The sequence below is a fragment of the Archangium lansingense genome, assembly GCF_026626635.1.
Lineage (GTDB): Bacteria > Myxococcota > Myxococcia > Myxococcales > Myxococcaceae > Archangium > Archangium lansingense.
In genome coordinates this window covers 2,008,848-2,066,518 of the sequence record NZ_JAPNKA010000001.1, presented here as the reverse complement: position 1 = coordinate 2,066,518, position 57,671 = coordinate 2,008,848, and the positions used below count along the sequence as shown (strand labels likewise).

41 protein-coding genes (2 of these 41 cut by a window edge) are annotated in these 57,671 nt (G+C 69.1%); 19 read left to right on the top strand and 22 right to left on the bottom strand.

The annotated features are described in order from the left end of the window. Positions 1-1,102 carry the 5' portion of an MraY family glycosyltransferase gene (locus tag OV287_RS08290; protein WP_267533447.1) on the bottom strand. The gene continues 383 nt to the left of window position 1, outside the view, so 1,102 of the gene's 1,485 nt are visible here — the first part of the coding sequence; the start codon lies at positions 1,100-1,102; its stop codon lies beyond the left edge, outside the window. Positions 1,103-1,274: 172 nt separating this feature from the next. Between OV287_RS08290 and OV287_RS08285 the strand changes: the two genes are divergently transcribed. The 5 genes from OV287_RS08285 to OV287_RS08265 all read left to right on the top strand — a co-directional run bounded on the left by OV287_RS08285 (position 1,275) and on the right by OV287_RS08265 (position 9,479). Next, complete coding sequence (locus OV287_RS08285) at positions 1,275-2,468, top strand: glycosyltransferase family 4 protein (RefSeq protein ID WP_267533446.1); 1,194 nt, start codon at positions 1,275-1,277, stop codon at positions 2,466-2,468. 943 nt (positions 2,469-3,411) lie between these two features. After that, complete coding sequence (locus OV287_RS08280; protein ID WP_267533445.1) at positions 3,412-3,741, top strand: hypothetical protein; 330 nt, start codon at positions 3,412-3,414, stop codon at positions 3,739-3,741. 9 nt (positions 3,742-3,750) lie between these two features. Then, the gene (gene istA / locus OV287_RS08275) at positions 3,751-5,265 is read left to right on the top strand and encodes an IS21 family transposase (protein ID WP_267533444.1); all 1,515 of its coding nucleotides are present in this window, start codon (positions 3,751-3,753) and stop codon (positions 5,263-5,265) included. Continuing rightward, positions 5,246-6,013, top strand: a complete 768-nt coding sequence (istB, locus tag OV287_RS08270; RefSeq protein WP_267533277.1) for an IS21-like element helper ATPase IstB — start codon at positions 5,246-5,248, stop codon at positions 6,011-6,013. The genes istA and istB overlap by 20 nt, the downstream gene beginning before the upstream one ends. Before the next feature lie 73 nt (positions 6,014-6,086). Next, positions 6,087-9,479 (top strand): RCC1 domain-containing protein, encoded by a 3,393-nt coding sequence (locus OV287_RS08265; RefSeq protein ID WP_267533443.1) that lies wholly within the window; start codon positions 6,087-6,089, stop codon positions 9,477-9,479. Between the two features lie 84 nt (positions 9,480-9,563). Here OV287_RS08265 and OV287_RS08260 read toward each other — a convergent pair whose 3' ends face one another. The 4 genes from OV287_RS08260 to OV287_RS08245 form a co-directional block, all read right to left on the bottom strand. Next, complete coding sequence (locus tag OV287_RS08260; RefSeq protein WP_267533442.1) at positions 9,564-10,430, bottom strand: FkbM family methyltransferase; 867 nt, start codon at positions 10,428-10,430, stop codon at positions 9,564-9,566. A gap of 44 nt (positions 10,431-10,474) precedes the next feature. Next, complete coding sequence (locus OV287_RS08255; RefSeq protein WP_267533441.1) at positions 10,475-11,554, bottom strand: polysaccharide pyruvyl transferase family protein; 1,080 nt, start codon at positions 11,552-11,554, stop codon at positions 10,475-10,477. A 109-nt stretch (positions 11,555-11,663) separates the two neighbouring features. After that, complete coding sequence (locus OV287_RS08250) at positions 11,664-12,860, bottom strand: glycosyltransferase family 4 protein (protein WP_267533440.1); 1,197 nt, start codon at positions 12,858-12,860, stop codon at positions 11,664-11,666. Then, the gene (locus tag OV287_RS08245; protein ID WP_267533439.1) at positions 12,857-14,386 is read right to left on the bottom strand and encodes a lipopolysaccharide biosynthesis protein; all 1,530 of its coding nucleotides are present in this window, start codon (positions 14,384-14,386) and stop codon (positions 12,857-12,859) included. Before OV287_RS08245 ends, OV287_RS08250 begins: the two co-directional genes overlap by 4 nt. A 176-nt stretch (positions 14,387-14,562) precedes the next feature. On the opposite strand from OV287_RS08245, the gene OV287_RS08240 reads away from it, so the two are divergent. The 4 genes from OV287_RS08240 to OV287_RS08225 are packed head-to-tail and all read left to right on the top strand — an operon-like array spanning position 14,563 to position 19,277. After that, positions 14,563-15,789 (top strand): glycosyltransferase family 4 protein, encoded by a 1,227-nt coding sequence (locus OV287_RS08240; RefSeq protein WP_267533438.1) that lies wholly within the window; start codon positions 14,563-14,565, stop codon positions 15,787-15,789. Continuing rightward, on the top strand, positions 15,786-16,976 hold the full coding sequence (locus OV287_RS08235) for a glycosyltransferase (protein ID WP_267533437.1): 1,191 nt from the start codon (positions 15,786-15,788) through the stop codon (positions 16,974-16,976). Before OV287_RS08240 ends, OV287_RS08235 begins: the two co-directional genes overlap by 4 nt. Continuing rightward, positions 16,973-18,127 (top strand): glycosyltransferase family 4 protein, encoded by a 1,155-nt coding sequence (locus tag OV287_RS08230; protein WP_267533436.1) that lies wholly within the window; start codon positions 16,973-16,975, stop codon positions 18,125-18,127. Before OV287_RS08235 ends, OV287_RS08230 begins: the two co-directional genes overlap by 4 nt. Positions 18,128-18,146: 19 nt before the next feature. Then, positions 18,147-19,277 (top strand): glycosyltransferase family 4 protein, encoded by a 1,131-nt coding sequence (locus OV287_RS08225; RefSeq protein ID WP_267533435.1) that lies wholly within the window; start codon positions 18,147-18,149, stop codon positions 19,275-19,277. Between the two features lie 149 nt (positions 19,278-19,426). Here the strand turns inward: OV287_RS08225 and OV287_RS08220 are convergent, their stop codons facing one another. The 6 genes from OV287_RS08220 to OV287_RS08195 form a co-directional block, all read right to left on the bottom strand. Beyond that, positions 19,427-20,875 carry a hypothetical protein gene (locus OV287_RS08220; RefSeq protein WP_267533434.1) on the bottom strand — a complete coding sequence of 483 codons (1,449 nt, stop codon included), beginning with the start codon at positions 20,873-20,875 and terminating at the stop codon, positions 19,427-19,429. Between the two features lie 39 nt (positions 20,876-20,914). Then, the gene (locus OV287_RS08215) at positions 20,915-25,498 is read right to left on the bottom strand and encodes a molybdopterin cofactor-binding domain-containing protein (protein ID WP_267533433.1); all 4,584 of its coding nucleotides are present in this window, start codon (positions 25,496-25,498) and stop codon (positions 20,915-20,917) included. A 109-nt stretch (positions 25,499-25,607) separates the two neighbouring features. Further along, entirely contained in the window at positions 25,608-26,723 is a 1,116-nt protein-coding gene (locus tag OV287_RS08210) for a glycosyltransferase (RefSeq protein WP_267533432.1), read from the bottom strand. Then, complete coding sequence (locus OV287_RS08205; RefSeq protein ID WP_267533431.1) at positions 26,720-28,108, bottom strand: O-antigen ligase family protein; 1,389 nt, start codon at positions 28,106-28,108, stop codon at positions 26,720-26,722. The genes OV287_RS08210 and OV287_RS08205 overlap by 4 nt, the downstream gene beginning before the upstream one ends. Further along, the gene (locus OV287_RS08200; RefSeq protein ID WP_267533430.1) at positions 28,105-29,241 is read right to left on the bottom strand and encodes a glycosyltransferase; all 1,137 of its coding nucleotides are present in this window, start codon (positions 29,239-29,241) and stop codon (positions 28,105-28,107) included. Before OV287_RS08200 ends, OV287_RS08205 begins: the two co-directional genes overlap by 4 nt. A 12-nt stretch (positions 29,242-29,253) precedes the next feature. Continuing rightward, positions 29,254-31,395 carry a GumC family protein gene (locus tag OV287_RS08195; RefSeq protein WP_267542316.1) on the bottom strand — a complete coding sequence of 714 codons (2,142 nt, stop codon included), beginning with the start codon at positions 31,393-31,395 and terminating at the stop codon, positions 29,254-29,256. Between the two features lie 178 nt (positions 31,396-31,573). Here OV287_RS08195 and OV287_RS08190 point away from each other — a divergent pair, with 178 nt between their 5' ends. The 3 genes from OV287_RS08190 to OV287_RS08180 are packed head-to-tail and all read left to right on the top strand — an operon-like array spanning position 31,574 to position 34,862. Beyond that, positions 31,574-32,923, top strand: coding sequence for a bifunctional glycosyltransferase/class I SAM-dependent methyltransferase (locus OV287_RS08190; RefSeq protein WP_267533429.1), 1,350 nt, complete (start codon positions 31,574-31,576; stop codon positions 32,921-32,923). After that, positions 32,920-33,267: a P-II family nitrogen regulator gene (locus OV287_RS08185; protein WP_267533428.1), complete on the top strand. Its 348-nt coding sequence runs from the start codon at positions 32,920-32,922 to the stop codon at positions 33,265-33,267. The genes OV287_RS08190 and OV287_RS08185 overlap by 4 nt, the downstream gene beginning before the upstream one ends. Next, complete coding sequence (locus tag OV287_RS08180) at positions 33,264-34,862, top strand: hypothetical protein (RefSeq protein ID WP_267533427.1); 1,599 nt, start codon at positions 33,264-33,266, stop codon at positions 34,860-34,862. Before OV287_RS08185 ends, OV287_RS08180 begins: the two co-directional genes overlap by 4 nt. 27 nt (positions 34,863-34,889) lie before the next feature. Here the strand turns inward: OV287_RS08180 and OV287_RS08175 are convergent, their stop codons facing one another. Next, positions 34,890-36,608 carry a glycosyltransferase family protein gene (locus OV287_RS08175; protein WP_267533426.1) on the bottom strand — a complete coding sequence of 573 codons (1,719 nt, stop codon included), beginning with the start codon at positions 36,606-36,608 and terminating at the stop codon, positions 34,890-34,892. Between the two features lie 177 nt (positions 36,609-36,785). On the opposite strand from OV287_RS08175, the gene OV287_RS08170 reads away from it, so the two are divergent. From OV287_RS08170 to mfd, 5 genes are all read left to right on the top strand, one after another. Next, a complete protein-coding gene (locus OV287_RS08170) occupies positions 36,786-38,210 on the top strand; it encodes an MBOAT family O-acyltransferase (RefSeq protein WP_267533425.1) in 1,425 nt (474 codons plus the stop codon). Next, positions 38,185-39,255 (top strand): hypothetical protein, encoded by a 1,071-nt coding sequence (locus tag OV287_RS08165; RefSeq protein WP_267533424.1) that lies wholly within the window; start codon positions 38,185-38,187, stop codon positions 39,253-39,255. The genes OV287_RS08170 and OV287_RS08165 overlap by 26 nt, the downstream gene beginning before the upstream one ends. Beyond that, a complete protein-coding gene (locus tag OV287_RS08160) occupies positions 39,252-39,575 on the top strand; it encodes a c-type cytochrome (protein ID WP_373371812.1) in 324 nt (107 codons plus the stop codon). The genes OV287_RS08165 and OV287_RS08160 overlap by 4 nt, the downstream gene beginning before the upstream one ends. 70 nt (positions 39,576-39,645) lie before the next feature. Continuing rightward, positions 39,646-39,849 carry a hypothetical protein gene (locus OV287_RS08155; protein ID WP_267533423.1) on the top strand — a complete coding sequence of 68 codons (204 nt, stop codon included), beginning with the start codon at positions 39,646-39,648 and terminating at the stop codon, positions 39,847-39,849. A 120-nt stretch (positions 39,850-39,969) separates the two neighbouring features. Next, on the top strand, positions 39,970-43,551 hold the full coding sequence (gene mfd / locus OV287_RS08150; protein ID WP_267533422.1) for a transcription-repair coupling factor: 3,582 nt from the start codon (positions 39,970-39,972) through the stop codon (positions 43,549-43,551). Between the two features lie 134 nt (positions 43,552-43,685). Here the strand turns inward: mfd and OV287_RS08145 are convergent, their stop codons facing one another. The 5 genes from OV287_RS08145 to OV287_RS08125 all read right to left on the bottom strand — a co-directional run bounded on the left by OV287_RS08145 (position 43,686) and on the right by OV287_RS08125 (position 49,058). Next, positions 43,686-44,531, bottom strand: a complete 846-nt coding sequence (locus OV287_RS08145; RefSeq protein WP_267533421.1) for an OmpA/MotB family protein — start codon at positions 44,529-44,531, stop codon at positions 43,686-43,688. Between the two features lie 150 nt (positions 44,532-44,681). Beyond that, entirely contained in the window at positions 44,682-46,355 is a 1,674-nt protein-coding gene (locus OV287_RS08140) for a diguanylate cyclase (RefSeq protein WP_267533420.1), read from the bottom strand. 93 nt (positions 46,356-46,448) lie between these two features. Then, positions 46,449-47,045, bottom strand: a complete 597-nt coding sequence (locus OV287_RS08135) for a hypothetical protein (RefSeq protein WP_267533419.1) — start codon at positions 47,043-47,045, stop codon at positions 46,449-46,451. Positions 47,046-47,186: 141 nt separating this feature from the next. Next, positions 47,187-48,350, bottom strand: coding sequence for an acetylornithine deacetylase (argE, locus tag OV287_RS08130; RefSeq protein ID WP_267533418.1), 1,164 nt, complete (start codon positions 48,348-48,350; stop codon positions 47,187-47,189). A gap of 240 nt (positions 48,351-48,590) precedes the next feature. Then, entirely contained in the window at positions 48,591-49,058 is a 468-nt protein-coding gene (locus tag OV287_RS08125) for a ferritin-like domain-containing protein (RefSeq protein ID WP_267533417.1), read from the bottom strand. Positions 49,059-49,239: 181 nt separating this feature from the next. Here OV287_RS08125 and OV287_RS08120 point away from each other — a divergent pair, with 181 nt between their 5' ends. Further along, on the top strand, positions 49,240-49,554 hold the full coding sequence (locus OV287_RS08120) for a hypothetical protein (protein WP_267533416.1): 315 nt from the start codon (positions 49,240-49,242) through the stop codon (positions 49,552-49,554). A 73-nt stretch (positions 49,555-49,627) separates the two neighbouring features. Here OV287_RS08120 and OV287_RS08115 read toward each other — a convergent pair whose 3' ends face one another. Continuing rightward, the gene (locus OV287_RS08115; RefSeq protein WP_308809554.1) at positions 49,628-49,960 is read right to left on the bottom strand and encodes a hypothetical protein; all 333 of its coding nucleotides are present in this window, start codon (positions 49,958-49,960) and stop codon (positions 49,628-49,630) included. Positions 49,961-50,144: 184 nt separating this feature from the next. Here OV287_RS08115 and OV287_RS08110 point away from each other — a divergent pair, with 184 nt between their 5' ends. Beyond that, entirely contained in the window at positions 50,145-50,579 is a 435-nt protein-coding gene (locus tag OV287_RS08110) for a CBS domain-containing protein (RefSeq protein ID WP_267533415.1), read from the top strand. Between the two features lie 9 nt (positions 50,580-50,588). Here OV287_RS08110 and OV287_RS08105 read toward each other — a convergent pair whose 3' ends face one another. The 4 genes in view from OV287_RS08105 to OV287_RS08090 are tightly spaced (at most 56 nt apart) and all read right to left on the bottom strand, a layout consistent with a single transcriptional unit that may run on beyond the window. Next, entirely contained in the window at positions 50,589-54,320 is a 3,732-nt protein-coding gene (locus OV287_RS08105; RefSeq protein WP_267533414.1) for a VCBS repeat-containing protein, read from the bottom strand. Between the two features lie 11 nt (positions 54,321-54,331). After that, on the bottom strand, positions 54,332-55,834 hold the full coding sequence (locus OV287_RS08100; RefSeq protein ID WP_267533413.1) for a hypothetical protein: 1,503 nt from the start codon (positions 55,832-55,834) through the stop codon (positions 54,332-54,334). Between the two features lie 56 nt (positions 55,835-55,890). Beyond that, entirely contained in the window at positions 55,891-57,285 is a 1,395-nt protein-coding gene (locus OV287_RS08095) for a DUF1501 domain-containing protein (RefSeq protein ID WP_267533412.1), read from the bottom strand. Positions 57,286-57,306: 21 nt separating this feature from the next. Continuing rightward, a protein-coding gene (locus OV287_RS08090) for a hypothetical protein (protein ID WP_267533411.1) crosses the window boundary here: on the bottom strand, positions 57,307-57,671 show its 3' portion. 298 nt of this gene lie beyond the right edge of the window; 365 of the gene's 663 nt are visible here — the last part of the coding sequence; its start codon lies off the right edge, out of view — the gene reads right to left on this strand; the stop codon is at positions 57,307-57,309.

The following is a 57,671-nucleotide window of genomic DNA, read 5'->3' as shown; positions in this document are numbered from 1 at the left end:
CCAGCGAACGCAGCCGGATGTTCTTGCGCCGGGCCTCGCCCACGCCGCCAGCATGCCGCAGGTCCAGATAGCCCAGCTTGCGCATCAGCACCGCCACCACCACGGCCATGCCCGTCAGCAGCATGGCGCTCTGCGCGGTGTTGGCCCAATGCAGCCCGAGCGCCGTCAGGGTGAAGAGGGCGCACAAGCCGTAGAGCACCAGCACCGCCGAGCGGTGGCTGAGCACCATGCGGCTCATCATCCGGTGGTGGATGTGCTCCTTGTCCGCGCTGAACATGGGCCGGCCGAGCACCGTGCGCCGCACCATGGCCAGCAGCGTGTCCATGATGGGCAGACCTAGCGCCATCACCGGCACGACCATGGCCACCGCGGTGCCACTCTTGGCGCTCGTCTTGATGGAGACAGCCGCCAGCACGAAGCCCAGGAACATGCTGCCCGTGTCCCCCATGAAGATGGAGGCTGGGTTGAAGTTGAACACGAGGAAGCCAAGGATGGCGCCCGCCAGCGCCGCCATCACCAGGCACAGCAGCACGTCCCCGCGGCTGAGCGCGAGGATGAAGTTGGTGCCCACCCCGAAGAAGGCCACCCCGCCCGCCAACCCGTCCAGCCCGTCGATGAGGTTGAGCGCGTTGATGACGCCCACCACCCAAAGTACGGTGAAGGGCAGGCCCAGCAACCCCAGTGGCACCGGTGGCCCGAAGGGGTTGGCGATCAGTTCGATGCGGAACCCGAGCACGTACAGGCCGAGCGCCAGCAGCAGTTGCACGCTGAACTTCAGCTTCGCGCCCGCGCCGCGCAGGTCGTCATAGAGGCCCAGCCCCGCCACCACCAGTCCGCCCCCGAACAAGCCCCACACCAGGTCCGTGTGCGAGCGGAAGTGGTAGCCCACGCCCGAGTCCACCAGGAAGAGCGCGCACAGGGGCGCGAAGAAGCCGCCCACCACGCCGATGCCACCCAGCCTCGGAATGGGCCGCACGTGTACCTTGCGGCTGGAGTTGGCCTGGTCGAGCAGACCCCAGGCCAGCGCACGGTTGCGCACCACCAGCGTCAGCACCAGGGCCACCATCAGTGCGACGAGGAAGGCGACCAGGTAGGTAATCATCTCTCGACCTCCATCCCCAGGGCCGGGCATGGTGGCGGGGCTGGCGCGGAGCGTCAATGTCCCTCAGTGCCACGTCTGTGTTGCCTGCATGCTGGAGGAGCCGGCAGCCGGTAAACGTGCACTCTGGGTTCATGTCCTGTTGCGCCAGGTTGGAATTGGGTAAGGGGAATGAATGCAAGGCGGAAGCACACATACCTCGAGCACGGCCCTCATCTGTGGTGCCGCCGCGGGCTCGGGCGGGCTCGGAGGATTCGCCGCCACCGTGCTGCGCGCGCTCTCACAGGCGGGAACACCACTCCACGTGCTCGGGCCTCCTCCTGCCGACGCCCGCCTGGCCGCTCTCCCTGGCGTCGTCTGGCACACGCCTCCGCGGACCCTGCTCGCGGCTGTGCAGCGGTGGACGCCCTACCGGTGGCTCACCGGGGCACTCCAACTGCACCATGATGAACACCTCGGGAAGTGGACCGCAGCCCGCCTGGAGCAGCTGCGCCCTTCGCGGCTGTACGCATTCACCCAGGTGGGGCTCGAGTCGCTCGAGTGGGCCCGGCGCACGGGCGTGCCCTGCGTGGTCGACAATCCCAACGGACACATCGCTGGCTTCCGGGACGTCTACGTCCGCGAGACATGGCGCCAGGCCCGCCGCCCCCACCTGGGACACCCCACCTCCGCGGCCGTACGGCGGATTGAGCGCGAGTACACGCTCGCCAGTGCCATCCGCGTCTCCTCCCCGTGGTCTCGCGACTCCATGGTCCGCCGAGGCGTACCCGCGGCGAAGGTGACCGTGCTCGACCAGCTCATCGATGTGGAGCGCTTCCGCCCACCGGCCACGCGGCCTGCCGCCGAGGGGCCGCTGCGCGTGTGCTTCGTGGGCTCGATGGACGTGCGCAAGGGCTTCCACTACCTGCTGCGCGCAGTGCGCCAGGTGGGCGCCGGGCGTGTGCAGCTCCATCTCGTGGGCGCTACGGGAGACCGCGTGTCCCGGCGGCTCTTCGAGCGGGAGCGCGAGGGGCTCCAGCTAGAGGCGGCTCCGGGAGACCCGCGCCCCGTCTACCAGCGCTCCGAGCTCTTCGTGCTGCCGACACTGGAGGACGGCTTCGGGCTCGTGGTGGGCGAGGCCATGGCCAGCGGGCTGCCCGTCGTCGTGACGGACGCGTGTGGCGCCGCCGCCTGGGTCGAGCCCGGCCGCACGGGCTGGGTCATCCCCGCCGCCAATGAGCAGGCGCTCGTGGCCACGCTGGAGGAAGCCATTCGCCGCCGCTCCGAGCTGCCGCGCATGGGAGAGCTGGCGCGCGCCGCCGTCGAGGCCCGCATGGCGGCGGACCCTCAGGCCCGGCTGCGCACGTGGTTCGAGTCCGTCGCGCCCTGATCAAGGCTGGCGGTCCCCTCCGGGGGTCAGCCCTGAGTGGTGAAATTCGGAAGAGACAGTGCGGACTTCTCCGGCATCACAGGTGGCTCACCAGACTCCATGCATACCGAACCGGGCCCATCCAGATAGAGCTCCCCCCGACAGAGGGTCGGAGCGGGACAATCGGCGTGCTCGGAACATGCAATCTCGCAAGTGGCGATCTCGCCCAAGCCCCAGGTCATGCAGCGCTGGCCCTCCGAACAGCGCCCATGCACCTCGCAGCGCCGATGGAGCCCATCGAGGGCGCTGGCCCGAGGGCTCATGTCATGGGTTCCTACATGACGACAGGCCAAAGACGTGAGGGCTAGCATCAAGCCCCCCCACCTGCAGTTACGGAATTGGGACATTTTTATAAAGAGGGATAACAGTGGGGTACTCAAATACCTTTCCACTAGGCTGAATCAAGAACCCTGGCAGCAGGTGATTCTGCTGATAATCCCCTGGAGACGGGACTTTTCTCCGAGCATCAATATCTGGAACGCCGGTGTTCGTGTTGATGGTCACCAGGAAGCGCAGGTTCCTGGTCATGGGTCGCCGGGAGTTGCCTGACTTCAAGACCACTCCCTGAGATGGGTGTGGCCGAGAAGTTGAGGGGGGGAGAGTGCGCCGGTGGAGTCCACGGTCGCGCGCGTCCTGAAAAGACGGAAGGCCCACCAGTAGCGGCTGGAGGGCCCTCCTTGGAGGCGCGCCCTGGTGTGCGAGAGGGGCGAGCCGGTGAGGAAGAGGTAGCGCACTCCGGGGCGCGGCGCCAGAAGCCGGCGCGCGCAGGAGTGTCGTGGAGGCGCTGCGCTTCGTGGTGTGCGGCCGGCCCGAGTGTCGGCAGGTGTTCTTCCTCTGCTCTGCGTGCGACCGTGGCCAGCGCTACTGCGGGCCGCCGTGCAGTCGAAGGGCGCGGGCGGAGTCAATGCGCGCGGCTGGTGCGCGCTACCAGCGCACCCGGGACGGACGGCACGCACATGCCGCGCGGCAGGCGGCCTGGCGGGAGCGGCGGCGACAGAAAGTGACGCATCAGTCTCCCGCTGCCGTGGCGCGGACAGCCAGTGTGCCCGTCGCGCCGGCCCCGGCCGCCACGCAGGTGGCCGCGGAGCCGAGCGCAGCGAGGCCACTGCCGCATGCACCGCCGCCCTCCATCCCCGCCTGCACCTCGTGCGGGCGTCAGAGTCCCTTCCTGCGCCACACCACGCTTGCGCGCACCCACGTGGGCCGGCGCTTCAGGGCTGCCCGTCCGCCGTGAGGTGGGCCCATGATTTCCCCCGAACTCGCCGCCCGCATCCGCCGACTGCACTTCGCCGAGCACTGGAAGGTGGGCACCATCTGCTCCGAGCTGAGCGTGCACCACGACACCGTCCGGCGCGCCCTGACGCTCGAGCGCGTCAGCGGCACGGGGGTGAAGTCCGTCAGGCCCACGCTGCTGGATGCCTACAAGGGCTTCATCCAAGCCACCCTGGAGGCCCACCCACGCCTCACCGCCATGCGCCTCTTCCACATGGTGAAGGCGCGCGGCTACGTGGGTGGCCCGCTCCAGGTGCGCCGCTACGTGCGCACGGTGCGTCCCACCTCTCGCGCCGAGGCCTTCCTGCGCCGCAGCACGCTTCCGGGCGAGGAGGCCCAGGTGGATTGGGGACACTTCGGCACGCTGTCCGTGGGCAACACGCGCCGCCCTCTGTGCTGCTTCGTCATGGTGCTGGGCCACAGCCGCGCCCTCTATGCGCGCTTCTTCCTCGACATGACGCTGGAGAGCTTCCTCAGGGGCCACGTGCTGGCCTTCCAGGCGCTGGGGGGCGTGCCGCGCGCGCTGCTGTACGACAACTTGAAGTCCGTGGTGCTCGAGCGCGCCGGCGACGCCATCCGCTTCCACCCGCGCCTGCTGGAATTGGCCGGCCACTACCACTTCGCACCCAAGCCCTGCGCCCCCTACCGCGGCAACGAGAAGGGCAAGGTGGAGCGCACCATCCGCTACCTGCGCGACTCCTTCTTCGCCGCGCGCACCTTCAGCGGCGTGGATGACCTCAACTCTCAAGCGGCGCGGTGGGCGGCCGAGGTGGCCCACGCGCGCCAATTGCCCGGCGACGTCACCGGGCGCACCGTCGCCACGGCCCTCGAGGAGGAACGCCCGCGGCTGCTGCCCCTGCCCGCACACCCGTTTCCCACGGACGTGGTGCGCCCCGTCGCCTCCGGCAAGACGCCCTACGTGCGCTTCGACTCCAACGACTACTCCATTCCACACACCCTGGTGAAGAAGCCCCTCACCCTGGTGGCCTCCGAGACACGCGTACGCGTACTGGACGGCTCCGAGGAGGTGGCCTCCCACCCGCGCTGCTTCGAGAAGGGCCGCACCCTGGAGCAGCCCGGCCACCTCGCCGCCCTCGCCGACGCCAAGGCCCGCGCGCACGAGCTGCGCGGCCGAGACTTGCTGCGCGCCTCCTGCCAGCAGGCAGAGGGCTTCCTCGCGGCCCTCGCCCAGCGCGACCTCTCGCTGTCACACCACACTGCTCAATTGCTGAAGTTACTTACGCTCCACGGCGCACGCGCCCTGGATGAGGCCCTCGCCGAGGCCCTGCGCAAGGGGGCGGTGAGCGCCCCCGCCGTGGCCCACCTCCTGGACCAGCGCGCTCGCCGCCAGCGTCAGCCTCCACCACTCACCGTGGTGCTGCCGGATGACCCGCGCATCGCCGCCTCCCGCACCCGCCCCCACTCCCTCGCCGACTATGACCGCCTCCTTAACAAGGACTCCGCCGATGACGACTCCACTCGCTGACCGCCTGGCCTCCCTCGGACTGCACGCCACCTCCCAGGGCCTCGCGGACCTCATCGCCCGCGCCACGAAGGCCAGATGGGGCGCTACCGAGTTGCTGGAGCACCTGGCCGACGAGGAGCAGAAGGAACGCGGCCGCAGAAGTCTCGAGCGGCGCCTGTCTCGCAGCCGCCTTGGCCGCTTCAAGCCCATGGCGGACTACGACTGGGGATGGCCCAAGAAGATTGACCGCGAGGCCGTCGAGTCCGCCTTGCGCCTGGATTTCCTGGAGCGCGCGCGCAACGTCGTCATTGTCGCCCCTCAGGGACTGGGCAAGACGATGATCGCGCAGAACATCGCCCACCAGGCCGTCCTCAAGGGGCACTCCGCTCTCTTCGTCACCGCCTCCCAGTTGCTGCTCGACCTGGGCGCCCAGGACACCAGCCGCGCACTGGACCGCCGCCTGCGCCACTACACCAGCCGCACCAGCCTGCTCGTCATCGACGAGATGGGCTACCTCGCCTACGACGCGCGCAACGCGGACCTCCTCTTTCAAGTCGTGGCGCGCAGGTATGAACAACGCTCATTGGTGATGACCACGAATCTGGCGTTTTCGGACTGGCCGACCATTTTTCCCAACGCCGCGTGCGCCACCGCGCTGATTGACCGCGTCATCCACCACGCGGACGTCCTCGCTATCGAAGGCGAGAGCTACCGCCGCCGCGAGGCCGAGGAGGCCGCGACGACCAGGAGGGCGAAGTCCAAGCGCTGAGCCTCACCTCGGACCGGGATGCCGGACCCCCGGCACACCTCCAGCGTCCCAGTCCAAATTTCCGCGTTTCCTCGTGAACGCCAACATCTTCTCCTGGGGCTACAACAACTACGGCCAGCTCGGCGATGGCACCACCGCCGCGAGCGCCTCGCCCATCCAGGTGGCCAGTCTTTCCAACACGGAAGCCATCTCCGCCGGCTCTTCCCATTCCCTCATCCTGCGCGCCGACGGCACGCTCTGGGCCTGGGGCTACAACCTCTACGGCCAGCTCGGTCAGGGTGTCAGCAGCACTCGCGCGTCGCCTGGACAGGCCCCGAGCCTCACCAGCATCTCGGCCCTCGCCACGGGAGACGAGCACTCCCTCGCCCTGGGCTCCGACGGCTCCGTCTGGGCTTCGGGCAACAACACCCATGGCCAGCTCGGTGATGGCACCACCATCCCGAGCCAGTCCCCCGTCCTCCTTCCTGGCGTCTCTGGCATCTCCGCCATCGCCACGGGCTCCGGCCACTCCCTGGCCGTGAGCGCCACCGGCTCCGTGTGGACTTGGGGCCGCAACGACTACGGCCAGCTCGGTGACGGCACCACCACCCAGCGCTCCACCCCCGTCCAGCTCTCGAGTCTCTCGGGCATCTCGTCCGTCGCCGCCGCGGCCCATCACTCCCTGGCGCTGGGCTCCGACGGCACCGTCTGGGCCTGGGGTGACAACACCTACGGCCAGCTCGGTGATGGTTCCTTCACCAGCCGTTCCGTGCCAGTACAGCTCCCCGGGCTTCCCAACAACATCGTGGCCATCGCCACCAGCACCTATCACTGCCTGGCCCTGGGCTCCGACGGCACCGTCTGGGCCTGGGGTGGTAACTTCAACGGGCAGCTCGGCGATGGCACCACCTTCGCGCGTCCCACCCCCGCCCAGGTCTCGGGTGTCTCGGGCTCTGTGTCCATCGCGGCGGGTCTCCACCACTCCCTGGCCGTACTCTCCGACGGAACCGTCTGGGCCTGGGGTGACAACACCTACGGCCAGCTCGGTGATGGCACCACCACCCCGCACTTCACGCCTGCCCAGGTGGCGGGCCTCTCCGGTGTGGCGAAGGTGGTCTCCCGGCATCTCCATTCCTTCGCACTACGCCCCCAGGGCACCGTCTGGGCCTGGGGTGACAACGCCAACGGAAAGCTCGGCGATGGCACCACCACCCAGCGCAACACCCCGGTGCCCATCCTCTCCGGCATGACTGCCCTTGCCACGGGCCCCCAGCATTCCCTGGCACTGCGTGCCGACGGCACCGTCTGGGGTTGGGGCGACAACTTCCACGGACAGCTCGGCGTTGGTACCCGGTGGGTGAGCACTCCGATGCAGGTGCGGGGCACTCCTGGCTCCATCCCCATCTCCTCCAGCCACAGCCACGTCGTGACCGTGCGCGCCGATGGCACGGTGTGGGGTTGGGGCCACAACACCTTCGGCCAGCTCGGCGATGGAGCCAGCGTCCATCGCCCCGGCCCCGTGCAGATACAGGGGCTCTCCTGCATCACCGCGGCGTCGGCTGGCTACTACTTCTCCCTGGCGTTGCGGTGTGACGGCACGGTCTGGTCCTGGGGGGCCAACGAGGCTGGCCAGCTCGGCGACGGGACACGCATCCAGCGCAACACTCCCGTGCAGGTGCAGGGGCTCACCAACGTGGTGGCCATCTCCGCGGGTGGCCGCTTCTCCGTGGCGCTGCGCGCCGATGGCACCGTCTGGGGTTGGGGCTACAACCGGGATGGGACGGTGGGTGATGGCACCATCGAGCACCGTCTCGTCCCAACCCAGGTGATGGGGCTCACGGATGTCGTGGCCCTGTCCGCGGGTGGCGCCCACGTCCTGGCACTGCGCGCCGATGGCTCCATCTGGGCCTGGGGCAACAACAACGTTGGCCAGCTCGGTGATGGCACCACCACCCAGCGCAACCTGCCCGTGCTGGTCGAGGGCATCTCGGGTGTCAAACTCCTCGTCGCAACTCCTGGCAATTCCCTCGCCATGCGCACCGATGGCACCCTCTGGGCCTGGGGTAGCAACCATGACGGCCAGCTCGGAGATGACACCAACATCGGGCGCAACACTCCCGGCCCGGTCCCCGGCATGTCCAACATCGTCTCCATGGACGCCGGCTTCGCGCACATGCTGGTCGCGCGCGCCGATGGAACCAGCTGGACCTGGGGTACCAACTTCTATGGGCAGCTCGGCGACGGGACCCTCAATCACACCCGCCTTCCGCGGCAGGTGCCCGGTCTCACCAACGTCGCCGCCGTTGCATGCGGCGCCTATCACTCGGTCATCCTCCACGAGGATGGAACGATCCGCGCCTGGGGTGATGGACAGTACGGCCAGTTGGGGAATGACCCGGCCAGCGTCGTAGCGGCCCCAGGTGCCGTGGCCCAGCTGAGTAACGTCGTCTCCATCAAGTCAGCCAGCAACCACACCGTGGCCCTGCGCTCCGACGGCACCGTCTGGGGCTGGGGCCAGAACTACCTCTCGGTGCTCGGTGATGGAACCAACACGGATCGACCCCTGCCGATCCAGGTGCCCTCACTCACGAACATCTCGCTCATCGCCACGGGCGCCTACCACGCACTGGCGCTGCGCTCCGACGGCACCATCTGGGGCTGGGGCGCCAACAACGAGGGACAGCTCGGTGATGGAACCCTCATCCGGCACACCACCCCTGTACAGACGCCCCTGCCGAGCGGCATCACGGCCTTCGCCCTGGGCATCGCCCACTCCCTCGCCCTGCGCTCCGACGGCACTGTGTGGAGCTGGGGGCGGAACACCCTCGGCCAGCTCGGCGATGGCACCACCACCCCACGCAACATCCCCATGCAGGTGATCGGCCTCACCGACGTCGTGGCCATTGCCGCAGGGGACGGCCACTCCCTGGCCGTGCGCTCCGACGGCACCCTCTGGGGCTGGGGTGACAACCTGTGGAATCAGCTCGGCGATGGCACCACGACCTCGCGCCTCTCTCCCGTACAGATTCCCAATCTGACGGGCATCACGGCGGTCGCCGGAGGTGAGCGCCACTCACTGGCCCTGCGCTCCGACAGCACCGTCTGGGGCTGGGGCTCCAACGTCTATGGCCAGCTTGGAGACGCCACCCAGTTCTCGCGAGCCACCCCGGTCCAGGCGTCCTCCTTGACGGGTATCTCGGCCATCTTCGCCGGCGCCAACCACTCCCTCGCCCTGGGGACCAACGGCTCCGTGTGGGCCTGGGGGAACTCGTCGCATGGGCAGGTCGGCGATGGGACGGCCGTCACGCGCATCGCACCGGTGCAGGTGGGGCTCGGGAACGCGACAGGAATCTCCGGAGGCATCACCTTCACTACGGCCCTGCGCTCCGATGGTTCCGTCTGGAGTTGGGGCAACAACCTGTACGGCATGCTCGGCAACGGCGACATGGCCTACCGCAAGTCGCCGGGTCTCGTCTCGTTCCCCTGACGCCCCCCGGCTCACGGGGGCCCTCCACGCCCGCCCGGCTCGCTCACGGCATCCGCCGTGAACCGATGGGCGGGTGTGGCCGCGTCAGGGCAGCGTGCGGCCGAAGCAACGCCCCACGGCCTGCTTCAGCGTGGCGGTGTCTCGCGAGAGCACGAGGTTCGTCTCGCAGCCATTCCACATCTGGTCATAGACCCAGGGCTCGCCCAGGGGGATGAGCCGGCGCTGGTGGATCTCCCACCCATCGAAGCCCTGGTCCACCAGGGTCTGCACCAGCCTGGAAGCGGAAGAGCCGGCCTGTTGGAGCGCCTCGGGGAAGACCTCGAGGATGAGCACCAGGTCGGGATTGCGCGCCACCGTCCTACGCATGCCCTCGAGCACGTTCTGTTCGTAGCCCTGGACGTCGATCTTCACCAGGCGGATCTCCCCGTCTGGGATGTCCTTGACCGCCTCATCCACCGTGGTGAGCGGCACCTCCTGCCCCGAGGCAGCCGCGCCCTCGCGCGCCACGCGATGATCGCCGTAGTTGTAGGGGTGGAGCGCCATGCGCACGGAGCCCATGCGGTCACCCACCGCCTCGCGGCGCACCTCCACGTTCTCCACGTGGTTGAGGCGCAGATTCTCGCGCAGCAGGTCGTGGTTGTGCTGCTCCGGCTCGAAGGCGATGACCCTGCCACGCGGCCCCACCCGGCGGCTCAGGGTCAGGGTGTGCAGGCCGATATTGGCGCCCACGTCCAGGCACACCCTGCCGTCCAGGTCCAGGTGCTCCGTCAACCGGCGAAACTCGGGCTCATAGTCACCCTCGACGTAGAGCAAGGTGCCGATGATCTCATCCCGAAGGTCCACCTTCATCAGGTTGCCGTTCACCTGGACCTGAACCTCGGGGTTCATCCGGCAGAGAAGAGGAATCGCCACCCGGCGCTTGAGCGCCTGCATCCACCAAGGCATCCGCATGGGGCTCTGCTTATAGGCTTCCACCCAGAAGGGCTCAAGCAACCTCAAGGCGGAGAGAGCAGCGTGTGTACGTACTCCTGGATGCTCCTCCGCCGTTCTTGGGCCCGCGCCAGGATCGTGGCCCGGAGCCCATCCGCCTGCTCGGCCAGCGCCAGCGCGCGGGAGAAGATGTCCTGCTCCGGCGAGGACAGATCCACATGCCAGGCCTCCAGCCCCAGGGAGGCCATGAAGTCGAGGCACTTCTCACGGTAGCCGAGCATGAGCGGCGGCGTCCCTGCGCAGCACGAGAGCACGGCGGCGTGGAGGCGGACGGTGAGCGTGAGGGTGCACGGGCCGACGAGCCGCATGTACGCCTCGGCCGTCTTGGGCTCATGGATGACAGCCCCCTCCCGGCCCACCGTGGCGGCGAGACGGCGAAGGCACAGGGCATCCCAGTCGTGCATGGCCACGAAGACGGGCTCCCACCCCTGGGCCAGGAAGTGCTGGACGGCACGTGCCAGCCCGTCCAATCGCTCGTCGGGGTAGCCCTCTTTCTCTCCTGGAGGGGAGAGCATGGTGTTGACGGCGAACCGGCGAGGGAGCGCGGGCGGCTCGGAAGCCTCGCGAGCGAATACCAGGGCGAGATCGCCAATGACCTCCACCCGTGGAACGTTCAGCGCATCGAGCGTAGCCTTCGAGAGGGGGCCACGTACGCCCACGGCCCGGAAGTCCCGCAGCAGCTCGCGCCACTCCAGCAGTTCCGGCCGGGGCTTCATGTTGAAGCCGGCACTTCCCACCCCGGTCCCCAGCGTCCACGCGGGCAGCCCCTGCCGGAGAGCCGTACGGGCGACGGGTAACCCATAGGGGTTGATGAAGGTCCCTCCGCCGAGGATGAACTGCTGGAAGTAGCGCGATCCGGACAGCCCCAAACGCGCCAGGCGCATCTCCCGGGCAGGAAAGCGGAAGGTGGCCACGTGGAAGCCATCAAGGACCTGCCGAGCGGCCTCGAAGAGGGCATCATCCCCGAGGTTCTGGAAGCCATGGCCGCCCACGTACGCGAGACGAGGCCGTCCCTCGAGGAGAGGAACAAGCCGCTCCTGGACGGCGATGACGTTGCGATGGACGGAGTCGAGCAGGGAGCGCATACGTGGGAGGACTCTGCCCGTCTTGCCACACCGCGCCCCTTCGCGCGAGCGGCATGAGGGCCTCGCACCGCTCCAGTGGCGGGAGAGCGGCCGTGCATCCAGACGCGCGCTACCGCCCAGCGGCCGCCAGGAGCGCACACAGCGCGTCCACATGGGCTCCGGCGTTGAAGCGTCCAGCCATGCGCCAGGCCCCCTCGCGCAGCCGCGCATGGTGGCCTGCATCGGCGAGCGCCCGGACGATGGCACCCGCGAGGCCCTCGGACGTGGGCGGGTCACCCGGGGCCAGCTCACCGGACACACCTGGCTCGCACCAGTCGGGGATGCCGCCCACCGCGAAGGCCACCGAGGGCAGGCCCACGCCGCCCGCCTCCACACCCACCATGCCGAAGGGCTCGGGCCAGACGCTGGGCACCGCGAGCAGGTCCGCCCGCCGCATCAACGCCTCCCGCCCGGCCGAATCAACCCACCCCGCGAAACGCACCGGCACGCGCCGGGCCGCCGCCTCCGCCTCCATGCGTGGGCGCTCCGGACCATCCCCGGCCACCACCAGCTCCAGCTCGCGGCCCAATGCCGCACGGGCCTCGGGCAGGGCGCGCACCAGCTCCACGCCCCCCTTCAGCTCCGTGAGCCGCCCCACCATCAATACCTGCCCGGACAGAGGCCGCGAGGCGGGAGGCTCGGGGTCCGGCGCCCCATCGCCAAACAGGGGCACGCACACCACCTGGGAGGCGGAGAGTCCGTGCCGAAGGTACTCCTCGCGCATGGCGCGGCTGCCCACCACCACGGTGCCGTAGCGGCGAGCGAGGGCGAGGCGGCGCTGCTGATAGCGGTACTCGCGCAGAGCGGTGAGGGGGCTGCGTCCGCCGCAGCGGCGCGGCAGGTAGTGCACGAGGCACGCCGGGCCGAGCACGCGCTGGCAGGGCACGGGCCGGGGGAAGGCATGGCGCTTCATCCCGCTGATGCACGTGCCGTAGTAGGCGTGGAGGAAGAGCAGCGCGGGGTAGCGCTCCAGCAGCGCCTCCTCCAGGCGGAGGTCCTGCACGCCATGCTGGTAGACGCGGTCGGGCCGCCACCCCGCCACGGCCTCGAGCACCCCCTGGCGTCCGAGCGCGGCAGTGCTCCACACGGGGATGCCGAGCCCCTCATCGATGCGCGCCTGCCCGGGGGCGGCGTCATGCTCGACGAGCAGCCCAGGGGAGTGGCCGCGAGCCTGGAGGAGTGGCAGCAGCGTGCGCAGGTGGGACTCCACTCCGCCCACCACTGCGCGGTGCCGCGCGACGAGGAGGATGCGCTGGCCGTCGCTCATACCGTCCCAGAGGGTTTGTTGGAGAAAGACAGGCGCGCGGAGAGCGCGTTCCACCTGGGCCGCACGTAGGATTCCAGCGGCCCGACAAAGGCGGCGGGGCCCACCACGAGCCCGTACAGCAGCGCGGCGGCGACCCCCACCGTGATGAAGCCGAACAGGTGGTCGGGCGCCCAGGCAAGGGACAGCGTGGTAGCGAGCACCAACACCACCCCGGTGCGCCAGAACCAGGGGATGAGCGGCTGGAGCAACTGCCCCAGGGAGACGCCGGAGTGACGTGCCAGCGCTCGCAGGTGGCCCGGGAGACTCACCAGCACCAGGCCCGCGAGCGTGCCGAGCGGCGCACCGATGAAGCCGAGGAGTTGCAGGCCCACCGCGCCCACCACGAGGGCCACCAGCCCGTCGGCCAGCGCGGTGAGGGCAATGCGGCGCTCGTCACCGAAGGCGAAGGTGGCCATGGCGGTGGCGCCGCTCCAGTGCCGCAGCAGCATGTTGAGGGCAATGAGCCCGGAGACGCCGAAGCCCAGGTACTTGTCTGGGCCGACCCACAAGCCCACGAAGGCACCATTGGCGGCCACCACGCCCGTGGTGAGCAGGCCACTGACGAGCAGCGAGGCCTGCACGAGGCTGGTGCACACCTGCAGCAAGCGCTCGCGGGACTCGCCGGTCCTCATCTGGCTGAGGCCAGGTAGCGCGGCGTTGACGAGCATGCGGGGCTGGTGGATGAGGATGGACACCGCCTTGGAGGTGCACGCGTAGGCAACGGCGGCCTCGGGGCCGAGCAGCTTGCCCACCAGCAACAGGTCCGTCCCGGTGAGCAGCACGGTGGCGAGCTGATTGACGGTGACCCAAGCGCCCCGGCGAAACCAACCGAGCACCTCGGTCCGCTCGAGCCGGGGCAGCCGCCGAGGCAGCACATGCCGGTGGCGCCATACGAGCCGCACGCCCGCCAACGAGGCCTGCAGCAGTTGCTGGACAATCCATCCCCACGCGAGCGACACCACCCCGTGGCCGAGCAGCACCAGCCCTACCGTGGTCCCCGTGCCCGCGGCCCAGCCCACCATCTGCGCGCCGGAGAGCCAGGCGAGGTCCTGCAGTCCCTCGAGGAGCGCGGACAGCATGCGCAGCGGATAGAAGAGGACGAAGGCCAGCAGCGTGGGGCCCAAGGCCGGGCGCAGCGCTTCCCAGTCCGAGGGCAGCAGCCACCACAGGCCGAGCGCCGCGCATCCAACGAGCAGCGACTGCATCAACGCCAGCCGCAGGGTGAAGCCCACCAGGCGCGGTGTGGCCTCGGGGCCGTCCGCGCGGCCGGTGGCGCTGGCGAGCTCCCGGGGCACCAAGGCGATGACGCCCACGTCCAGCAGCAGCAGCCAGCTGAGCAACTGGAAGCCGACGAGCCACAGGCCGTACTGCTCGGAGCCGAGACGCTCCAGCAGGAATCGGGTCAGGAAGAGCCCGACCCCCATGGTGAGGAGCTGGTAGGCGTAACCCACCCCCATGCCACGGAGGTAGCGGCGTGTTCGGCTCATAGAAGGACGCTCCTATACTGCCATCGCCCGGCCCGGGAGCAGTCCCAACCTCGCCTGAATGACGCCAGGCCCCCCCTCCTCCGGGCGGCCAGCCGGTCCTCCCGGGCCTGTTCCCACCTCTCATGGATGCATCGTTGCCTTGACCCGGCCGGTCGACCTCTGGTGGGTTCCGCCCGGTGAGGTTGCTCTTCCTCAGTCCAGTGGGGGTGGTGGGTGGGGCGGAGCGGACGCTCCTGGACCTGCTGGATTGCCTGCGCCGTGCACCCCAGGCGCCCTGGCTCGGGCTCATCGCCGGAGCGGAGGGGCCGCTGACGGAGCAGGCACGGGCCTTGGGCGTGGAGACGCTCGCCCTGCCCCTGTCCACCGAGCTCGCCTCACTCGGAGACTCGCAGCTGCGCGGCGCTGGAGCGGAGCGCTATCTGCGCTTCGGAACCGCCCTGGCCCGGGCGACGCCCTCCGCGGCGGCCCACTTGCTCGCCCTGCAACGGGCCCTGCGGCACTTCCGCCCCACCCTCGTCCACTCCAACGGCCTCAAGACGCACCTGCTCTCCGCGCTCTGCGCCCCGGGTGCCCCCGTGGTGTGGCACCTCCATGACTTCCTGGGCGAGCGGCCCCTGCTGCGACGCGTGCTGCGGCTGGCCGGGGTGCGCGCGGCGGCGGCCATCGCCAACTCGGCGGCAGTGGCGGAGGACGCCCGGCACGTGCTCGGCCGTGTCCCGGTACACCCGGTGCACAATGGCGTGGACACGGAGCGCTTCTCGCCCGGCCCCGCTGAGGGCGGATGGCTCGACACGCTCGCGGGCCTGCCCCCGGCGCCAGAAGGAACGGTGCGGCTCGGGCTGGTGGCCACCTACGCGCGCTGGAAGGGGCAGGAGGTGTTCCTCCAGGCCGCGGCGCGCCTGCGGGCCCAGCACCCCACGCATGCAGTGCGCTTCTACGTGGTGGGCAGCCCCGTGTACCGCACCCCGGGCTCTCAGTTCTCGGAGGCGGAGCTGCGCAACACCGCGCACGCGCTGGGCCTGGAGGCGCACGTGGGCTTCATCCCCTTCCAGTCCGAGCCCGCCCCCATCTACCGGGCACTCGACGGAGTGGTGCACGCCAGCACGCGGCCGGAGCCCTTCGGAATGACCATCGTCGAGGCCATGTCGTGTGCCCGAGCGGTGGTGGTGTCCGCGGCGGGCGGCGCCGCGGAGCTCGTCCGCTCCGGGCACGACGCGCTGACCTTCTCGCCCGGGGACGTGGAGGGGCTCGCCGGAGCGATGGCGCGGCTCGTCCGAGAGCCGGAGCTTCGCGCACGGTTGGGTGAGGAGGCCCGGCGCTCGGTGCTCGCACGCTTCACCCGCGAGCGCTATGCCGCCCAGGTGCAGGAGGTCTACATGAAGGTGCTCGGAGGGCGGGCATGAGCGAACGGCATGCGGACGCGCTCGGCGTCTCCTGGCACCTGCTCACCGGCGAGTTCCCCCCGCAGCCCGGCGGGGTGAGCGACTACACGTGGCAGGTGGCCGAAGGGCTCGCACGCGCGGGCTGCACCGTCCATGTCTGGGCCCCGGGCGAGTCACGAGACTCCCAGGCCCCCGAGGGCGTCACCGTACACTGGCTGCCCGAGGGCTTCGGCGTGCGGGGCCTGCGACGGCTGGAGCGCGAGCTGGAGAGACTCCCCGGCCCCAAGCGGCTGGTGGTGCAGTACGTGCCCCACGCCTTCGGCTACAAGGCGATGAATGTCCCCTTCGCGCTGTGGCTCGCGCGGCGCCGAGAGGACGAGATGTGGATGTTCTTCCACGAGGTCTGCTTCCCCTGGGGCTGGAAGCTGCCGTGGCGCCACAACGTGCTGGGTGCCGTCACGCGGGTGATGGCGGCGCTCACGCTGGCGCGAGCAGACCGCGTCTTCGTCTCCACGCTGTGGTGGAACAGGCTCCTCCACTCGCCTCCACGCCGGGTGCCCATCGAGTGGCTGCCCGTGCCGAGCAACCTACCCACCCGGCCGCCCGCGAGTGCGGTGGAGTCCCGCCGCGCCTCGCTGCATCCCTCTCCGGAGGCAGTGCTGATCGGCCACCTGGGGACCTACGGGGAGCTCATCACAGGGCTGCTGGAGGAAGTGCTGCCCGCGCTGCTACGGAAGGACGCACGCCGCCGGGTGGTGCTGGCGGGCCGGGGCAGCGCACGCTTCGCCGAGCAACTCACCAGGCACCATCCAGAGCTCGCCGGACGTGTGCAGGCGCTGGGAGGACTGCCTGGGGACGAGCTCGCCGCCGCGCTGAAGGCCTGCGACGTGCTCGTGCAGCCCTTCCCCGATGGAATCAGCACGCGCCGAGGTAGCGCCATGGCGGGACTGGGGCTGGGCATGCCGCTGGTGTCCAATGCGGGCCCCGCCACGGAGCCTCCCTGGCGGGACTCTGGCGCGCTCGCCCTGGCCCCCGAGGCCACGAGCGCCGCTGTCCTGGAGGCGGCCGAGGCCCTGCTGTCCGAGCCAGAGAGCTGGCCCGCCCTGGGCCGGCGCGCGGCCGAATTCTACATGGAGAACTTCTCGCTCGCGCATACGCTGGACGTCCTGCAGGACCGCGTCCGCGCGCGCGTGGTGGAGGACACATGAGCAACACCGACATTCCGTTGCGGCTGGCGTTGCTGATGGACCCGCTCGAGGAGCAGTGGCCGAGCATGGACCTCGCGGGCGAGGCCCTGCACGAGCAGTTCCACGGCCCGCTAGCGGAGAAGGTCTGGGTGACGTCGGTGCGCCCCAAGCTGGTGCCCCTGGCGCGGCGGTTGCCCGTGCTGCGCGAGCGACGGGAAGCACTCAACGTGGACCGGGTGCTGACGCGCTTCCTCGCCTACCCAGCGCGGGTGGCGCTGCGCTCGCGCGGGCAGGACGTCTGGCACGTGGTGGACCACACGTACGCGCAGCTCGTGCACGCCCTACCGCCCGGGCGCGCGGGTGTGTACTGCCACGACCTGGATGCCTTCCGCAGCGTCCTGGAGCCGGAGAAGGAGCCGCGGCCGGCGTGGTTCCGAGCCATGGCATGGACCTCGCTGAAGGGGCTGCAGCGGGCGGCGGTGGTGTTCCACAGCACCCGTGCGGTGCGCGATGAGCTGCTGCGCCACGGCGTCGTCCCCCCGGAGCGGCTGGTGCACGCCCCCATGGGGGTCTCGTCTGAATTCGGGCCCGAGCCGATACCGGGAGACATCAGCGAGGAGATGCTGCGTCCGCTCGGCGGCCATCCCTACGTGCTGCACGTGGGCAGCGGAATTCCCCGCAAGCGCCTGGACGTGCTCTTCGAGGTCTTCGCGGCGCTGCGCCGCCGGCATCCAGAACTGCGCCTGGTGCAGCAGGGGGCCGCGCTGACCGACACGCAGCGCGACCAGGTAACGCGGCTCGGCATTGGCGACGCGCTGCTGCAACCTCCAAAGCTCGACCGGGCATCGCTCGCGGGACTGTACCGGAAGGCGCGGGCCGTGCTGGTGACGAGCGAGGCCGAGGGCTTCGGCCTGCCCGTCATCGAGGCCATGGCCTGCGGGACGCCCGTGGTAGCAAGCGACTTGCCCGTGCTGCGCGAGGTGGGCGGGGACACCATCACCTATGCCCCGGTGGGAGACGTCGGAGCCTGGACGGAGGCGGTGCACCAGTTGTTGGGGTCGCCGGAGCCCGAGGCGGCCCGAAGCCAGCGGCTCTCCCGCGGGCGCGGCTACTCGTGGGCGAACCACGCGCGCACCATCCTCGACACCTACCGGCGGCTCGCGGGGCATTGAGCCGGAGCCTGGGAGACGCATGAAGCTGGCGCTCGTCACCCACAACGTCATCCGCGGCGACGGGCAAGGGCGCGTCAACTACCAGCTCGCCCGGCATGCACTCGCCCGGGGCCACGAGGTGCTGCTGCTGGCGGACCAGGTGGAGCCGGACCTGCTCGAGCGAGGCGCGCGCTGGCTGCGCATCCACCCCCGCGTGCAGAAACCCCACCTGCTGAAGGTGGCCGAATTCACCCAGCGGACCTCCGCCCTGGTGCGGCGCGTGAGGGACGAGGTCGACATCCTCCACGCCAACGGCTACGTGCTCGACGAGCCGCACCACCTCAACACCTCGCACTTCGTCCACGCGGCGTGGCTGCACTCCAGCGTGCGAGCCTCCGAGGTAACGGGCCGGCTGCAGTCCACCTACCAGTGGCTCTACACGGCGGCCAATGCGCGCTGGGAGCAGAGGGCCTACCGTCAGGCTCGGCTCGTCGCCGCGGTGTCGGAGCCAGTGCGCGCGGATCTGCTTGCAACAGGCCTCCCGCCCGAGCACGTGGTGACGGTGCCCAACGGCGTCGACCTGGAGGAGTTCCGCCCGGGGAGGGAGCCGCGCGCAACGTGGGGACTGCCGGAGGACCGGCCGCTGGCCCTCTTCGTGGGAGGTATTCGCACGGGGCGCAAGAACCTGGACACGGTGCTGGCCGCGCTGCGCGAGGTACCGGGGCTGCACCTGGCCGTCGTGGGAGACGTGCGAGGCTCGCCCTTCCCCGCCCTGGCCGATCGGCTGGGGGTAGCGGACCGGGTGAGCTTCCTCGGCTTCCGCGACGACGTGGCCCGGCTGCTGCGCGCGAGCGACCTCTTCGTGTTCCCCTCGCGCTACGAGACGTTCGCGCTGGTGGTGCTCGAGGCGCTGGCCTCGGGTGTCCCGGTGGTGACGGCCCGCTCGGTGGGGGCCGCGAGCCTCGTGACACCCGAGTGCGGTGTCGTCCTGCCGAATCCGGAGGATGCCGCCGCGCTCAGCCGGGCCATGCGCTCCCTGGTGGAGGATGCTCCGCTGCGCGAGCGCATGGGGCTCCGGGCTCGCGAGGTGGCCCGGGAGCACGGCTGGGCGCAGATGGCCGAGGCCTACTTCCGTCTCTACGAGCGGCTCGCGGACTCCTCCATTCGTTGACTCCACTCACCGTGCCCCGGACTGCATTATGGGGTCATAGAGAATGACGGTGGGGTGCTGGCCAGGAGCGCCGCCCAGCCATCAGTACTCCTGACAAACCCGGGCATCCGCTCCACCCTGGATGGGGAACGGATGCCCGAGGGCCTTCATCAATCCGGGAAGCCGCGTGTAATGGGAACGGGGGCCAGCTGGTAGTCACTGGCCCAGTTGCCCTGCAATTCCTTGCCCTTCACCGTGAAGAAATTGGTCAGGGCGATGGCCACCTGGAACGAGAAGTCGGTGGAGTAGACGCGCTGGTCCATGGAAGTGCCGGCCGGCACGTTCTGGAACCACTTCATCCACTCCGCGGTGCCACCCTGCGGGGGCGGCTTCGGACCGCCGTCGGGAACCGCCCCGTCGGGAACCAGGCTCGACACCGCCGGGTACTGGGCCGCGTTGTGGCAGCTCAGGCACGAGGTGGTGTTGAGGTCGGCGGGCCCGTTCAGCCGCCCGTTCCAGCCCAGGTGCTGCGGCGGCAGCTCCTTCGACGGGAAGATGACCGTCTCCTTCAGGTCGGGATTGACCTTGGTCTCGGTCGGCGGGAACGGGTTGGTGGTATTCACCTTGTTGTCGGGATCATTGCCCCACATCATGCCCACCGGCACCAGGTTCAGGAACTTGTTGGGGTTGTTCACCTGGCCGTTGTAGGCAAACGTCCCAAAAACCCAGCCAGTGCCGCCGGGCCCATCGGCGCGGGTATCGCGCACGGCGATGTCCATCTGCAGCAGGTTCACCTTGGTGACGATGCGCTTGGAGGACTTCCAGAAGTTCTCGGTGATGTAGGCCGTCCACTGCAGCGGGTTCTGCATGAAGGGGAGCTGGTCATCCCCCTGGGGCGCATCGGTGAACAACAGCTTGGCGAACACCGTGCCGGGCGGGAAGCCGCCGCCGTAGCGTCGATCCGTCGCCCGCGGATCCGGATTGTTGGGATCGGCCCACATCCGGCCCAGCGTGTAGCCAGCCATGTCATTGACGAGCGTGATGGCATAGACCGAGTAGCCGCCATCCTTGCCCTTCTGCCCAGGCCCGAGCTGCAGAGGGCTGAGAGGGGCCTCCTTGATGAGACCATGGAACCCCTCCGTCCCTCCGTTGGGCGGATAGGCATTCGGACCCTCCGTCGACGGATGCAGCCAGGGAATGTGATACCAGCCGCGCTTGGTGTTCTTGAAGGGATCCCAATCCGGCAGGTTGCCGTCGAAGGAGTAGTCGCGAACGGCCAGCAGGTATTCCTTCGGGTTCTTCCGGAAGTCGATCTTCTGAACGAAGTCCGGCTGCTTCTTCGGCTTGACGGTGGGGAAGTCCGTCTTCAGGCGGAAGATCGGCTGGTCGGAATACTTATTCAGATAATCCTGAGTGGAGACCATGTAGCCGAAGTCGGGGAACGGGGTCTCCTTCAGCTTGTATCCTTCCGGAGTACGCAGCAGGGCCTCGGCGGCGGCCGGCGCCTGGGCCGTCAGCTGCTTCTTCGGAGCCAGCTTCTGCTGAGCGGACGCCACACCACCCGTCAGCGAGAGACCCATGGCGGCCAGCGCCGCCGCTGCATTCCATTTTTGTGTCATGCCTGATGTCTTTCCTTCCATTACGGGGGATGCAACCACTTACAGGGCAAGATCCTTTGCACTGACTTCGCAGGCAGTCCGCACCTGCTGCACGGTGGCGGGAGCGTCGAACCGGAACAGCCCCGCGAGGCCACGCTCGAGGCGCGAGGCGCGGATGGCCGCCTTCGTCGCCAGGAACGCACTGGTGGCCAGCACCAGCGGCGGCTCACCCACCTCCTTGGAGGAGAGCACGCCGTCGGTCGGGCTGATGGGAACACCGGCGAGGTCGCGCGGGAACAGGTGCACGTTCATCTCCAGCGGGATGCTGGTGACGGCGGGCGGCTTGTAGCGCCAGGTGTTCAGGGTGTTGAGGCGACCAACATCCTCGCCGTCCTGCTCGAACTCCAGCTTCTCCGACAGCACGTAGCCGAGCCCCTGAACGAAGGCGCCCTCCACCTGGCCGATGTCGATGGCTGGGTTGAGGCTCCACCCCATGTCGTAGACGATGTCGGAGCTGATGACCTTCACCTCGCCGGTGAGCACATCCACCTCCGTCACCGAGCAGGCGGCGGAGTAGGTGAAGCCAACGAAGCTGTCGAAGCCCCCTCCGCTGAAGTTCGGGTCGCTCGTGTAGCCCGGAATGACGGGCTGCTGCTCATGCGTCTTGAAGGTCAGCGCTGGCATGGGCGTGGTGCCACCCGGGATGGGCGCGGTGAAGCTCGCCACCAGGCCGATCCGCTTCGAGTAGGCCAGCTGCACCAGCTTCTGCCAGATCAACGACTTCTGCCCATTGATAGTCACCTCGGTGTTCCAGCCCGTCTCACTGAAGTTCCAGAAGTCGATGCCGTTGGCGGTGCACCAGTCGCCGCCGTTCTCGTCCCGCATGCTGTAGGCGAACTCCGCCAGGCGGCCGCGGAGCTGTTCGCAGACGCGCTTGACCGCCTCGCCGTTGTAGGCCGTTCCGGTCGAGCCGCCGGTGCTGGACGGGTTGGGGGTGACGCTGGTCCTCGGCCCCTCCACATGGATCATCTCCATGGGCACGTTCAGGATGTAGGCGGCAATCTGCCGCACCAGGGTCAGCAGGCCCTGCCCCATCTCCACGCCGCCCTGGTGGATGACGATGGAGCCATCGGCCTGGAAGATGGAGACCACGGCCGTCGCCTGCTCCAGCTGCGCCAGGTTGTAGCCCGAGCCGTACTTGACGGGCAGCATGGCCAGCCCGCGCTTGCGCCAGCGATTCGCGGCGTTGAACGCCTCGACCTCCTGCCGCTTCTGCTCGTACTTGCAGACCTGCTTCAGGTAGTCCCAGACCTGACGGATGTAGCAGTACGACAGAGCCTGGCCGAACGGCGTGACGTCGCCACGCACGTAGAGGTTCTTCTCGCGGACCTCCTCGGCCGTCATCCCGACGCTGAAGGCCGCGTCGTCGAGCGCGCTCTCCGTGATGACCTTGGCCTGGACATCGCCGAAGGACCGGAAGGCGGTGCTGGGAGCCGTGTTGGTGCGGCAGACGTCGATCTGGTTCTCGAAGTTCGGGATGCGGTAGGCGTTGTCCGCGCGCGTCTGGATGCAGTTGGAGACGATGAAGGAGCAGTCGTAGAAGGCGCCGCCGTCGCCCCACATCCGGTTCAGGAAGCCGCGAATGAGGCCGCGGTCGGCTGGGTTCAACTCACCCCGGTCGATGGCGACCTGGTACTGACCGTAATAGGCGTGGCGCTTGCCAATCATCGCCGTGTCCTGCTCGCGCGTGAGCGTCAGGCGAACTGGCCTCTTCATCGCGTGAGCGGCGACCGCGGCGGCACCCACGACGAAGCGGGCCTGTTCCGTCTTGCCGCCGAAGCCACCTCCCACGGGCGGAACCTGCACGTCGATGCGGTTGTGCTGGACGCCCAGCGCCGAGGCCACCGTCTGGTGCATTTCCATCGGGCTCTGCGTGGAGGGCCGCATGATCAACCGCCGACCGTCAGCGGGCTCGGCCACGGCGGCCTGAGGCTCCATGTAGAAGTGGACCTGACCGCCGGTGGCCTGCGTGCCCTCCACCACCTGGCAGGGCACTCCGTCCAACACCGCCTTCCGGTTGACGATGGACTTGTCCAGGGGATCCTTCCCCACGTTGGCCCAGTCGAAGCGGCTGCCCGGCCGAGTGATCTTCCAGATGTGCGAGATGAAGGGAGCTGCGCTCGGCCAGTCGGGGAAGATGCTGTTGAGGCGGATGGCCTCGTCCAGGCCCAGCACGGGCTTGCTCCACCAGGCCGGCGAGCACTCAGACACCTCGACGGGCCCGTAGGCCACGCACTGGCTGGTGACGTAGTCGGCGAGCCGGAACGCCTCCTGCTCAGTGTCGGCGCTCACCAGGGCAAGCGACTGTCCGACGTACTCCACCTGCTTCACCGCGAACAGCGGCTGGTCGGACCCCATGCCCTGCAGGTTGATGCCACCGTCCTTGATGTTCTCGGAGGTGATGAGGTCGACGAAGGAGGCGGAGTATTCGCTCAGATGTTCGCGCAACGCCCCCGCACTCACCGCCCCATTCTGGCCAGGAATCACGAAGTTCCAGGAGGCCAGCGCACGGCGGCTCTGCACGAAGGCCGCATTGACGGTGAGCGGCGGCACCGGCAGCTCGTGGGCGTAGTGAATCTGCCCCGAGGCCTGCTCCATCGCCATGTACTTGATGTAGGGCTGCGAGACAGGCTTCTTGAAGGACTGGCTCTTGTAGGACTGCTTGCCGTCACTGACGGGCCAGCGGCCCCAGGTGATCTCCCCGCTGGAGCGGACCGGCTCCGGAACGGGAGCGTGCCGCTCGACGAGCGCGTTCACCACGGCCTTGTAGAGGAACGAGATTGCAAGCTGCACCCGGTACTCGTTGGTGAAGCCCTCCGTCGGCAACCCCTTCATGCGCTCGGCCCAGCGCTGGAGCTCGGCACGAACCTCCTTCTCCAGCACGCTCGCGAGCTCCGGCATGTCGGTCAGCGCCAGCCGCTTGCCCAGCAGCTTCTCCTCCGTCTGCCGAGCCCGCCACGGGAAGGGAGCGATGCCGCCGAACACCAGGACGGCCGTCTCGACGGTGAAGTCATCGGACAACCCGAACCGGCTGGTGGCATTGACGATGCTGTGCGCATTCACCTCGCGCAGCGCCACCTTCTGCGGCAGCACCACCTCCCCAGACGAGCCATAGGGCAGGTGGTAGGCAACCAGCACCAGGGCGTCGATCAGCTCCGGCTCTTCCTGGACGAGGGCGACCAGCTTCTCGACCGTGCTGCGGCGGAGCGAGGAGTCCTTCGTGCTCCGCGTGTCGAGATACTCGACCTCCGCTTCGATGGCGGCCAGGGCCGAGAAGATGTCCGACGGGAACGGCTCGGACTTTCCGGTGATGTGCTTCAGCACGAGCATCGAGTTGCCGCCCAGCGAGGCCGCGTTGCGCACGATGCGTCCGGCGGTGCGCCGCGCCATGAAGTGCGCGGCCCCGAGCCGGGTCGTCGCCTTGTATTGGAGCTCGTTGTCGGGGCCCGCCGAGAGCTCGCCCCGCTCGCGCATCACCGACTCCAGGACGGTGAGCAGCTCGGAATAGGTGATGCCGGCACCAATGCGGAGCCCCTCCTCCGTCACGACCGGAGCCGCGTTGAGCTCCGGGATGAGCCGGATGTCGAGCAGCACCTGGGCCGCGAGGTACTCCTCCGGGTAGATACCGTAGGAGGTGTTGGCGTAGACAAGCCGCAGCCTGGAGCCACGATGCTCGCGCATCAGCTGGGCGAGCTCGGCGAGGGTGGCCGGCGTGCGCCAGATGCGCTGCCCGTCATCCACTGAAACGCCCTGAGCCGGAGTCTGGGCCTCGGGCGGGAAGGGAATGACAACAGAGCTTGCCGGCTTCTGGGACAGGGCCTCGTCGTCCGGCAGGCACTTCATCCGGTTCTTCTCATCCTCCGCCGTCCAGTTGGAGGCGAAGGTCTTCATGCCCGTCAGGATGGACCGATAGCCCGTGCAGCGGCAGAGGTTGCCATCCAGCGCATCCTCAATCTCCCGCTTGGTGGCCCTCGGGTTGTTGGCGATGAACTCCGACATGTTCATCACGAACCCCACGGTGCAATAGCCGCACTGGGTGCCATTGTTCATGGCCAGGCGGTGAGCCACCGGGTTCATGCCCTCGTGCGACAGCTCAGAGGGGTGGTCCGCCATCTCGTCCCTGAGCCGGACGGAAGGGGACGCGGCAGTTGCGACCGCCGCGCCTGCCTTCTTCAGCACCGCCATCCGCTTCGCCTCCGCCTGATGCTGCGCCTCGAGCACCGCGGGAGGCGGCGTCTGCGGTGGGGCCGCCGAGCGGCCGAAGGTCAGGGAGTGGGTGAGGTGCTCGGGGTTCGGACGCCGCGCGGCACCCGTCCCCTCGACTGTCGTGACCACGAGCCCGCCCAAAGAGCAGACCGGGCGCAGACAGGAGTTGATGGCGCGGTGCTCGGCCTGACCCTCGTCCTCGTTCCAGTGAGAGAGAATGACCGTGCAGCCACCACATCCGCCTTGTCCGCAGGGCTTCTTCGGCCCTGCGAGCCCCACCTCGGGCGAGCGCAGAAAGTCGATCAGCAGCAGGTCGGGCGACGGGTCCTCAATGGTAACGGCCTGACCGTTGAGGAAGAAGGAAACCGGGTTGCTCATAGCGCTGACTTCCCCTGATGGGCGTAATCAGCGCAAATGTACACAGACAGACATAGAGTGAATACATTTCACTCAGGATTTATCGCATCACCCGGGTGCCGAAAGAGTGTCAACGAGATGACACAACACGCTCGAGCACATCCCTGACGCGTCTGGCCAACACGGTGTAGTCAAACTTTTGCCGTGCCACGCTTATCAGTGATTCACCCGCGCGCAATCGCTCGGGCCTGGCGAGCAATCCCTCCACACGCTCGGCCAGACGGGATGGGTAGGACGCATCCACCACGCCCGCATAGGGCACGCGCATCTCCTCCGGCAGTACCAGTGAGGCCTCGCCCACGTCGGTGGCGAGGATGAAGCGCCCGTTGGCCATGTAGAGGGGCAGCTTCCCCGTGGTGCGCACCTGGCCCACGACGTCGTTGCTCTGCGTCGACAACACCACGTCGAGCGCGCCGAGATACTCAGGCACGGACGCGTAGGGCACGCGGTCGATGAAGAGCACCTGCTCCTCAATGCCATAACGCCGGCACCGCTCACGCAGATGGGGCACACCACTGCCATCACCGATGAGCACGCCCTTCACGGGCCGACCCTTCAGCAGGCGCATCAGCTCAATCAGCTCCCAGCCTACGGCCACCTGAAGCCGCTCACTCCAGATGGAGGAGCCGAGAATGCCAATCGTCAGCACGTCCTCCAAACCCAGCTTCCGGCGCAGCTCCGCCGCGGGACGGGGCAGGAATGCGTCAACGTGCACACCATCCTGGATGACGGTGCTGGCGAGGCCCTGCTCAGAGAGCAATCGCTGGTGGAAGGTGCCCCGCACCACGATGGCATCCGCGGTACGCAAGCCGAACTGCTCGAGGCCCTCGGTGAGCAGCTCCCCCACCCGGCCTCGGCCTCCCACCGAGCGCGCGAGGGCCGCGATGGCATCCCCGGTGTCCACGACGCGAGGGCAGCGCCCGAGCACCCTCCCGAGCACTCCATAAAGAGCCGCGGCGGCGATACCCGAATATCCCAGGTCGAGCACGTACACTGCGTCGGGCCGCAAGGCGCTCAGCCCAGACGCCAGCTCGGAGATGGCCCGCAGCTTTCGGGGCTGGCGGTGGAGCAGCACGCAGTCGAAGTCCGCTTCCAAGGCCCGCGCGAAGGACTCGGCGCGAGTGCTCATGGGGCTGCCCTGCGTGCCATTCACCACGAAGGCCACTCGCCTCCTGCGTGGGCTCATGCGCGCCCTTCCGAGAGCCCCACGGGCGGCGGCGGCGTGACAGGAGCCTGAGGCACGAGGGCTTGGGACACCACCAGCCGGCGCTGCGGGACAGGTGCGGGACGCCGCGTCCCGACGATGATGCCCATCCACAGCAGCAGGAAGGCGGTGCCAGGAATCGAGGAGAGCGTGCCCGTACCCATGACGGCAGTGGCCCAGACCGTCAGGACGGTGGCCCACATCATCCGCTCGGCAATCAGCGAACCACCGCGGCGGCGCGGCGGCAACCGGGTAAAGAGCCAGCCGAGGAAGAGCACCCAGAACACCAGGCCGATAAGACCCTGCTCCATGGCGATGCGGGCGAACTCATTCTCCAGGCCGTACTGAGGCCGGGCCAGATGAGACAGGAAGAAGGGAATGCTCGTTCCCGCGGCGCTGCCCAGCCCGTTGCCCAGCGGATGATTCGAGATGACGTCGAACAGGTTGGTGTTCACGCTCAACGCCACCCGGTCCGAGACATAGCTGGTGTCCTCCAACGTGGCGAAGCGCTGGAAGCGCGGGTTGGCGGCAACGATCAACCCCACCACCCCCGCCAGTCCCACCACGCCCGCCAGCAGCCTGAACGACAACCCAGCGACGAGCAGCAGCAGCCCGAGGATGAGCACGAGCTGCGCCACCGGGCTACGCGCCGCACAGATGAAGACTCCCAGCACGCTGGCCGCCAGCACCATCCCGGTAAACACCCGGCTCCGGCCCGAGGACAACCGCTGCCAGCGGCGCACCAGCAGCGGCAACGACAGCAGCATGGTGCCCCCGTACGCGTGCGAGGTGTTGAAGATGGCCGGGATGCGCAGGGCGCGCTCCTCGCCCACGTCGTTGGACAGGTAGAGGACGGTGGTGACGGCGTTGCGCGGGAAGAAGGGCTCTACGCCAATGGCAAGCTGCGCCACGGCGAAGAGGAACGCCACGGCATTGAGCCACAGCACCCACGTCCCCAGCGAATCCAACTCCTCCTCGGTCATCCGCGCGCCGATGGCCATCAACGGCAGCAGCAGGATGGCCACGCGCAGGCCCACCAACTGGATGAAGAAGTGCTGCGAGTCGAAGAAGGGCGACAGCAGCATGGTGCACAGCGGCCACACCATCAGCACCTTGACCCAGAGCCGCAGCACCTGGCCGTCATGGCCGAAGCGCATCTTCCGCCTCCGGTTGGTGAGGACAGCCAGGTAGAGGCCGGCCACGGCGGCGTCGAACATGAAGTGCGAGAAGCCGTCCGCGAAGCGTGCCCGAAGGATGCCGTAGAAGTAGCCCACCAGCAGCAGCGCGCCCAGCCCGTGGCCCAGGCTGCGCCGCGTGGCCAGCAGCGTCCCGATGAGGGAGAAGAGCGTCAGGAGGAGGCCGATCATCCCCTCCCCCTTCTCGCGTCCATGACCTCCCGGTAGACGGCGAGCACCCGCTCACCCATGCGCGCCTGGGTGAACTCGGCCAAGACGCGCGCTCGGCCCGCCTCGCCCCAGGCCCGCCGCTGCTCCGGGTGCCCCAGCATTCGCCGCATGGCCGCGGCCAGCGCCGCCTCGTCCCCTGGCGGCACGGTGAGACCGCTCTCTTCGTGGCGACTGACGAAGGGCACTCCCGAGTCCAACGCGGTATTGATGACGGGCAGCCCGCACGCCAGCGCCTCGAGCTGCACCAGCGCGAAGGCCTCGGCGCGGGTGACGGAGGACAGCACGTAGGCGTCGCACGCGAAGTAGAGCGCGAGCAGCTCCTCGTCTCCCAGGTTCCCGAGGAAATGGACGCGCCCGGCCACGCCGCATGCCCGGGCCAGTGCCTCCAGCTCCGCGCGCAGCGGCCCCTCACCCACCAGCAGCAGGTGCGCACCCTCCACCTCGCGCAGCGCGCGGATGGCGTGGTCGAAGCCCTTGTAATAAACGAGCCGCCCTACCCCCATCAGCAGCGGAGCCCCGCCATACCGGGCCCGCACGGCCGCGGCCGCCGCCTCGCGCGCGGGCGTGCGGACGAAGCGAGACACGTCGATGCCGAAGGGCACCACGTGGCACCTGTCCCGGTGCGGTCGCAACGCCTCGGACGTCTCCACATAGTTGGGCGAGCCCACCAGGATGGCGTCCGCACGTGCCAATGCCCGCTGCATGAAGGGGCCATACACCTTCAGCAGCCGTTTCTGGCGCACCACATCGCTGTGGTAGGTGATGACGAGCCCGTGCCGCCGCGGCCGTACGCTCCCCAGGTATGCCATCACCGCCATGGGGTGCGGGAAGTGCATGTGCAGCAGGTCGTACCGGCGCCGCGACAGCTCCAGCGACAGCGTGGGGTTGAGCGAAGTGGAGGCCACCTTCACCAGCTCGGCGCAGCGGGTGACGGGTACGCCGTTCACCACCTCGCGCACGGTGCGCAGGGCCGTGTTGGAGACGAGCACCTCCAGCTCCACGCGGCCCTTGAGCTCCTCGCACAGCCCCGACAGGTGCGTCTCCATGCCGCCCCGGTAGGGAGCGTAGTACTTGCCCAGTTGGAGGACCTTCATACCGTGGTGTCCTCAGGTGGCGGTGCGCTGCTCGTCGCGCTCGCCGCCGTAGGCGCGGTAGTTGTAACCGTACTCGGCACCGTACCTGCCACCCTTGAGGTCCACGTGGTTGAGCAGGGCGCCGATGACTCGGGCCTTCACGTCACGCAGCGAGCGGATGGCCCGCTTCGCCTGCTCTCGCTGGGTGACCCCGGCCTTGAGCACCAGCAGGATGCCATCGGTCTGCTTGGACAGGACGAGCGCGTCCGAGACGGGCCCCAGCGGCGGGCTGTCCAGCAGGATGCAGTCGAAGCGCTCGCGCAGCTTGCCGAGCAGCTCGGAGAAGGCACGCGTGTGGAGCAGCTCGGCGGGGTTGGGCGGCAGCGGTCCGCAGGGCAGCACGAAGAGGTTGGGCACGTCCGTGGACTTGATGGCGCGCTCCAGCGAGCCCTCGCCCACCACCAGCGAGCTGACGCCCACGTCGTCGGGGACGCCGAAGGCCTTGTGCAGGCGCGGCCGGCGCATGTCCGTGTCCATCAACAGCACCCGGGTGCCCGTCTGCGCCATCACCATGCCCAGGTTGATGACAACGGTGGACTTGCCCTCGGCGGGCCCGGCCGAGCTCACCACCACCGTGCGGAAGGGCTTGTCCGGCGACATGAAGAGCAGGTTGGTACGGATGGCCCGGCACATCTCCGCCGCCGGCGAGCGCGGGTGACGGTGGATGAACAGGTCCGCCGGGCCCCCATCCTCGGGCTTGAGCGGCGGCATGGCGCCGATGAAGGCCAGTCCCAGCTTCTCCTCCACGTCCGCGCGGCTGGCCACGCTCGCGTCGAGCACCTCCAACCCCAGCACCACCGCCACGCCCCCCAGCAGCCCCAGCAGGAAGAAGAGAATCACCGCGCTGCGAGTGTTGGGGCGCACCGGCACAGGGTTGGGCAGCGCCGCGTCCAGCACGCGTACGTTGCTGGTGCGCAGCTGGCCCGACAGCTCCAGCTCCTTGAAGCGCTTGAGGACCATCTCGTACAGCCGCTGGTCGTTCTCCGCCTCGCGCCGGAGCTTGTGGTAGGCAATCTCCTTCTCCGTCAGCTCGAAGGCCTCGGCCTTGGCCTGCCCCACCCGCTCGAGCAGCGTGCGTTCGTTGGCCTTGACGGCCGCCAGGTCCGTCTCCGCGCCCTTCACCAGGTTCTCCAGGCTGCGCCGCAGCTCCTGCTGGAGCACGGCCAACTTCCCCTGGCACTCCTGCATCTTGGGGTGCTCCGCCAGGTAGCGCTCGGACAGCTCCACACAGGCGGTGCGCTGCTCCAGCACCTTGTTGCGCAGGTCTCGCAGGGCGCCCTCGCTGGCCTCCGAGAGACCCTCGGCCCAGTGTTCCGTGTCGGGCCCCGCGCTCTTGCGAAGCTGGCGCATGGCGTCTACCCGCGCCTGCACCGCCGCCATCTTCGTGCGCACGGCGATGAGCTCGGCCATGTACGTGTCGTAGGCCACCTTCGCCGAGCTCGGCTTCTGCTCCCCGTCCTTGCCATTGACGGACAGGGAGAGCACGTCCGCGCTGCGCTTGAACTTGTAGAGGTCCAGCTCGCTGGTGCTGGCGCGCGAGCCCAGCTCTCCCATCCGCTCCTCGAGCCAGACGCTGGCACCCTCGGTCGTCTTCAGCTTGAGGGCCAGGTTCTCCGCGATGTAGGCCTCGGCTACCTCGTTGGCCAGCAGCGCCGCACGCTTGGGGTCTACGTCCTCCACGGCGACGCGCACCACGCGCGAGTTCGCCGAGGGAATGACGGTGATGCGCGAGCGAACCAGGGACACCGCGTCCACGGAGGCCATGGCCTTCTTGCGTGCCTCCTCGTCCTGGATGCCCGCCACCCCGAGGAAGGCCGCGTCGGTGCGCAGCCCCAGCCGGTCCACCACCCTCGCGGCCACCGCGCGAGAGGTGATGACCTCGCTCTGCGTCTGGTAGTACTCCTTATTCGCCCAGTAGTTGCCGCGCTCGTCGCCCATCACCTCCTTGACGTCGGTGTCGAGCACCCGGGGCGCGGCGACGTCGATGATGAGCGAGGTGCTGGCCGCGTAGATCTTCGGCTGGCGCAGGGTGTGGAACAGGCCCAGCAGCACCATCACGGCCGTCACGCCGACGATGAGCCACTTGCGCCTCCAGAGCGCGCGGACGTACTGCATCACGTCCAGCGACGGCTCCGGGGCCTCTGGGGCTTCGTTCGAAGTCTCTTCCACAATGGGTCAGACTGCCCCGGAGGGACGGGGGGGTCAATCTTCCCGGACTTGCTCGCAAGCCCTCCGGCCACGCACCGTTCACCCGTACGAGCACCCGCGCCCGCCGTGTGGTAGTCACGCGGGCGTGAGCCAGTCCCTCTCGTACGTCATTCCCTTCACCCCCACGTCCGCCCCGGACGCCTCCCGCTTCGCCCATGTCCTCGCCGCCCGCGGCGCCGAGGTCATCCTCGCCGGAGACGGGCCCCTGGATGCGCCCTCCAGGCCCAACGTGCATGTCCTCTCCGGCCTGTCCGGAAAGGGAGCGGCCATCCGGGCGGCGCTCGACCGGGTGACGGGTGACATCACCGTCCTCCAGGACGCGGACGCGGCCTACTCCCTGGAGGCCTGCGAGGCGCTGTGCCGCCCCATCCGGGAGGACGCGGCGGACGCCGTTTTTGGCAGCCGGCGGGTGCCGAAGGTGAATGCGGAGCAGCTGGCGGACCGGGCCATGGGCCACGTCACCCGCTTCGTCACGGACGTGTCGCTGGAGGATCCGCTCTGCGGCCAGCGCGCCTTCCGCACCGAGGCGCTCAAGTCGGTGTCGCTCACCAGCGATGATGACTCGGTGGACGCGGAGATCGTCGTGAAGCTGGCGGCGCAGCTCTACCGGATGGCAGAAGTGCCGGTGACGATGGACGCGACGCCGCGCCGGCCGCTGGCCTCGCAGCTCGCACGGCTGCGCACGCTGGTCCGCTACGCCACGGTGCGGGACGACGCGGACAACCAGCACGAGGGCTACACCACGCTGGAGCGCATGGACGGCGCCAACAACTACAACGCGTGGCTGGGCCAGCGCTTCAGCGAGCACCTGGGCCGGCGCGTGCTGGAGATTGGCGCGGGCATCGGCACCATCACCGAGAAGCTGGAGCCGGGCCTGGAGCTGCTCGTCGCGCTCGAGGTGGACCGCTTCTACGTGGACCGGTTGAAGAACAAGTTCCGGGGCAAGCCGCACGTGCGGCCGTACCTGTCGGACGTGGCGCTGGCGGACTGGGAGTCGCTGAAGGCCGAGCGGCTGGACACCATCGTGCTGTCCAACGTGCTGGAGCACATCCCGGACGACGCCTCGGCGGTGCGCCGCTTCCGGCAGATTCTGCCCGCGGGCGGCAAGGTGGTGGTGCTGGTGCCGGCGCTGCCGCAGCTCTTCGGCGCCATCGACGAGGCGGTGGGACACCACCGGCGCTACACGCAGGAGGGCCTGCGCCAGGTGCTGGAGGGCAACGGCTTCGAGGTGGAGCTGCTGGAGTGGATGAACCTGGTGGGGATTCCGGGCTGGTTCATGAACAGCCGGGTGATGCGCCGCCGCTCGGTGCCGAAGCTGCAGCTCAAGGTGTATGACCGGATTGCTCCGCTCTTGGCGAAGGCCGAGAGTCAGGTGAAGCTGCCGGTGGGAATGAGCCTCTTCGCGGTGGCGCGTGCCACTGGGGGTGCCGGGTGAAGAAGATCGAAGCCATCATCAAGCCATTCAAGCTGGATGACGTGAAGGACGCGCTCCACGAGGTGGGCGTGCACGGACTCACGGCGGTGGAGGTGAAGGGCTTCGGCCGGCAGAAGGGCCACACGGAGCTCTACAAGGGCGCCGAGTACGTGGTGGACTTCCTGCCCAAGGTGAAGGTGGAGGTGGTGGTGGACGACGACATGGTGACGCGCGTGGTGGACGCCATCGTCCGCGCGGCGCGCTCGGGCTCCGAGGGAAAGATTGGAGACGGGAAGATCTTCGTCCTGCCGGTGGACGAGGCCGTGCGCATCCGCACGGGGGAACGGGGCAGCGACGCGCTGTGAGTGCCCTGCCCGGCTCGCGCGCGGCGTATGCGGTGCTGGTGGCGCTGTACGTGCTGTTGTTCCCGTACCACCCGGGCCTGCGCTCGCCCAATGAGCTATGCCGGCTCTGGCAGACGCGAGCCCTGGTGGAGTACGGGACGCTGGACATCAACCAGGCGCTGAAGGACTTCGGTTACGTCGGCGACCTGTCGGTGAAGGACGGGAAGTACTACCCGTCCAAGGCGCCCCTGCTGTCCTTCGCCGCGGTGCCGGTATACGCGGTGCTGCGCGGGTGGAGCGGCGGCTTCCTGTACGCGGTGCGCGAGGTGCCGCTCGTCTTCTTCAGCCGGCTCTTCCTCACGGTGCTGCCCACGCTGGTGATGCTCTGGCTGGTGCGCCGCTTCCTGGGCGCGTACCTGTCTCCAGCGGTGGCGGACGCGGTGACGGTGACGTACGGGCTGGGCTCGCTGGCATTCAGCTACTCGCTGCTCTTCATGAGCCACCAGACGACGGCGGTGCTGCTGTTCGGCGGCTTCTATGCGCTGTGGCGGCTGGCGCGCGGGGAGTGGCGCGAGCGGGGCTACCTGGTGGTGGGGGCCTGCGCGGGCGCCACAGTGGCCGCGGAGTACACCGGTGCGCTGGGCGTACTCGGGTTGATGCTGTACGCGGTGCTGACCGTGCTGTGGCGCGAGGAGCCGCTACGCGCGCGGCTGGTGCGCCTGGGCCGAGGTGCTGGACTGGCCACGCTGGGGGCCCTGCCCTTCGTGGTGGGGCTGATGCTGTATCACCAGGCGGCTTTCGGACACCCGCTGGAGAGCGGGTACAAGCACCTCAACGACGCGGCCTATCAGCCGTGGCACCTGGGGGGTTTCCTGGGCATCCGCTATCCGGACCCGCGCGCCTTCGCCCTGTCCTTCTTCTCGCCGCTGCGGGGGCTGTTCACCCTGTCGCCCTTCCTGCTGCTCGCGCTGCCCGGCGTGGTGGTGCTGCGACGCGAGGCCCGCGCCAGCGTGGAGATGCGGGCGCACCTGTGGCTCGTGGTGGCGCTGCTCGCCGGATACACGTACTTCACGTCCTCCTTCTCGTACGACTCGTGGGGCTGGACGACGGGCCCGCGCCACCTCACCGGACTGGTGCCCTTCCTGCTGCTGCCCGCGGGCCTCGTGCTGGAGCGGCTGCGGAGCGCGGGGCGATGGGAGCTTGCTGGCGCGGCCGCGGCGCTGTGCACCGCATCCATCGTGTTCACGGGCGTGGCCACCTTCGTCAACTACGTGCCCGATGACGTGTCCAACGTGGTCCTCGGACTGGCCGTGCCGCTGCTGAAGGCGGGCTATCAGCCTCCGAATGCGCTCAACATCCTCGGCGTGCCCAACCCGGGAGCTGGACTGTTGCTGCTAGCCCTGCTGCTCGGCCTGGCCGTCTGGGTGTTCATGCGGCTGGGATTGAGCGGAACGGGCCGGCCCGGCGCCACGCCCCTGCTCGCGGGACTGGCGACGCTCGCGCTGCTGTGCGGCGTGCAGGTTGCGACGGTGAAACACCACGACGCGGACCTGGGCGCGGTGCGCTTCCTCGCGAAGGTCTGGCTTGTGCCTCCCGGGCGCACCCTCGGCTTCTGAGCGGTAGACGTCTACCACTCGAGAGCGTCACTTCCCGGAGGCAGCCGAGGGCGTCGTCTGGGGGCAGCCCGGGGCAGGAGCGTCGCAGAGCTGGTAGAGCGTGAGCTCCCGTCCCTCCTTGCCTCGCAGCTTCTCCACGACGATGGCGTGCTCGCGGTACGGGTCGAGCACCGAATAGGGCAGCTTCAACCTGTTCCCGTTGAAGCGGCTCCACTCCACCTCGTCCATGTCGAGCAGCCCGAAGAAGAAGATGCGCCGCTGCCCGGCACGCGCCTCGTCGAGGAGCTTGTGGAGGCGCTCGGTGAACACCTCCTCGCGAAGCCCCGCGGCAATCATCTCGTTGACGATGCTCCAGCACTCGAAGGTGGGCGTGACGACATGGGCCAACAGGGAGCTCGGCGCGTCCCAGCCCGAGCAGATGGCGACGTCCGAGGGCTGGAGACGCTTGGATAGCTCGGTGGCCACGCGCAGGTCCTCGTTCATCGTGACCCGGCGCCACACGCCTCCCGCCACGAGGCTCATGAGCAGCAGCAGCGCGAGCGGGGTCAGGGGGAGCCAGTGGCGCCAGAGCCTCTCGGGCTCCCCTGAGGGACGGGCCGGCTGCTCCTGCTCGCCACCCTCGAAGAGGATGCATAGGAAGAGGGTCGTGCCCAGCACGCCACCAATCCACAGCTTCTCGTAGGTCGCGGACCAGAGGCTCGCGAGCACGTAGATGCAGGCCGTCCACAGCAGCGCCCCCGTCAGGTCCGCGACCTTGTCCGAGCGCAGGAGCGCTGGCGCGGCCCGCCGCAGGCTCAGTCCCACCAGGAGGACGAGCAGCGCGAAAAAGCCGACGAGGGCCAGGTTGTAGGCCAGCACGCCGGGCGGGGACTCGCGAAGCCGCGCGGCCCCGAGCCAGTCCCGTAGCGGCGCGAAGGCATTGGCGAAGCCGAAGAAGGCCCCCACGAGGTGGCGAGGGTCGAAGTGCCCGAAGAGGCCGCTGCCAGTGGGAATCTCGGCGAAGGACTGCGCGTGGCCGGTCAGGTTGCGCGGGGCCGCGACCAGGAGCCGCCCCAGGAAGAAGATGGTCCCGAGACAACCCACCGCGGCCACGCCCAGCTCCGTCACGGCTACAACCCCACGTCCCCATTCGCGGCGCCGCAGGTAGCGCAGGCCCACCGTGGCGCCCATCAGCACACAGATGCCGAGCGCCGACAGGTAGAAGGCCGCCCCCAGCCCGACGAGCGCTCCGCCCAGCCACCTCGCCCCACGGGACTCTGGCGCGCGCCGCACCACGGCGGCTCCGAGCACCATCCAGGGTACGGACGCCATGGGCTCCGTCATGTCCGTGGCATGCAGCAGGTACGCATGCGACAGCCCGGTGATGGCCACGCCGAGCCAGGCACCGCGCCGCGACACGTCACTCCAGCGCAGCAGCAGGAAGAGCGCCGCCAGCCCCGCCGCCCCGAAGAGGGCATTGAGTCCCTGGAAGTACGCGAGCGCCGCGGGCCTATCCGTCAGGTGCTCGAGCAGCGAGGAGAAGCCCGTGACCGTCGCGAGCCGCCAGGCGAGCCACCCCACATACGGGGTAAGGAAGTGGTTGTTGCCTCCGGGCCTCGGCAGCTCCGGCGCGGACATTTCTTCCAGCCAGCGGAAGCCGTCCCCGATGTACTCACGCGAGAGCAGGCTCAGGTAGAGCAGGGCTGCGCCCGCGAACACCCAGAGGAGGTCGCGCCGCAGCGAAGCCGATGAGGGGGGAGTCTTCATTCGCGCACGGTCCGGCGCGCATCCAACCACGACGCCCGCCATGAGTGTCAGCGAGAAGCACCCGGACCAGGAGGCCCCGCGCGAGCACGGCCGGCCGCTGGTGGTTCGAGAGGCCAGGGGCCATGGTGTCCGCTGGCAAGCGCGCCGGTGTGCACGTACTCTCGCCGGCCCCGGCCCATGGTCTTCAACTCCCTCTCATTCCTGGTCTTCCTGGCCGTCTGCCTCGGGCTGCATCACTTGCCGCTGTCCTGGCGCGCCCGGAAGGCCAACCTGCTCGTGGCGAGCAGCCTTTTCTACGCGGCCTGGAATCCGCTCTTCCTGCCGTTGCTCTGGTACGCCATCACCCTGGACTGGTTCCTCGCGCGCGCCATCGCCGCGGCCCCCACCCAGGGGCGAAAGAAGGCCCTGCTCGTGCTGAGCCTCGTCAGCAACCTGGGGCTGCTCGCCTTCTTCAAGTACGGCCCGTTCCTCTCGGACAACGCCAACGCATTCTTCCAGGCGCTCGGCGTGCCCCTGGTGGTGCCCCGCGTGGATGTCGTCCTGCCGGTGGCCATCTCCTTCTATACGTTCGAGTCGCTCGCCTACACGCTCGACGTCTACCGGGGGGACGAGAAGCCCTGGAGCTCGTTCCTCGACTTCTCCCTCTTCCTCACCTTCTTCCCTCACCTGGTGGCCGGCCCCATCGTCCGGCCCAACGACTTCCTGCCCCAGTGCGCCGAGGAGCGACGCGCCACCCCGCCCCAGCTCCTCTGGGGCCTGCTCCTGCTGGTGCTGGGCGTCTTCGAGAAGACGGTCATCGCCGACGGGCTGCTCGCGCCCCTGGTGGACACCGTGTTCGCCCCCGGCGCCAATCCCAACGTCTGGGAGGCCTGGAGCGCGGCGCTCGCCTTCTCGGGACAGATCTTCTGCGACTTCGCGGGCTACTCGCTGTGCGCCATCGGCGTCGCGCTGTGCTTCGGCTTCCACCTGCCCGACAACTTCCAGAGCCCCTACGCCTCGGTGGGCTTCAGCGACTTCTGGCGCCGCTGGCACATCTCCCTGTCCAGCTGGCTGCGCGACTACCTCTACATCTCGCTCGGCGGCAACCGGAAGGGGCCTGTGCGCACCCAGGTCAACCTGGTGGTGACGATGCTGCTGGGCGGCCTGTGGCACGGCGCCTCGTGGACCTTCGTCGTCTGGGGCGGCCTGCACGGATTGTTCCTCGTCGCCGAGCGGCTGCTGCGGCCCTCGCTGCAGAAGCAGCGCTGGACCCACGGGCCCCTGGGCCGGTTCGCGGGCGTGGCGGTGACGTTCGTGTGCGTCTGCTTCGCATGGGTCTTCTTCCGCGCCCCTGACTTCTCCACCGCCTTCACCGTGGTGCGCGCCATGGTGGGCTTCACCGGTGCCCAGGCCGGTGGGCTGCTGAGCCGGCTGGACATGCTGCTCGCCGTGCTCGCAGTGGGCGCGCTGCTCGCGCTGCAGTGGCGCTACCGCGACGAGCCCCTGCCCAAGATGTTCGAGTCCGTTCCCTGGTGGGCCTCGGCGGGCGCCGTGACGGCAATGCTCGTGGCCCTGGTCACCGCAACCGGAGTCGACCGTGCGTTCATCTACTTTCAGTTCTAGCGAGACGCCCACGTCCGGCTCGTTGGGGCGGGTGTGGTGGGTAGCGCTGCTCGTGGCCGGGGTGCTGCTGGCGGGTGCCGAGCTGGGCTGGCGCCGCCGCGGCTTCCAGCCGAGTGTGAAGGACACGCCGGAGCTGTGGTCGCTGGCGCGGGCCGAGGCGAGCACAGGCGACGGACGCACCGTGGCGCTGCTGGGCTCCTCCCGCTTCCAGGTGGGCCTGGTGCCCGAGGAGCTGTCGAAGGCGTTGGGAGGCGCACGCACCGTGCAACTCTCCATCAACGGCTCGAGCAGCCTGCCGATGCTGGAGGACCTGGCCTCGGACGAGCAGTTCCGGGGACTGGTGCTGTGCGAAGTGAGCCCCACGCTCTTCTTCTCGGTGGAGCCCACCGAGGTGCGCACGCGGGCGGGCACGTATGTCACCCAGCACCGGCACCGCACCTTCGTGGCTGACTGGGAAGCGGCGATGCGGGTGCCCTTCCAGGAGCGGCTCGTGCTGCTGCTGTCGGCGGTGCAGCCCAAGAGCGTGCTGCACCACGTGCTGGTGAACCGCTCGCTGCCGGCCCCGCCCTACAGCCGGACATTGGCCAACCGCCAGCAGCAGTCCAACTTCGAAGGCGTTGACCTGGCGCCGCTGCGCCAGCTCTGGGAGCAGCGCCACCAGAGCGCACATGGGAAGGAACCGGAGCTCGCTGAGTTGGACGCCCTGCTGGAGCGGGTGTCTTCCCTGGTACAGCGCATCCGCTCGCGCGGCGGAGAGGTCGTCTTCGTACGGATGGTCACCTCGGGGGGCCTCCGGAGCATCGAGGACACGCGCTACCCGCGCGAGCAGTATTGGGACCGGCTCCTCCAACGCACCGGCAGTAGGGGCATCACCTTCGAGGACGTCCCCACGCTGGCCCGCTTCGAGTGCCCCGAGGGCTCGCACCTCGATTACCGCGCAGCGCCTGAGTACACCCGGCTGCTCGGTCAGGAGCTGGTGCGCCAGGCTCCAGGCGCATGGCCTATACTCGGCACCCACCTGAACGCCCAGGAGACCCCTCCGTGAAGATTCACCTCGCCCTGCTCCTCTCCCTCTCCGTGGCCACCGCCGCACACGCCGACGAGACCACCACCGAAGTGTGGACGGCCAAGTGCAAGTCCTGCCACGGGCCGGATGGCAAGGCGCAGACCCAGATGGGGAAGAAGGAAGCCATCGTCGACATGTCCCAGCCGGCCTGGCAGCAGGCCCAGACGGACGCGGACATCCGCGAGGCCATCGCCGAGGGATCCCCGCGCAACAAGAAGATGAAGGCCTACAAGGACAAGCTGACCCCGGCGCAGATCGACGCCCTTGTCGCCTATATCCGCACGTTCAAGAAGGGCTGATTCCCAACCGGGCCAGGGGTGAATATCCCTGTCATCCGTGTCGTCTTCCGGGACAGGAGGCCTTCCCCCCATGCGCATCCTCACCACCGCTCTCGTCTGCCTGCTTGCCCTTACCGCCCTTGTCGGCACCCCGCTGGCCGTTCCGGGCGCCGAGGCCCGCCGCTCTGCCTCCCCCGTGCTCGACGGAGGTGGAAACGGTGGCGGAGGCGATGGCGGCGACGACGGCGGCCATGACGAAGACGACGACGACGAGGATGTCCGGGCCCTGGGCTGAGTAGGGCGCTGTAGGCCCTGGGGGCGGGTTGACTGTCGCCAACTGCCCCTCTCGCTCTTCCGTTGACCTACACAGATCTGGCTCCTAATTACCGGGGGGCGCTCCAAGGCGCCCGCTCGGATGGAAACTCCTTTTACCCAGAAGCTCGTTGGGGAGGCGCTTCACACGCCTCCCGTTGCAGGGGACCCCTTCGCCCGTGTGCAGGAGCTGCTCCGCCCGGGACAGCGTGTCCGCACGCAAGGCCTCCAGGGAGCCGCTCGTGGTTACGCGCTCGCCCGGCTGACCCGCGGCCTGAAGGCCCCGCTCGTCTGTATCGCCACGGACGAGGAAGCCGCGGATGCCCTCGCCAGCGACCTCGCCTTCTTCCTCGGCGGCAAGGGCGGCCCGCGCGAGCCCCATGTGCTGCGCCTGCCGGCCGACGAGGTGCTCCCCTATGACGAGCTGTCCCCGGACGCGGACGTCGTCGCGGACCGGCTGGGCGCCCTCTTCCACCTCAGCCAGGGCACCCGCTTTCCCGCGCTCGTGCTCTCCATGCGCGGCCTGCTGCGTCGCGTGCTGCCGCCCGGGGTGATGAAGGAGCTGTCCGAGCGCCTCACCGTGGGCCAGGACTTCGACCGGGACGAGCTCGCCCGCAAGCTCGCCAACATGGGCTACCAGAGCAGCCCGCTCGTCGAGGACCTGAGCACCTTTTCCGTACGCGGCGGCCTCATCGACGTCTTCAGCCCGCTATACGAGAAGCCCGTCCGCATCGAGTTCTTCGGCGACACCATCGAGTCCATCCGCGCCTTCGACCCGGAGACTCAGCGCACGGTGGACTCGCTCAAGGAGATCATCCTCCTGCCGGCGCGCGAGGTCATCTTCTCCGAGCAGACACGCACGCGCGCCGAGGCCGCTGCCCGCGCGGTGGCGGATCGTATCAACCTGCCCACCACGAAGCTGCGCGAGCGCCTCGAGGCCATGCGCGAGGGACTGCCCGGCTTCGGCCTGGAGGGCCTGCTGCCCGGCTTCTTCGAGGGAGGCCTGGGCACCGTCTTCGACTACCTGCGCCTGTGGCACGCGGAGCCGCTCTTCTACCTGGACGACCCCATGGGCCTCGAGCGCATCGCCGAGGAGCTGTGGACCGAGGTGGAGCGCTCCGCCGCGACGGCCGACGCGGAGCAGGAGCTCACCTACCCGCCCCTGGAGCACTTCCTCACGCGCGAGCAGGCAGAGCAGCAGCTCAAGGCCTTCCGGGTGATGGAGGGCGGGGGCCTGTCGCTCACCCAGAGTGAGGCTCCGCCGGTGCACTTCCCCTTCGGCACGACGCAGGACGTGCGCGAGGCCATCCTGGCCCACCACGGTGAGGAGGGCGCGCTCACCCCACTCGTCGAGCGGCTCCAGCGCTGGCGCGACACGCGGACTGCCTGCGCCGTGGCCTGCGGCACGCTGAGCCAGGCGGACCGGCTCAAGCGCCTGTTGCTGGATCGCAACGTGATGGTCCGCGTCCACACCGAGCCGCTCGCGGACGCCGCCACGCTCTATGAGCCCTCGGTCTTCGCCCACCTCTTCACGGGCGAGGTGAGCCACGGCTTCGTGGACGGCACGGGCGGCATCGCCGTGCTCTCGGACGAGGAGATTTTTGGAGCGCGGGCGCGCCGGCGGGTGCGGCGCTCGAAGAGCCTGGATGCCTTCGCCTCGGGCTTCAAGGACCTGAAGGAAGGCGACATCATCGTTCACACCGACTTCGGACTGGGCCGCTACGCGGGCCTGACGAAGATGCAGGTGAACGGGGTGCCCGGGGACTTCCTCGTCCTGGAGTACGCGGGCAAGGACAAGATCTACCTCCCGGTGAGCCGCATGCGGCTCATCCAGAAGTTCACCGGTGGGGACCCCACCCAGGTGACGCTGGACAAGCTGGGGACAACGTCCTGGGAGAAGACGAAGAAGCGGGTCAAGGAGCAGCTGCTGAAGATGGCGGCGGACCTGCTCAACATCGCAGCGGCGCGCCGGGCACACCCGGGCCACGCCTTCAGTGCGCCGGACCGGTACTTCGCCCAGTTCGAGGCGGACTTCGAGTTCGAGGAGACGCCGGACCAGGGCAAGGCCATCGAGGACGTGCTCAACGACATGCAGAAGTCCGAGCCGATGGACCGGCTCGTCTGCGGCGACGTGGGCTACGGCAAGACGGAGGTGGCCATGCGCGCCGCCTTCAAGGCCACGCTGGACCGCAAGCAGGTGGCGGTGCTGGTGCCCACCACGGTGTTGGCGCAGCAGCACTACCTGTCCTTCAAGAAGCGCTTCAAGGACTACCCCGTCGTGGTGGATGTCATCTCCGGCATGAGGAAGCCCGCCGAGGTGCGGGAGATCCTCAAGCGCGCCAAGGAGGGCAAGGTGGACGTCCTCATCGGCACGCACAAGCTGCTGGGCGGGGACGTGGCCTTCAAGGACCTGGGGCTGCTCGTGGTGGACGAGGAGCAGCGCTTCGGGGTGAAGCACAAGGAACAGATCAAGAAGCTGCGGGCGCTGGTGGACGTGCTCACGCTGTCGGCGACGCCGATCCCCCGCACGCTGCACATGGCCATGTCGGGCGTGCGCGAGATGAGCATCATCGCCACGCCGCCGCAGGACCGGCGCGCCATCCGTACCTTCGTGATGAAGTACGAAGAGCAGACCATCAAGGAGGCCATCGAGCGCGAGGTGGCTCGCGGCGGCCAGGTCTTCTTCGTGCACAACCGGGTGGAGTCGCTGCCCTCGATGGAGGAGATGCTCAAGCGGCTGGTGCCCCATATCTCCGTGGGCGTGGCGCACGGGCAGATGGGCGAGGGCCAGCTCGAGAAGGCGATGCTGGACTTCACCGAGAAGAAGTACCAGGTGCTGCTGTGCACCAGCATCATCGAGAGTGGCATCGACATCTCGAGCGCCAACACGATGATCGTCAACCGGGCGGACACGTTCGGTCTCGCGCAGCTCTACCAGCTGCGAGGGCGCGTGGGCCGCTCGAAGGAGCGTGCGTACGCGTACCTGCTGGTGCCCACGCGGCGCACGGTGACGAAGGACGCGCAGCGGCGCCTGGAGGTGCTGCAGCGCTTCACCGAGCTGGGCGCGGGCTTCTCCATCGCGAGCCACGACCTGGAGATCCGCGGCGCGGGCAACCTGCTGGGCTCGGAGCAGTCGGGTTCCATCTCGGCGATTGGCTTCGACCTGTACGCGCAGCTCCTGGAGGAGGCGGTGTCCGAGGTACGGGGCGAGCCGCCGAGGGTGCAGATCGAACCGGAGCTCACCCTGTCGATGCCGGCGCTCATTCCGGACGACTACGTGCCGGACGTGCATCAGCGGCTGGTGTTCTACAAGCGCTTCAGCCAGGCGAGTAATCCGGACGAAGTGCAGGACCTGCGCTCGGAGCTGGTGGACCGCTTCGGCGAGGCGCCGGACGAGGTGGACAACCTCTCGGAGCAGACGCTGCTGAAGATCGACATGCGAGACCTCCGCCTGCGTGCGCTGGAGGGAGGCCCGGGCCGGCTGGTGGTGACGCTGGGCGCGGACGCGCTGCTGGATGGGATGAAGGTGGCGGGCCTGGTCCAGAGGTCCAAGGGCGTCTACCGGCTCACCCCGGACATGAAGCTGGTGGTGAAGCTGGGTGCCGAGGTGAAGGGCCAGGCGCTCATCGCCGAAGCCAAGAAGGTGCTGCGCGATCTCGGCACCTGCGCGCTGCCGGAGGCATAGCTGGGAGGCCCCACGCATTCCGGGGACGGGGGTCGGCCCTGCTCGAAGCGAACGCCTCGTGGGGAGAAGATGCCCTCACCCCGACCCTCTCCCAGCGGGAGAGGGAGAGGAGATGAGGGCTTCCCCCGAATGACTCAGCGGCCGCTCGTCACCGCCCCGGGCGCGAGGACGATCTCGATGCGCCGGTTGAGGCTGCGGTTCTCCGCCGAATCGTTGGGCGCGATGGGCTGGTACGGGCCATAGCCCGCGGCCGACAGCACCGTGGGGTCTACGCCCGCGTCCTGCAGCGCCCGCACTACCGCCATCGACCGCGCCAGGCTCAGCTCCCAGTTCGACGGGAACGGTCCCTTTGGATCCGTGGGCACGTCATCCGTGTGCCCCTCTACCCGGATGATCTTCCCCTGCACGCCCTTGAGCGCCTCGGCGATCTTCCCCAGCGCCTCCACCCCCTCCTTGCCCACCCGCGACGAGCCCGAGGCGAACAGAATCTTGTCCTTCAGGTTCACCGTCATCCGGCCCCGGAGCTCCGATAGCTCGATCTTCCCCTCGGAGATCTCCTTCCCCAGGCTCTTGGCCAGGCTCTCATACTCGGAGCTCTTCTTCTCCAGCGCCTCCTTGGCCTCGGTGAGCTTGCGCTTGGAGCGGGCCAGCTCCTCGTTGAGCGCTGCCAGCTCGGCGTTCGTCTGCTCCAGAGCGCGGCGCTCGGCGGCCCCTGCGGTCAGCCTCGCCTCCGCGGTGTTGAGCCGCGTGGCCAGCGCCTCCTTGTCCTTCTCCAGCCCCGACACCTTCTCCTCCAGCCCCTTCACCTGCTCCTCCAACTCGCGCACCTTCCCGTCCGCCGCCGCGCGTGCACCCTTCTCCTCCGCGAGCTGCTCGTCGAGTGTCTGGGCCCTCTGCATCGCCGCGTCGTACTTGCCCTGCGGCACGCACCCCGCCGCGAGCGCGAGGGCGCACAGGGGTGCCAACAGCCTGTTCCGCATGTCCGGTTCTCCTGATGGATAGTTTGAGCGCCAATAATATCCAGTGAGGGGCCGCTGGCGAGCAGGAAGCGCCCACTCCCGCTGCTCCTCACGATGGGGGGCGCTCGGCTGCCCTCTGCTACTCGCCCCGCCCCCCGTCCAAGGCCGGCCTCACTTCTGCTCGCCGTGAGGCGCTCCCGTCCGGCCCGCATCCAGAACGGCCCGGGAGAGCTCGTCCATCAGCCGCAGCAGCTCCTGCCGCACCTCATCCGTGGACATGCGAAGCTGAGAGGTGATCGTGTGCAGCGTGTCGCCCGGAGCGGAGGCCTCGTGCAGCATGCGGGCGGCCGTGCGCGTGGCCGTGAGCGGCCCTTCCACATCCTCCGCCAGCAGGCGGCGCAGCCGCTCCAGGACGCTGTTGGGGGTGTTGGTGCTGGCAGGGGGAGCAACGGCAGGCTCCGCCCCGACCGACACCGCACACACCCGGTTCCGGCCCTGGCGCTTGGCTTTGTAGAGCGCCGCGTCGGTGAGCTCGATGAGCTCGGACATGGAGGTAGCGTGCGCGGGGTAGCAGCCCACTCCGGCGCTGATGGTCAACGCGCGGCTGCCTCCCCGGGCGCCATGCACCGTGGCCCCGTCCACCGCGGCCCGGAAGCGCTCGGCGGCGATCAGCCCATGCTCCAGGTCCGTCTCTGGGAGGATCATCGCGAACTCCTCGCCACCGTGCCGGGCCACCACGTCCGTCGAGCGCGCCGTCTGGCGCAGCCGCTGGGACACCTCGCGCAGCGCCTGATCCCCAGCGGTATGGCCGAGGTTGTCGTTGACCTGCTTGAAGTGGTCCAGGTCCAGCAGCACCAGCGTCATCGGGTGCTTGTAGCGCTGCGCGCGCCGGAACTCGACGCCAAGGGCCTCGTGAAAGTAGGCGCGGTTGTACAGCCCGGTGAGCGGATCCGTCACCGCCACCAGCATGGCCCGATCGCGCGAGGTGCGAAGCTGGCGCTGGCGGCGCTGGCGGCGCAGCGCACTGCCCAGACGGGCAGCGAGCTCGGCCATGGGCGTCTGCAGCGTGAGGTAGTCATCGGCACCGGCGTCGAACGCCATCACGCGCCGCGAGGTGGACTCCGTCTCGTCCACCACGAGGATGGCGGGCGCCTCCTCGTCGAAACCAAAGCGCTTGAGCAGCGGCTGATCCCCCTCGAGCGCAACGGCGTAGCTGACAACGAGCAGGTCGGCGTCGGAGGTGGCCATGCGCTGCGAGGGCGCGCGCTGGGTGAGCTGGAACTCACCGCCCACCGGAGAGCCGCGCACCGCTCGGGCGAGCCGCTCGCTCACCACGGGCATGTGGTGGATGATCTCCACCCGGGCCTGGGGCGGGGTGGGGGCCTCCGGCTCGCGCATGACGCGGGCCATGGCCTCGTGCTGCGCCTGGAGCTGGGCGCGCATCTTCCCCAGGGAGATGAACGAGCGCACACGGGCCAGCATCTCGGCGTCCGGTGCCGTCTTCGTGAAGAAGTCGTCGGCGCCCGCGACCAGGCCGTTCACCCGATCATCCGTGGAGTCGAGCGAGGTGAGCAGCAGAATGGGCGTGTTGTTGGTCCGCGTGTTGCTGCGCAGGCGGCGCGTCAGCTCGTGGCCATTCATCTCCGGCATCATCACGTCGAGGATGATCAGATCGAACGGATGGGACCCCTCGGTGGCAAGCCCGAGGGACTCGCGGGGCGAGGTGGTCATCACCACATCCAGCCCGCTCTCCATCAGCCGGGAGCCAATGGCTTCGAGAGCAATGGGGCTGTCATCCACCAGGAGGACGCGGCCGGTGGTTCCGAGGGTATTGAGCGCTGCCATGGGCTCCGTTCTGTCTGACCGTGAGGCTATCAGGTGGACGGCGCGGAAGGGATCACCCTCCCCTGCCCCCCAGCCCAGCTGGGAAGCCATCGTTCACCAGGTGATGACATAGGTGCAGCGGTCTCCCCTCCGCTTGCGGCAGGGCTGCTTCTCGTCATGCACCACGCGTGCGTGGACCTCGTAGCGCTGGGCCATGGCCGTGAGCACGCCATGGTCGAAGGCGCACGGATGCGGCGTCTCACACAGGCAGATGATCTTCCGCTGACCGGGCACCGGCTCGTAGCCGTAGTGACCAATCCCCTCCTGCATGCGCCCAGTCTCCAGGTCGAACATGGGCCGACCGTTCTTCCGGTGATTCAGGTGGTACGACACATCCACGGCCTTGATGGCGCTGTGGATGTCATGGATGCCCTCCGGGAGCGCCACGTTCCGGGGGACGGCCATGCCGCTCTGCATCAACAGCCCGTCGCCCAGCTGCTTGCCGATCTGCTGCAGGCACAGCAGCCAGGACTTCTGCGGGTACCACCCCTCCAGCTCCAGGTTCACCAGGCCATTCCGGGCGGGCGTGCCGATGCCCTCGTCCAACAGGTAGGCACTGCCGAGCACCACGAAGGTGTTGAAGCCGTCCACGACGGCCTTCACCGTCTGTCCCTTGACCTCGATACCGTCTTCAAAAGGGACGAATTGCATATCGCGGCCCCTCCCCATGGCCCTTCGCGACGCTCGTGGACCGGTTCCCCGGCCCTACCTCCAAGGACTGTACCTCCAGGTCAGGAAATCAGACAGAGCCGTTGCGCTCCCCGCCTCCCATGACCCGGTGCGCCTTGACGCTCAGTAGGTGGAACCCTGTATGGCCGCGCCGCAAAAGTGCGCGATGGCCCGCGTGAGGTACGCCTCGCACCGAACCAGGTCCTCCATCGGGACGTACTCCCCCGTCTGGTGCGCCACCCGAATGTCCCCCGGGCCAAACACCACCGCCTGCGCGCCCAGCTCCGTGAGCTGCGGAGCCTCCGTGCCAAAAGGCACCGTGATGGGCGCGTTGCCAGACAGCTCCGCCAGCACCCGCACCACCTCGGCGTCCGCCCGCGTGTCCACCGCCGGCTCCGTCCGCAACAGCCGGATACGCGCCTCGTAGCCCGGCTCGTCCCGCACCAGCTCGTGCCGGATGGACTCCAGCAGCTCCAACACCCGCTCCTTCGGCTGCCGGGGGATGGGGCGCCACTCCACCGTGAAGCGGCACGCCCCGGAGATGACATTGGGGGCCTTGCCCCCGCTGATGAGGCCCACGTTCACCGTGGTGAAGGGCGGCTCGAAGGACTCGTCTCGCTCCTCGCGCAGCCGCGTGCGCGCCAGCGTCTCCAACTTCTGCAGGAAGCGCCCCGCCCGGAAGATGGCCGACGCCCCCTCATCCGGGTACGCGCTGTGCCCCTCCCGACCCTGGACCTCCACCTCCGCCAGGCAGTACCCCTTGTGCGCCCGCACTGGCACCAGTGACGTGGGCTCTCCCACGATGGCGTGCCGCGCCCGACCCTTGCCCAGCGCGACCAGGTGCTTGGCTCCCTCGCAGCCCACCTCCTCGTCCGCCGTCAGCAGCACCATCAACGGCGCCTTCAGCCGCCCCGTGAAGTGCGTCGCCGCGTACAGCGCGCAGGCGATGAAGCCCTTGGTGTCACACGCCCCTCGGCCGTACAGCCTCCCGTCCCGCTCCGTCAGCCGCAGCGCCTCCGTCCACGCCGCGTCGTACGGCACGCAGTCCGTGTGCCCCACCAGCGCCAGCCCCGCTCGCTCCTCCCCCCCGCCCCCCTTCACCGCGACGAGGTTCACCTTCTCCACCCCTGCCTCGTCCCGGTACCTCACCCGCTCCACCTGGAAGCCCGCCGCCTCCAGCCTCCCGCTCGCCAGGTCCACCAGCGGCGCGTTGGGGCGCGAGGACGTCGTGTCCAGCGCGACCAGCTCGCTCAACGTCGCCCTCAGCTCGGGCAGTGTGTCACTCACAGTGGGGCCTCCGGGGCTCGGGTTCCGCGCTCCGCGCGGGTGGTGCCCACCGAATGTAGACCCTCACCCTGGCCCTCTCCCAGAGGGAGAGGGGATTGACTCGGGATTCAACCCGGGATCCGTGGCACCCTCACCCCGGGGGGCTTGCCCCCCCTTTGAACGAAGGGGGGGATCCTCTCCCTGTGGGCGAAGGGTTCTTGACGCAGTGGGTCTCCCCTGACGGCGAGTTCCCTGGCCGCTCTACGCCTGCACCTCGGCGCCTTCCATCACCCATGGGCGCTTGCGCACCGCTTCCTTCACCCAGGTGATGTGCCGCTCCTCGTCCCGCCGGTTCTTCTCGATGAGCGTGCGCACCTCGGGACTCCACTCGAAGCTCAGCGCCAGCTCGTAGGCCCGGTTGGTGAACTCCTCGTTGCCGAGCATCGCCACCAGCGCCGCCTCCGTCCCCATCATGCTCGTCATCGCCGTCAGGCCCTTCATCGCCGCGCCCTTCAGGTCCGGCCGCAGCTCCACTGGCTCTCCCCCAAACTGGCGAATGAACGCGTTGAGGTCCTGCACATGTCGCACGTGATCCACCCGGAACTCGTTCAGCCGCTCGCGCACCAGCGGCTCCTTCACCCGGGCAATGGCCGCGTCGTAGGCCCCCACCGCATCCACGTCCATCTGCGCCAGGCTCCGCAGCTTCTCCACCTCGGACTTACGTCCCATCTCGTCCTCCCCCGCCCTCGCGTCAGAGTCCCCGGCAATCTGCTCGGACCCGCCCGCACGGCCAACCCCACCGACTCGGCGCTCGCCCGGACAGCAGGCAGGGGGGCATCACCCCCGCCCTTCACCGACTCCTCCCATGCGCACCTTTGTCATGCACCTCTCACCACCGGAGGCACCGGACATGAAGAACGAAGACATGGTCACCACCAATGTCGAGCTGCAGACGCGGCGCATTCCCTCCATCGGCTTCCTTGGAGTCGCCATCGGATGCATGACCGCCAGTGCCTTCCTGATGATCACCGGCCGCAAGCACTGGGCGAACTTCATCGGACAGTGGGCCCCCACCATCCTCATCCTCGGCACCTACAACAAGATCGCCAAGACGTTCTCCGCCCCCCTCGACGAGCAGCAGCGCGTCCGGCACGGCGGCCATGCCTCCATGCTGAAGTCGCCCGAGGAGCTCACCCACCAGATGTCTCCACAGCCGGTGAGCTGAACGGCTCGCGCATCCGGGCCCCCTGCCCCTCCCTCGGGAGGTGTGCCTGGGGGCTCTCGCGTTTCCGAGCGGCTCACGCTCTCGCGGGGCTCGCGCCCGCTAGCACCGTGTCGCGCCGCTCGGCCCGCCGCTCCGTGCGCCGGTGCTTCACCACGATGACGATCCCCACCAGCGCGCTCAGCAACATCAGGGCGTTGGTCACCACGAAGACCCAGTTGCCCACCATCACGCTATAGATGGTGAAGCCCGTGGAGGCGGTGATCTGCCCCACGAAGAGCCACTTGGACACGCCCTTGCTGGTGCCCGACTTCCACTGTTTGTACACCTGATTGGAGATGGTCAGCACCAGCACGAACGAGCTGAACCATCCGATGGCTTCGCTCCCCATGGGCTCAACGATGCGCACGCCCGCGGCCCCGTGGAGAACCCTCCCGATGGGCAGACGGGCAAGCGTGGCCCTGCTTCTGCGCCGCGCCTGGTGAGCGGGCATCCAGTCACAAAAGAAGGGTGGGGAATTCCACGGCATCCTCACCCAAGCGGACACACCCTCTCCTCCAAAGGCATCCACTCACAGCCCCGAGGTGCGTCCCATGAAGATTCGTGACGTGATGACTCCGGACGCCGTCGCCGCCCACCCGGAGACGACGTTGATGGCCGCCGCCGAGATGATGCGCCTGCTCAACGTGGGCTCCCTGCCCGTCGTCGAGGGCGAGCGCGTCATAGGAATCCTCACAGACCGGGACATCGTCGTGCGCGGACTGGCCCTGGGCTTCAACCCCCGCACGGCCACCGTCGCTGACGTGATGACCCGCAACGTGCAGACATGCTCCGTGGAGGACGACGTCGAGGACGTCGCCCATCAGATGCGCGAGCTGCAGGTACGCCGTCTGCTCGTCGTGGACGAGCGGGAGCGGCTCATCGGCATCGTCTCCCTGGGGGACCTCGCCATGGAGATGGAGGACCAGCAGCTCGCCGGCCGCGTGCTCGAAGGCATCTCCGAGCCATCCATGTCCATGGCGCACTGAGGCGCCGGCTCAGAAGCCGAGCGGCACCACGAAGGCCGTGCCGTTCTGCGTGCCCGTGCGGTAGCTCAGCGGTGCGCCAACGACGAGCGTCGGCGGAGAGCTCCCACTCCCCGCCATCAACGCCAGGTCGTTGCCGAAGCCCGCGCGCTCCGTCACGTCGCCCGTGAGCGTCAACATGGGCGTGAGCGCTCCGGTAGCCCCCGGCCCGCCCGCGTACACGAACACCGCGCCTCCGCCATCCGAGGCCACCGACGCGCCCGGTGCGCTCACCACCAGCTCCGGAACACCGTCGCCCGTCAGGTCCACGCCACCCGCCAGCGCCGTCCCGAAGCCCACCGCCCGCGAGCGGTGCACCACTATCTGGGGAATCACCGCGCTCTCCATCGCGCCCACCACGTCCTTGCCCCCCGAGCCCAGCCACGCGTCCTTCAGCTTCGCCGTGTCGAACAGCAGCACCGCCGGCTGCGTCACGCCGTTGTAGGGCACGTTCGTCGCGCTCACCGCCAGGTAGTCCGGACCCGTCTTGCCCAGCACGCGGCCCACGCGAGCCACGGCCAGCCCCAGCCCCATGTAGTTCATGCCCACCTCCGGGTCCGCTGCCAGCCGCACCAGCTTCGCGGCCGTGCGCCCGCCACACCGGGTACCGCCCGCGTCGAAGCCGAACAGCACCGCCACGCCCGAGCGCTGGCTTCCATCCGAGTAGCGCCACGCCACCTCGTCGCAGCCGTCCGCATTCAGGTCTCCCAGCGACACGGGCACCGAGGTCGTCTGCGCCGTCGTGGACGTCACGAAGTAGGGCGAGGAGTAGACGGGGTCGCACGCCATCGTCCGCTTCGCCAGCGTGGCGTCATCCGGCGCCCGCCCCAGGAAGAGCTCGAAGCCGCTGTTGCGCAGCGCTCCGATGTCCTGCAGGCCGTCCCCGTTGAAGTCGAAGCCACCCACCACCCCGCGCCCGATGCCCGCGCGCGTGCAGGTGCTGCCCGAGGGGCAGTTCTCCGTGATGTTGCCAATGGCCCACAGCCGGTACGCGGCCTTGTAGCTCCCATCCTCCTGGGCCAGCGACACCAGCACGCCACCGGCCTGCAGGTCCGTGGAGCCGGTAGGCAGGCACTGGGTCCTCACCACCTGGTAGGCGTTCCCCAGCTCCGAGACGTTCGAGGCGGTCCTCGGGATGGTGAAGCCCGACGCGCCCATCACCAGGTCCGCTTTCCCGTCTCCGTTGAAGTCCGAGAAGGCCACGTCCGCGCCCACGGTGCGCCCGTTGTACAAGGGGGAGTTCGTCCCCTCGGCCACGAGCGTGCCCGCGCCGCCCGCCGCGCCATACGTCCACGCCCGGCCCGCCGACAAGTCATTGCCGTCCGCGTTCACCCCCGGGCCAGCGAAACCCGGCGAGCCCACCAGCGCCACCACGGCTCCGTCCTTGCCCCTGCCCACCGCCACCGCCTCACCGAAGCGCTCCACGCTCGGCTTCGCCGGGACCAGGTAGCTCGAGCGCGTCCACTGCGCGAGCGACTCGCCCGCCTTCACGAAGCCATCCACTCTGCCGGTGAAGGCACGGCCGTCCGGCGCGGAGGCCCGCCCCGCGAAGACCACCAGCCCCGAGGTCCCCGGCAAGGTCCAGGGCGCGATACCCACCCCGAAGGCGTCCGACTTCGCCAGCCCCGGCAGGAAGGAGGGCGGCCTGTTGAGGGCCGTGCCCCGGGCCAGCCCCGTCAGCGGGTACACCAGCACCTTGCCGCCGTAGCGCAGCGACGTCGTCCCCGAGGGGATGCTCGCGTAGGGCGCCCCCAGCAGCAGCTCCACTCCGGGCGTGCCATCCACGTCCGCCAGGGCCCAGCTCCGCCCCGCCACGATGGAGGCCGCGTCCCCGTAGAAGCGGGCATAGGCATTCGCCAGCAGTACCTGCGCCGGCGTGGATGCGGGATCACCCGTGGGCGCGTACGTGCTCACGTCGAAGAGCAGCGCTCCGCCCGCGTCCGTCATGAAGTTCAGCCCGTTACTGGTGCGAAGATCCGGCGAGTCCGCCCGGTCCAGCAACACCATCAGCAGCGGGGGCCGAGTCCCGTCACCTGGAATGGCACCCAGCCGCCAGGAGCCCTCGTTGCCGTCCGACGCGTTCGTCGGCAGCACGAAGACGTCCGGCGTGGCGCGGAAGCGGGTGCCCTCGGCGCGCGCGAAGAACACGGACACCGCGGGCTGCACCACGCCCAGGGAAGAGCCATCCGCCCGGTAGCGCGAAGTCTTCCCCAGCGCCGCGAGGTCCGGCCGTCCGTCCCCATTGAGGTCCGCCACCACCACCGCCTGGCCGATGCCCGTCCGCGAGCGCTGCTCGATGGCGCCGCTCACGCTGATGTCGCTCCCGCCCAGACGGATGGAGGGCAGGTCCGGAATCGGCTGCCCCGGGGTGAGCTGGAAGATGTCCACCACGCCGCGAGTCGAAATCTGGTTGGTGGCCGCCAGGTCACCCGCTGGCGAGCCCGCCAGCAGGTCCAGGTCTCCATCCCCGTCCACGTCCTCGAGCGCTACGCCCGTGCCGAAGGCACCCCGGCCCAACCCGGCCAGCGGCGGCCGAATGCGCTCCGGCCCGTTGGTTCCGAAGCGGTACAGGTACACCGCGCCCGAGCTGTCGATGGTGACGTCCGCGCCCGGCGAGGACACCACCAGCTCCGCCTTCCCATCCTTGTCGATGTCTCCCGCCACCAGCCCATCACCAAACCGGGCCGTGTCCGTCTCTCCCGTGAGCACCCACGTGGGCTGCGCGGGCAGGCCCGCCGTGCTCCCCTTGAAGATGAACACCACGCCACCCTGGGGCCGGTTGAGATCACTCTCCGGCCGCCCCACCGCCACGTCCGCCACTCCATCCCCGTCGAAGTCCGCCGTCACCACCGCGGCGGTGTCGGTAACCTGGCCGTGCGGCTGCGTTGCGCGCGTCAGCTCGTCCAGCACGCGCACCGACACCGTCGTCTTCTGCTTCGTGAAGGGATCCGTCCCCTCCAGTACCGCCGCGCCCGTCGCCCCCTGCTCGGCCGAGAAGCGCCCGCCCTCCACCGAGCCCGGTCCGGACACCTTCGTCCAGGCAATCCGGTCACTGCCGCCCACCGTCAAGAGCTGCACCGACGAGCCGGCGGGCACGGCCAGACGCTCCGGGTCTCCGCGCAGCACCGCGTCCGTGCGGACCTCGAACTGGAGCAGGGCCTCGTCACCCGTGCGGCTATCGCGCACCCGCACCAGGTCCACGCCCGTCCCTGTCCCCGCCGTGTACTGGCCCGAGGGCGTCACCGTGCTGTTCGCGTCGCTGCGGTCCAGGGTGAAGACGGGCGCACCCATCTGCCCCGTCACCTGTACCTGGAAGGTCGTTCCCGGCTTCAGCGTGGCCCGCGCGGGAGCCACGTCGAAGGCCGCCACCACCTCCACCTGCGTCCGCGCGTCCCCAGGGCAGCGCATGTCCTCCACCGCCAGCGTGTCCACCGACGGCGTGAGCCCGGCGATGAAGCGCGAGCCCCGCATCTCTCCCGAGGAGCCTCCGGGCTCGACGAGGTAGCGGTAGTGGCCACTGCCGCCCGTGGCCGTGAGCGTGACGGGCTCCTTCACCCGCGTCCGGGTGGGGCTCGCGGAGAGGGCCAGGGGCTGCAGACCCGCGCAGGGGTCCACCGCCACGGGCTGCTCGGGGGGCTTCTCCTCGGGCTCGCAGGCCGTGGACAGGAGGGCGAGCACGAGCGACGTGCGGAAGACTCGGGACATGTTGAAGCGCCTCAGGGATTCGCGCCGGTGGCCGCCCAGCGCTGGATGAGGGAGATGAGCTGCGGATCCAACGGACCATCCGCGGGCATGCGCTGATCCTTCACCGCCGCGATGATGAGCTCCGCGTTGTCCTTCCACAGCGTGTACGTGGAGAGGGGCCGCGCGGGCCCGGAGTCATGGCACTTGGCGCACCGCGCCTCGTGGATGGGACGGATGTCCTTGTCCCAGCCGAGCGCCACGGTGGACAGCGGCTGGTAGTCGAAGGAGACCGAGCGTCGGGCCTCGGTGCCATCCGCGTAGCGCGCCACGGCGCTCAGCGTGTGCAGTCCCGGCTCCAGGCCCACGAAGGAGTAGGGCTTCGGCGTCCCGTCCGCCTCCGAGCCGCCGAGGCTGTAGTCGGGCCCGCGCACCGGCACCTCCACGCCCGCCACCTCGTAGACGAAGCTCAGCGGCGCCACGCCCGGCACCACGCGCGAGCGCACCACCAGGGCGTCCTCCACCACCTGCGAGCCCTCGAGCAGCCCAAGCACTCGCGGTATCGGGCCGCGGGTGAGCGCCACCGTGTCGGCGCCGAGCTGCACCCAGGCACAGCCGCTCTCGTCAGCCGCCAGGAAGCGGAACTCGCGCGTGTCCACGCCCGAGGCCTCGCCCCACGTGCCCGCCTCCGCGTCATGGGAGAGCAGCTTGCCGTCCACCTTCACCCAGATGAAGCGCCCCGCGGCCAGCAGCTGCTCCGGCTTGCGCGCGAGCGCCACCTGCCGCCACCCGTCCGCCGCGCGCCGCATCAGCCGCTCCGACGTCAGCACCCACGCCTCGCCCTTCCCCTTCTCCGAGGCACCCAGCCCCGCCAGCCCCACGACACGCTCGCCCTCCTTCAGCGGCAGCGAGGTGACCTGACGCACCTGCCAGGTGCCCGGGGCCGTGCGCACGGCGACGCTCAGCGTCTCCTGACGAAGGAACCACAGGCCCTGCGACCCATCCTCCGCGGGCGCCGACGCCAGCGTGGTGATGCCCTCCAGCGCCTGGCCATTCACCTTGAGCGCGGACAGCGCGCCGTCCTGCAACCGGTAGAGGCCCGAGGCATGTCCGAGCCACACCGCTCCGTCCGGCGTCGCCGCCGTGGCCGCCAGCCCCGTGCTCAGCACCTCGCGCCAGGGCGGGGCGATGAGCCAGCCCGACTGCGCCAGGAAGAGGCCATTGTCCGCCTCCACCAGCGCCGAGTCCGGTCCCATCCGGAAGACGGCTCGGGCCCGGCCCGGCGTCACCGTGTTCCCCGGGTGGCTCTCCAGCGCCGCCTTCGTGCCGTCCAGCCGCAGGCGGATGACGTTGCCCTCCGCTGTCGCGAAGATGCCGCCTCCCGTCTGGTCCGCGAAGCCCGGCGCTGGCGCCACATCCACCGCAGCCTGCACCTGCATCGGCTGGAACGGCTCGGGACTCGGGTGGTCCTGCGGCACCGAAGGCGTGGGGTCGCAGGCGGACAGCAGGGCCGCGAGCAACAGGGGAGAGACCCTCACCCCTGCCCTCTCCCAGCGGGAGAGGGGGCCTACACGGAACGAAGCTCGGGTATCCATCACTTCAGCAGAGCCTTGAGGGGGTCGACACGCGTGATGCTGTAGTCCAGGTTGGCCGACGCCAGCACCGTCGCGATGATGTGCTCGGGCAGGATGTTCTCCCCGTTGTTCGAGTCCTTCGCGCCCGTCTTCAGGTCCACCAGCCCCGGCGCCATGCCGATGTCACCGCTGTGGCCGAACACCATGTTGTGCTTCAGCCCGGCGCCCATCAGCAGACAGCTATTGGTCAGGTGATGGTCGCGGCCGTTAGTGGCGTTGATGAGCGGGGTGCGCGCGAACTCGGAGAACACCAGGATGGTGGTGTGCTCGATGAACTTGCGGCCGGACACCGGGTGGACACTGTTCTTCAGGTCCTTCACCAGGGCTGCCAGCGCGTTGAAGCCCGAACGCAGGTTGGACAGGTGCGTCGTCTGCGTGCCGAAGTGCGTGTCCAGGCCGCCCACCAGGTTGATGGACACGCACTGGCTGATGCCCAGCTTGAGCGCCGTGGCCACCAGCGCCGCGCGCCCGGCCGCGGAGTCGTAGGAGTTGGACCCATTGGGCTGCAGCCCGTAGGTCGTGCGGACGGTGTCGTTCTTCGCCAACGCGAAGTCGAAGGCCTCGTTGAGCTGGCTGTTGATCACCTGCTTCACCTGCTCGCGGCTCGACTCGTACGTCTGCCCCACGCCGCCCGCGCTCAGGGCCGCCTCGTCGCAGGTGATGGGCGCACTGCCCAGCGCCAGCAGCTCCGCCTCGATCTGACTGTCGAGCCGCTTCTTGCTGGGTGACAGCGTGTCCACCAGGTCCTTCGAGCGGCTCACCCGCAGCGCGTTGGCGCTACCGGAGAACCGATCGTTGTACGACTCGACGCCGTACGCGATGGAGGGGATGGGGACGTTGGGCACCATCTGGCCGACGATCTCCGTCGCCGTGGACGAGCCACGCGCCGCCGCACCGATGGGGCGCTTGCCGGTGATGAAGTAGCGCATCCCCTCTTCATGCGCGAGCGTGGTCATGTTGATGCCACGCACCACCGACATGACGTCGTAGTGCTTCGCCAGCTCGCCCACCGCCGGGCCGAAGGTGATGTTGGAGGGGCCCGCTCCCGGCAGCTCGGCCGGCATGATGGGGAAGGGATCCGTCCCGTCGGTGAAGAGGTTGTAGCCCGGAAGGATGCGCGTCTCGGCAACGCGCTCGGGCGTGAAGACCTCCGGGTCCCTCGGATCGAAGGCGAGAAGCTGATCCCACCCACCCGAGAAGTAGACGAAGACGAAGCAGCGGTCCGCGGGCTTGAGCGTGGCCGCCTGCGCGAAGGCGCTGAAGGGCAGGCCCCCGAAGACGGTGGTGCCCATGAAGCCAGCGGCGGCCTTCAGGATGGTCCGGCGAGAGGTAGGAGTCTCGAGGTTCTTCTTCATGGATGAATCTCCCCGGAGCCGTCAGTAGGTGAGGAACCGCGAGTCGGTCATCAGCGCGATGCACACCGCGGCCAGGGCCTGGTCACGGCCATTGGTGAGGGCCTCCGCGCGCGTCGCCGCCTTCTTGAAGAAGTCCGACCAGCGCGTCAGCTCCTCACCCTGCAGCGGCGAGCCCCAGAAGCGGATGGACAGGTACACGAGCAGCTCGCGCACCTGGTCGTCGGAGAGCTTGCGCAGGTCCGAGAGCGGTCCGGGAATCGTGCGGCTGAGCACGCGGGCCTCGGGCGAGGCCAGGCTCTTCTCGGCCGCCGCCTGCGCCATGCACACCTCGCGCGCCCCGTCCTCGAGGAACTTGGCGAACACGAGGTTGGGCTCGGTGCTCTCCT

Bases quoted from the DNA above. Each gene is read 5' to 3' on its own strand.
- OV287_RS08245 (WP_267533439.1), bottom strand. From the start codon at position 14,386: ATGAGCCGAACACGCCGCTACCTCCGTGGCATGGGGGTGGGTTACGCC.
- OV287_RS08215 (WP_267533433.1), bottom strand. From the start codon at position 25,498: ATGAGCAACCCGGTTTCCTTCTTCCTCAACGGTCAGGCCGTTACCATT.
- OV287_RS08110 (WP_267533415.1), top strand. From the start codon at position 50,145: ATGAAGATTCGTGACGTGATGACTCCGGACGCCGTCGCCGCCCACCCG.
- OV287_RS08285 (WP_267533446.1), top strand. From the start codon at position 1,275: ATGCAAGGCGGAAGCACACATACCTCGAGCACGGCCCTCATCTGTGGT.
- OV287_RS08135 (WP_267533419.1), bottom strand. From the start codon at position 47,045: ATGCAATTCGTCCCTTTTGAAGACGGTATCGAGGTCAAGGGACAGACG.
- OV287_RS08200 (WP_267533430.1), bottom strand. From the start codon at position 29,241: ATGAAGGTCCTCCAACTGGGCAAGTACTACGCTCCCTACCGGGGCGGC.
- OV287_RS08235 (WP_267533437.1), top strand. From the start codon at position 15,786: ATGAGCGAACGGCATGCGGACGCGCTCGGCGTCTCCTGGCACCTGCTC.
- istB (WP_267533277.1), top strand. From the start codon at position 5,246: ATGACGACTCCACTCGCTGACCGCCTGGCCTCCCTCGGACTGCACGCC.
- OV287_RS08280 (WP_267533445.1), top strand. From the start codon at position 3,412: ATGCGCGCGGCTGGTGCGCGCTACCAGCGCACCCGGGACGGACGGCAC.
- OV287_RS08250 (WP_267533440.1), bottom strand. From the start codon at position 12,860: ATGAGCGACGGCCAGCGCATCCTCCTCGTCGCGCGGCACCGCGCAGTG.
- OV287_RS08155 (WP_267533423.1), top strand. From the start codon at position 39,646: ATGCGCATCCTCACCACCGCTCTCGTCTGCCTGCTTGCCCTTACCGCC.
- OV287_RS08105 (WP_267533414.1), bottom strand. From the start codon at position 54,320: ATGTCCCGAGTCTTCCGCACGTCGCTCGTGCTCGCCCTCCTGTCCACG.
- OV287_RS08145 (WP_267533421.1), bottom strand. From the start codon at position 44,531: ATGCGGAACAGGCTGTTGGCACCCCTGTGCGCCCTCGCGCTCGCGGCG.
- istA (WP_267533444.1), top strand. From the start codon at position 3,751: ATGATTTCCCCCGAACTCGCCGCCCGCATCCGCCGACTGCACTTCGCC.
- OV287_RS08120 (WP_267533416.1), top strand. From the start codon at position 49,240: ATGAAGAACGAAGACATGGTCACCACCAATGTCGAGCTGCAGACGCGG.
- OV287_RS08140 (WP_267533420.1), bottom strand. From the start codon at position 46,355: ATGGCAGCGCTCAATACCCTCGGAACCACCGGCCGCGTCCTCCTGGTG.
- OV287_RS08260 (WP_267533442.1), bottom strand. From the start codon at position 10,430: ATGCGGATGCCTTGGTGGATGCAGGCGCTCAAGCGCCGGGTGGCGATT.
- OV287_RS08220 (WP_267533434.1), bottom strand. From the start codon at position 20,875: ATGACACAAAAATGGAATGCAGCGGCGGCGCTGGCCGCCATGGGTCTC.
- OV287_RS08230 (WP_267533436.1), top strand. From the start codon at position 16,973: ATGAGCAACACCGACATTCCGTTGCGGCTGGCGTTGCTGATGGACCCG.
- mfd (WP_267533422.1), top strand. From the start codon at position 39,970: ATGGAAACTCCTTTTACCCAGAAGCTCGTTGGGGAGGCGCTTCACACG.
- OV287_RS08210 (WP_267533432.1), bottom strand. From the start codon at position 26,723: ATGAGCCCACGCAGGAGGCGAGTGGCCTTCGTGGTGAATGGCACGCAG.
- OV287_RS08170 (WP_267533425.1), top strand. From the start codon at position 36,786: ATGGTCTTCAACTCCCTCTCATTCCTGGTCTTCCTGGCCGTCTGCCTC.
- OV287_RS08225 (WP_267533435.1), top strand. From the start codon at position 18,147: ATGAAGCTGGCGCTCGTCACCCACAACGTCATCCGCGGCGACGGGCAA.
- OV287_RS08095 (WP_267533412.1), bottom strand. From the start codon at position 57,285: ATGAAGAAGAACCTCGAGACTCCTACCTCTCGCCGGACCATCCTGAAG.
- OV287_RS08175 (WP_267533426.1), bottom strand. From the start codon at position 36,608: ATGAAGACTCCCCCCTCATCGGCTTCGCTGCGGCGCGACCTCCTCTGG.
- OV287_RS08125 (WP_267533417.1), bottom strand. From the start codon at position 49,058: ATGGGACGTAAGTCCGAGGTGGAGAAGCTGCGGAGCCTGGCGCAGATG.
- OV287_RS08195 (WP_267542316.1), bottom strand. From the start codon at position 31,395: ATGCAGTACGTCCGCGCGCTCTGGAGGCGCAAGTGGCTCATCGTCGGC.
- OV287_RS08255 (WP_267533441.1), bottom strand. From the start codon at position 11,554: ATGCGCTCCCTGCTCGACTCCGTCCATCGCAACGTCATCGCCGTCCAG.
- OV287_RS08205 (WP_267533431.1), bottom strand. From the start codon at position 28,108: ATGATCGGCCTCCTCCTGACGCTCTTCTCCCTCATCGGGACGCTGCTG.